The sequence below is a fragment of the Janibacter sp. LM genome (genome assembly GCF_039631275.1).
Taxonomy (GTDB): Bacteria; Actinomycetota; Actinomycetes; order Actinomycetales; family Dermatophilaceae; genus Janibacter; species Janibacter terrae.
Map to the genome: position 1 here is coordinate 1 of NZ_JBDIVG010000009.1, position 54,721 is coordinate 54,721.

Sequence of the window (54,721 nt, forward strand, 5' to 3'; positions counted from 1 at the left end):
CAAGAGGCGGATCCGCTTCTTCGCCTCACGCAGCTCGGCGTTCTCACTCGCTGTCGTTCCCGGCTTCACACCGTCCTCGACATCGGCGGTCTTCATCCAGTTCGTCAGGCACGACTCGCTGATGCCGAAGTCGGCAGCGATCTGCTTCAGATGAACGCCCGGCTCACGGTTCCTCGCGACACGAACCACATCGTCGCGGAACTCCTTGGGGTATGGCTTCGGCACAGTGCACATCCTTCCAGCAGCACCCTTGGGCACCACAGATCAGATGTCACCTGATCGTGCAGCAGTCCCACACGGCGAAGACGTTGGGTGTCCACCTCTCCGGTGGGGAGTCGGTGAGGTAGTTGATCCACTTCTCTAGCCCGGCCTTGTGATCTTCGAGCTCGTCTCTGAGACGGAGCGCGATCTCAAGACTGAGGGCTACGGCGTGATCGAACTCGCTTGAGTCGTTCATGTAGCCAAGGTGCCCAGCCCACAACGTGCCCGACGTGAAGATACCTCTGGCTCCGGCCCCGCTGGTGTAGTGCCAAAGACGCTCGGGAGGGTCGACCTCGTCGGGGTTCATGTTCAGATCCTGCACCTGTAGCCGGAGTGCCGCGGTGACTGGCTCGAGGTCTCCGCTAACGGCGAACAGGTCGTGCGATGACGATCGTGTGGCTTCGTTCGCTTGGTGGCGGGGGTTTTTGCAGCGCTCCGTGGCGGTCTTGTTGCCGCGATCACGCAGGACTGGCTGCAGGTAGGTGTCGCGGTCTGAACCGAGAGGGGTGCGCCCGGTCGGGGCCGTTTGGATCGCTGCCGCTACGTCAGAGTCCGAAGGCTCCGCCGCTGACGAGGATCACGATGCCGAGGCCGATGAGAACGATGGGGAAGAGGATGTGCTCCCAGCGTTCGAGCACTTCGGCGATCGGGGGGCGGGTGGCGACGAACTTTGCCAGGGCCACCAGGACCGCGACGAGCGCGAGGAAGACGATGCAGTAGGCGACTACTGCGAGAGGTTCCACGCTGAGGAAGACAGGGGTGTAGACGCCGATGTTGTCGCCGCCGTTGGCAAGGGTGACGCCTGCGACTGTCCACACGCCGACCTTCTTGCCGGCAACCTTGGCCTCGTCGTCATCGTCGTCATCGTCTCCGCGCCAGGCCTGCCATGCGGCCCAGAGGCCGAGGCCCAGAGGGATGAGACCGAAGTACGGGATGGCTGCCGAGGGCAGGAATGCTCCGGCACCGATGGTCACCAGGACCGCGGCACCGAGGATGCCGGCGAATCCGAGGTACTGGCCGGCCAGAATGCGGGCGGTAGTGCCGCGCTGGCCTGCCCCTCGCGCGAAGAAGAGGGAGAGCACGATGATGTCGTCGATGTTGGTCGCTGCGAACAGGCCCATCGCCTGCAAGACCGAGGTGAGGATCATGCGCCCTCCCCAGCTGCGTCGCATCCGGGAAGCGAGCAGGCGGGATCGATGCACGGGGCGTCTTCGTCCACTGCCAGGGTGGCATCGACCAGTGCCGTCAGCGCCTGCGCCAGGTGCGAATCAGCGATCTCATATCGTGTCCGACGACCCTCGGGCTCGGAGACGACGATCCCGCAATCGCGCAGGCATGCCAGGTGGTTGGACACGTTCGGGCGTGTCAGGTCCAGATCTCGGGCCAGTTCCGCCGGGTAAGCGGGATGGTCGAGCAGGGTCAAGATGATCCGGGATCGAGTGGGGTCGGCCAGTGCACGACCCAGGCGGTTCATCACGTCGAGACGCGAAGCAATAGTCAGCATGGACTGAACTATACAGCGCGCACTGAACACTCGGTCACAGGCGTCAGCCCAGATCGCATGCCCGTAAGGGGATCGTCAAACGCGACACCGCAGACCACAAGACCGCTGAACGCGGAGACGCCATCGGGTCCGTCTCATTTGACCTGCACGGTCTAGAATCGCGGTAACGGCCGTCAAATGAACGAACGGGGGTGCTGGACGTGCTGATCGGGTACGCACGGGTCTCGACTGAGCGGCAGGACCTCGCGGCGCAGCTGAAGGGTCTGGCTGACTTTGGTGTGGACCGGGCGCGCATCTACACGGACAAGCGCACGGGTCGGTCGATGAAGAACCGGCCCGGGCTCACTCAGGCGATCGCCGCCCTTCGTCCCGGTGACGTGCTCGTGGTGACCAAGCTCGACCGGCTCGCCCGATCGGTGCCCGATGCTCGCGACCTCGTCGGCCAAGTCTACGAGAAGGGAGCGGCAATCCAGCTCGGACCGTCACTGCACGACCCGGAGGACCCTGTGGGGAAATTCCTGTTCAACGCGCTGGCGATGGTCGCCGAGTTCGAGTCCGACCTGAACCGTCAGCGCACGATGGAGGGCCTGGCGATTGCGCGGGCCCAAGGCCGCCTCAACGGGAAGCCGCCGAAACTCAACGAGCGAAGGACGAGGAAGCTGCTCCAGGACTACGAGGCCGGCACCGCGACCGTCGGCCAGCTCGCCGAGGACTACAACGTGTCCCGAGCAACGGTGTACCGCACGATCAAGCGCGCGAGGGCGCAGGAGGCAGGGGACTAGTGAGCGGGATCAGCGACGGCCTGGGGCTGCTGGGGAGGGCCTGGGACGCCTCCAGCTCGGAGGCTTGGGATGACGTCAGGTGCCCGCATTGCGGGGCAGCCAGGATGGTTCGTGTGGCGGCGCTCATGAAGGCTGTGCAGGGGAGGTCGGTCGTGGATGCCGACAGTGTGCGGTGGCTGAGATGCGCTGCTTGTGCGGATGGGGCATTGGCTAGGGGTGGTGCGGTGTATCCCCCGGTCCGGCCGTTCGCGCGGGTCGAGGGACTTCCCGGGGCGGACGAGCGCATCTGGGACGAGGCGCGAACCTGTTTCGGCGCATCCGCTTACACCGCCGCGGTGATGCTCTGCCGCAAACTCCTTCTACATGTCGCTGTCGAGAAAGGCCTTCCCCCTCGCAACGACAAAGGGCGCGCACCTGGCTTCAAGGAGTGCGTTGACCACCTAGAGAGCGAAGGCATCATCACCAGGTCGATGCTCGGGTGGGTCGACCGCATCAAGGACGTCGGGAACGACGCGACCCACGAGATCAACCCAGTTGCGAAGGATGACGCCGAAGCGGTAGGAGCGTTCACCCAGCAGCTCCTGACCCTTGCCTACGCCCTCGACAACATGATGCGGGAGCAAGGTGTCCCCGTTGACGATGAGGTGTCTCAGTGACCACAGGCCGCGAGGACAGATTGATCGAAGCGATCGCCGTGGGCATCTCCTTGGTGTTCGCGATGGCCGGAGCTCTCTTCGCCCCAACTGCTGCGGCGAGGTGGTTCTTCGCTGGCACCGCCGTCGTCCTCGTGCTGTGGCCGCTGGTGCGCCACAGCAGGCTGCGTCGGCGTGGAAGGGACGTGTCTCGGTGACCGCCGTATACCGAACCATCACGCGCGCGAAAGTGCAGACGGAGGGCACCTCATGACCGCAATACTCACGGCGGTAGCGGCACTTATTGCTGCGCTGGCCGCAGCGTGGCAGGCATATCTCCTCCGGAAGCAGATGCGGGACGATGCCCGACCGTTCGTCGTGGTGGATGTTGTCCCGAGTTTGCATGGCCCGGGGGCATGGGACCTCACTCTGCACAGCACAGGGAGGTCGATGGCCCACGAAGTGGGGGTGTCCACCGAGCCGGCGACGTGGGAACCGCACGACGATGAGGACCACATCTCTGAGCACCTGGCCGCGTATCTCGGGCGCAAACGCGATCTGCCGCCGGGAGCACGTCATCGCCTCATGTGGCGCTACGAACAGCACGATCAGAAGACGGGGAAGTTGTTGGCGATCGCTGGGGCGCCAGCGATCGCCACCGTGACAGTGACGTACGAGGATGATGAGGGTAAGGGTTTTGACTCCTCCTTCTCGTTCGATCTGGACGTCCTCGGTGCTGTCGCTCCGGTTCCTTTCGGGGGACCTCGAGTGGAATCGGATACCGACCAAGAGCTGAAGAACATCGACCGGGCGATCCGGACCCTTAGCCAGCACGTGGGCGAGCTTCGACGATGAGCGACGAAAATGCCGTCAGGAGCCCGAAAGGCGCCTCACGGATAGCCGCTGAGAAACCACGATCAGCGGGCCGCTCTTGGTCCTGGGTCGGCGGTGCTGTTACCGCCCTAGTTGGCGTAGTGGTGGGTGGAGCTGTGCCCTTGTTTGTTGCGTTGCAGGGCTACGACCACGATCGCGAGATGGCCAATCGTCGCTTAGAGGAATCAGCGTACGCCAAGTCACTCGAGGTCACAGCGCGGGTGGCTTACACCAGCCGCTGGAAGTACCTGGACCAGGAACCGAATCCGCCCACGATCGGGGATGCAATGGCGGCGATGGAGCCGGTGCGAATCTATGGCGATCCTGAGGCTGTGACGGCGGGTGAGCGGATGCTTACTGGATTGACAGATGCATGGTCGTCGAAAGACGGCTCGACTGCTTCCAACCAGGCGTGGGAGGTGTACTCCGACGCTAGGTCGGACTACGTCGCGGCCGTCCGACAGGCCCTGAAGGTGTCTCAATGACCACAGGTTAGAGAGCAGGTCCGACAGTCCAGTCCGAGCAACGCGGTCGAGTAGGTGGCCAGGACTAGCGCAGCTGTTCGGACATAGAAGGGCCAAGCCACCGTCGCACTAGTGTCGGTGGCGTCGTCTACCTTGAGATACGGCCGGATGGGCCGCCTACGTCGAAGGGACTCACATGGCAGTCGGGGACGTCATCCAGATCGCGGCCATACTCGTTGCTGCTGGCGCATCGATCGTAGCCCTGATCATCGCCTCGATGGACCGCAGGAACGCAATCAAGATCGCTGAGGATGACCGCCAGGCCGCGGCGGATCAGGCACGGCTGCTCGCCGAGCTGGAGGCAGCCATCAGACTGTCCGTCTTGGAGGCCCGGGGCGGGCACACCGATCCCATCATCAGCAAAGACATGGGAGCCGAGACACTCGCCTTGATCGCGATGCTCGGGCCCGACAGAGTGCCCGAGATGTGGAAGCGCCGCGTGGAAAAGTCAGACGAGGAGCTTCGTGCCTTCATTGCCAACGAGAACGAGCCTGAGTTCCTCCGCGACGCTGTCGAGGCTGAGCGTGCCGTCTACGACATTCTGAAGGACCTACGCAGATCCCACCGGGGCATGTCTGCTGGTCGATGATCAGCACGGGTGGGGAGGGCAACGTGATAGCCGCGGCCGTAGTGCACATCGCTCGCCAGGGGGCTCTTGTCAAGCCAAGGGAGTCTCAGTGACCACGGCTGCTGGACGAGAAAGAACCGAGCGCGCATACGCGGAAAGAGCATCGGAGTACGTCTCGCTGCTGGGAACCATCGACCAGATGGACCCTCTGGATGCGTGCCTTATCGGGACATGGTCGGACGGCGTCACTGGCCGGGTGCTCGACGCAGGTTGTGGGCCCGGCCATTGGAGCGACTTCCTCCACCTACGTGGATCCACGGTGCATGGTGTTGACGCGGTCCCGCAGTTCGTCGAGTCTGCTCGATCGCGGTTCCCGGCGGTCACGTTCGAGGTGGGGGATCTCCTCGATCTGCCCTTCGAGGACTCCACCTTTGGGGGAGTCCTCGCCTGGTACTCGCTCATCCACATGGAGGCTGCCCAGTGGACCAGAGCGTTTGAGGAGTTCGCCAGGGTCACTACGGACGATGGCCATCTCTTGATCGGAGCCTTCCTCGGACCACACGGCGAGGCCTTCGACCACGCCGTCACTCAGGCCTTCTACCAAGGCGTGGAAGACCTGGTATCCCAAGCTGAAGTCGCTGGGTTCCAGGCGGTGACGACGCACACCCGCACGTCGCTGGCAGGTCGCCCCCGGCCCCATCTCGCGGTGGCTGCGTGCAAGAGCCCATCCGGCCGCGTGGAGTCCTGGTGACCACAGATCGGGGGACGAGCACATCCCACACGCGGAGCCGGCGTCGATCGCTCGGTGGCGTTGGCTTGCTGTGCACCGTTGGGCTGCTGGTCTCGTCCTGCTCGTCGCGGCAGGCGCAGGCGGATGCTGCTGCCGAGGATGCTGTGGTGTGGGTCGCGGCTGAGCTCTCCGGCGTGTCCTTCGAGAGGTGGTCTCGCCCACCCACCTCGCTGAAGGAAAAGCTGTCGTCGTCCCAACCCACGTGGTACCGCGTCCTGAGCAGCAGCGATGAGGGCGCGGAGGTGGCGGTCTGGCAGGTCGACACCGGTGCCGACCCCTTCACCGACGACACCCCGCGCACCGGTGTCGCATGCGCAAGGATCAACCGCGACGGCGGGACCCACCACATCCAGGACTGTCCTCGACGCCTGGCACAGGATGTAGCGCCGGGAATGACCGACTGGTCGGACGCCTCGGCCGCGCACGAGGCCGCACTCATCGACATCTCGGATGCGGTGATGGGGCTGCAGCATGAGGTGCGCGACGGTCGGATAGCGAGCAAGTCCGCAGCCGTCGCTGACCCGGCGCAGTGGCATCTCAGTGCGGCCTCGCAGCAAGGTAGGTGTCAAGAACCTGCGCGTCGACGTGCGTCGCACAGCCACGGGCCAGCGCATCTCCGACACGGACCGCACTGTGTCGGCGACGGCGTGCGCGACTGTCGGTATCTCCTTGGACTCACGGGACCCCTACTACAACATTGAGGAAAAGAGGTCGTGCAGCCTGAAGGGGCAGCAGAGTGAGGCGTCTCAGTGACCGCGACGAAGGGACCAGGAGTGATCGGCGAGAAGGATCTAGAGGTGGCAGACGCTCAGCTGACCTCTCTGCTGAGCAAGTGCGAGACAGTCCTGCAGGGGACATCGCTCAGCCCCTCACGACACACCTTGATGACGAACAGGGTCGCGGCCCTTCGGACTGCGCTGGAGCTCGTGCACGAGGCCAAGGTTCGGAGCAATTCTCAGGTGTCTCAGTGACCACGATCTACCGAACCGTCCACCGAGCCAAGGAGGTGAGGGGGGGTCTTAGTGACCGCCGACCACGTGCCGACGTTCATGGACCGCCGAGGTGGGCTGGTTGGCAGGAGCGGCTACGGCGATAGTTGCCGCCGGGGGTCGGGGGAATCGCACCCAGGGCCGACGGTTTTCGATCAAGGGACGCTGGCCAACAGCTCATAACCTTCAACCCCATGCCCCGTCCCGCCTTGGTGCTTTACCCCGAGCGGCACTAGACATGCGCAAATTGAACGCATCTCTGCTCTATCAGACGGAAGTAGTCAGAGACCTCCGCCTCGCTGCATGCGCTCAGCGATCCCAAGGGAGGCGAATTCTTGAGATTACGCGCCGTAAACTCGCCGGAGGCCGGCGAGGTGCTCACCGAGCTGCTCGATGACCCCGTCGTCGGTGGTCATGCGGTCGCGGCCCTTCGGAAGCTCAAGGTGCCAGCGGCCCGCGCGGGTTTGGAGCGGATGCTGGACGATGACCGGGCGTGGGTGCGCAAGGAGGCGCAGCGCGCGCTGGCGGCGTTGAACTAACTGGCGGCCAAATGAAGGCGGCAGCCGCCCGCGACGAAGGTGCCTTCGCCGGGCTGCTCGGTGACGCGAAGGTCTGGGACGTGGAGAAGGCGGCCACCGGGGACGTACTCCTGCTCGAGATCCCCAAGGGCCGACGCGTGTCGCAGGAGGACGTCGACGAGATCGAAGCCCTCCTTGCCCGGTGCGCAGGGCGATTCGAGGTCTACGAGACCCGCACGGCCGATCTGTTCGACCAAGAGGAGCTCGGGGTGTGGTGGGAAGAAGCCCAAGAGGAGTAGGAGCCTCCTCTGGGCTCCTGGCGACGTCCAAGCCGCGATAGCCAGCAGCGCCCGAGCGTTATATCCCGCGGCTGCTGGCCTTCGATGCGAACATGCCGGCCACGTTCAACGGGACTGACGCTGGTACGTAGTGCCGAAGTCGATGACAAGTAGCGTCTTGTCGTCGTGCGCTTTGCTTCGAGGCCAGGTGATCGCCTGCTGGTCCGACTCCTCGGCTTCATGTAGCGCTTCGAGAAGCGGACGAAGATCGGAGCGAGCGAAGGCAGCCCACGAGTCCACCGTCCCGTACTCGAGCGCTGAGGCTGCGCCATCCGTCGCCAAGACGATGGCGTCGATCTCGGACAGGGGCAGTCGGTCACCAATTGCGTGATGGGCGGCTTCTGGCTCCGCCCCTGCGATCCAATAGCCGCCGCCTTGATTGCGGGCTGCTTCCTGACGCGATTGCAGCTGCTGCAGTAGGGCTCGGTGTTGGCTGTCGAAACCGTGGCCATCGGCCAAACGCGATCGGTACTCAGTTCGGAGGTCGGGAGCGATGGCTGCCAGTCGTGAGTCTGTGACGGCCGATTCCTGCTCGGAGTGGATGAGAGCCGCGGTGCTGTCGCCGAGGACGTATACCTCGACCGCTTCGTTGGTCCACCGCGCTATCGCGAGGGTGCTTGTGGGGCAGCTCTCGGGGTCGTCATGGGCCGCAGATGCGCTCTCGATCGCCTTCGACACGATGTCCGTCGTGGCATCGACCGGGCGTGCAGTCAGTTCGTCAACGAGTTTGTTCTTGAGACGCTCGGCGTACCAGGCTCCGTCGTGCTCGGGCCGCGTTGTGTCGAACGATGACGCTCCATCGAGGACGAAGGCCCATCCGTCGCCGTAGGCAAAGCGGTCTTGGTTCTTCTCTCCGCCGGCGAGCGTGGCTGCTCGAACGGTTACCAGTGGACCACCGGGCCCCATGCGGCCTCCTTCGTGGTTGGGAGCAGTCCGTCGAACTGAGCGCGGACGACCATCGAGAAGTCCTGCGCTCCCACAGCATCGTGAAGGGAACGCAGATTCTCTGCAACGTAGGAGACTGCTCCGATCGAGCCCAGGGCATGGATCCCAGCGATGACCAGGACTGTCTTGGTCCCTCGTGTGACCCGCCCGACGTAGGCGAGGTCTTCCCCCTTCGCGCCGTTGTCGAGCGGTGACTCGAATCGCTGGCCGGTCTTCCGGTCCTCGATGGCCCACCGGCCGTCTTCGGTCTCGTGGAAGGCCAGGACTGGGTCGTGGTTGAGGATCTCGGCCGAGACGTGGGAGGACTTCGGGCCGCAGATCACTACCGCCTCGTGAGCCGGCGTCCACGAACCGTCGATCGGGATCGCCACCGGTCGGACTTCAAACGTAAGGTCCCGCAAGACATCCGAGATGATCCGGGCGGACTCCGCGTCCTCCAGGGCCACGACACCCTCCGGGCGATCGCTGCTGTGACGCGTCGGTGTGGCGACGTCGATAGGACCGACCCCGAAGAAGGCTCGTTCCGTGGCCGGTGCGTCCTTACGAATCTGCGAGATCCGTCCCCTCGTCAGTCCGAGCTCTGCACCAACAGCGCTGAAGGTCCCGCCGCGCTGCTCGACCACGCGGTTGATGGCGTCGCGCCGGATTCGGGCAAGCTCGTAGCCACGCTGGCGGTACAGCGCCATGAGGTCGCCGGCCATGCGTGCTTGCTCTAGTGGGTCCGACTCGCGCCGGACCGCCTCGAAGGGGTCGTTGTCCACAGAGTCAGTTTAGAAGGTCTTGACGGAGGACTGCGCAAGCCCTACTTTGGGGACCAGCCCTACGTATAGGGCTTCTAAACACATCGGATGTTTAGGCCTACTAGACAGGAGAAGAGTCATGGCTGTTAGCCGTCGCATGGAGGTTGTGTTCGGATCGGTCTTCCCGAACGGGGCGTACCTCGTCGGTGATGTCGAGCCGGTACAGGACTTCAACCAGGAGAAGCGCGCCGACGGAACTCGCCCGCAGCAGACGGACCCCGACACCGGGGAGCTGATCTGGACCGTCCCGGTCCTCGATGCCGACCCCGAGGCGCGCAAGAACGAGAAGACGATCAACGTCAAGATCTCAGCGCGTCAGCAGCCTGTCCCCCCGGCCAACACGGGGGACTTGCCCTTCGTGCCGGTCGAGTTCGAGGGCCTGACGGTGACGCCCTGGATCGACGACAACGGCGTGCGGCCCAAGCTCGCGTGGTCCTACCGAGCCAAGGGCATGGCCGCCCCGGGCAAGGTGTCCAAGTCCTCTGGCGTCGGTCGCTCGGAGTCGGCGGCTGCGTGATGACTCTTCTGGGTGCGTGGGGCGGCCGTCTGGCGCGTGGGCTGGTGCTTGCGGGTCGGGCGGCTGCCCCCGCGGTTTGCAGACTCGTTGCGATCTGGGTCGCGCTCATCGTGCTGGCCGAGGCCGTGGAGTCCCTGCCGGCGGAGATCGGTCCCTTCGCCTTCTTGGCTGTCGGGCCGTGGGAGACGAGGGAGCTTGCTTCGTGGGTGGGGCCGATGCGAACCGGGGCCGGCGCGGTCGTGTGGGCAGTCGTCGGCCTCGTCGGGGCGGTCTTTGTCGTCTCGGTCTACCTGCCCGACGCAGTCTCCGCGTGGATCGGACGGCGGGACGTACGGCGATCCTTCATCGCTGTGGCCCGTTCCTGCGGTCTGTCGGAGCGCGTGGACGAAGGCGGTGAGCCGATGTGGACGGACCCGCGGCTGCTCCGCGTGACCTCGCAGGGCGGAGTGGTCATCGCACGCATCAGATCGCGTCGTGGCCAGGCATCGACTGACCTCGTTGCCGGTGCCGAGAAGCTGGCGGCTGGGGTCGGGGCCGTTGCCTTTCGGTCCTCGGTCATCTCCCCGTCAGTCGCTGACGTGCGCTTGACGATGGCGGACGCCTTGGAGTCGGCGACCACGGCGGCCCTGCCAACTGACCGTACGGTCGGAGCGACGCTCGAGCCGATGGAGGTCGGCCGGGAAGAGTCCGGGATGCCATGGCGTCTGTCGCTCGTGGGAAAGCACACCCTCGTGGCGGGTCGCTCCGGTTCGGGCAAGGGCTCGGTGCTCTGGGGCGTCGTCGCTTCCCTCGCCCCATGGATCGCCCAGGACACCGTCCGGGTGCACGGCGTCGACTTGAAGCGTGGCGTTGAGATCGCCATGGGGGACGGGCTGATGTTCCGTACCGCCTACCGCCCCGAGCAGGCGTTGGCGGTCCTGCGAGACCTGCTGCAGATCATCGACGAGCGAGCCGGCCAGATGGTTGGGCAGTCGCGCTTGCACGAGCCGCTCCCGGGAGACCCGCTGCACCTCTTGGTGATCGACGAGCTCGCGGCGCTGACTGCCTACGCGGACGCCGAAGTGAAGAGGGAGGGAAACCGGCTCCTGGCCGAGATCCTCACGCAGGGGCGCGCGATGGGCGTCGTGGTGGTCGCCTTCGTGCAGGACCCCAAGAAGGAGACGGTGCCGGCCCGGGGCCTGTTCACCCAGATGATCGCTCTTCGTCTCGCGTCAGCGGATGAGGTTCGGATGGTTCTGGGGCAGGGGATGAGTGACGAGGCTCCGGCCCACCGGATCCCCATGGACATGCCGGGCGCGGGCTATCTGGTCACCGAGGAGGGCTCGGTCGCGCGGGTGCGGGCTCACTACTGGTCCGACGCGCTGATCAAGGCCACTGCGGCTCACTACCCGGCTGCGGTGCGTTGGGTGCCCCCGCTGGAGGAGATCGCCGCAGCCGGCGTCCAGTTCGTGCCGTCCGCTGAGGCGATCACGGCGCCTGAGGGCGAAGGGGGCGAGCAGCCGCGACCACGTGAACGTCGTCCGCGCTCACCTCGGAAGAAGACCAACAACCACGAGACGACGAATGTCATTGCGCTGGAAGGGGTTCGACATGATTCTGAATGACAGGCCGCGTGAGGTGCGGCTGACGTTGGCGACGCTCAACACCCACGGTGCATGCGCGGGTCATCCGCACCCGGACTGGTGGTTCCCAGAGCGTGGATACGACGACGCGGTCAAGGCACTGCTCGTGTGCGCATCCTGTCCTGTGCGCGAGATATGCCGCGAGTACGCGCGTACGTGGGAGGACGAGGGCGTGTGGGGTGGCACCACGGAGGAAGACCGCGAGGAACGCCGAGTCGTCACCCTGCCCCCGGAGTGCGCGGACCTGACCTTGCCCGGGCTCGAGCTGGGGGAGACGGCATGAGCTGGATGCTGGCTGTCGCGCCGTCGCAGGTGCTGCCCCTTCGCTCCGCGCTGGGCCGTGGTGCTGCCGTCGCCTGTGACGAGTGCGGGACGGTCTTCGTGCGACGCACCGACGGCCGGGTGGTGTTTCCGACGACCTCGGACGCCATCGCCGCGGCCACGACCTTCTGCGAAGGCTGGTCATACGTGATCGGCAACGGGCGGGACCACCTCGTCTGTGTCGACTGCGTCGCGTCGCGTGAGGCTGCGGGCGAGTTCTGATGCACCAGCGGACTCGACGTCGGATCTCGTGGATCACACTCGCCTTCCTCGTGGTGGCCGTGGCTCGACTCATCGCCCACGTGACGGGTGGCTGACATGACCCTCACGCTGAACCGCCAACAGGGCCTCGACGGGTTGACCGATCGGGCAAGCACCGCAGTCCGAGAACTGATCGCCCGCGGAGAGCTGGACAACTTCACCCAGGCGGCCAGCCGGGTCGGGTTCTGCCAGAGACCGATCCGCTTGGCAGGGCGCGGACTGACCGTCGACAGGCGCACCGGGGAAGTCGTGTCGAGCTACTCCTCCGAGGATGCCCCGATGGGGGTGCTGCTGACGCGATGCGGCAACCGACGGGAATCGGTGAGCACGTCGTGCTCGCGTGTCTACGCCCGCGACACCTTCGAGATGATCCGGTGCGGCCTCGAAGGGGGCAAGGGCGTCCCCGAGCGGGTCGCGGAGAACCCCCTCGTCTTCGTCACGGTCACCGCACCTTCGTTCGGGCCCGTGCACTCCATCCGTGGCGGACGCATGTGCCACCCGAGAGGCGCTCAGAAGTGCCCGCATGGACGGTCGCTCTCATGCACCCGCCGGCACGAGAAGGACGATGCCGTGGTGGGGTCACCGATCTGCCCGGAGTGCTACGACTACCTCGGACACGTCGTCTGGCAGTACCACGCACCCGAACTCTGGCGGCGCGCCGTGCAGGACGTCAGCCGCCAGCTCGCCGCGCTCCTGGACGTGACGACCTCGTCCGTCTCGAAGGTCGTGTCCCGACAGTTCGGGCGAACCGCTGAGATGCAGGCTCGTGGAGCCGTCCACTTCCACGCGCTGTTCCGTCTGGACGGTCCCCTCAACCAAGGGATCGGGGCAGCCTGCGACGTCGGAGTCGAGGTCATGGTCGAGGCGATCCGCGCAGCCTTCTCGCGGGCCAAGGTCATCGCTCCACCGACCTATGACCAGGACGAAGCGCGGGTCCTTCGCTGGGGCGAGCAGCTCGACATCCGGGTGGTGCGGGACGGCCACCGCACCGACGACCCCGATGCGCCCATCACCGGTGAGCAGGTAGCGGCCTACCTCGCGAAGTACTCCACCAAGGACACGTCGCTGGCCGTGCCAGACAGCGCTCACGTGCACCGGATCAAGCAGGCATGCCGAGACGTCCACGACGAGGCAATCCTGCGTGCGGAGCGACGTCGAGCGGGGGAGGACGTTGCGGTCCCTGTCGACGCCGAGGGCCGGGATCACTACGTGCTCATCGGGAAGTGGGCCAAAGAGCTCGGCTACCGCGGGCACTACTCCTCCAAGTCCAGGTGCTACTCGGTGACTTACCGGACCCTGCGCCGCCGAAGGGCCCGGTTCCAGCAGGTCATGCAGGACGAGACCGAACGTGCCCACCGCGCTGGGAAACCCGTCGACGTCGAAGCAATCGAGCGGGCCCTGCAGGTCGAGGAGGACGAGTCCGAGACCTCGGTGGTCATCGGCATGTGGGAGTTCGTCGGGGTCGGCTGGTCCAGCGAAGGGGAAGTCGAGATCGCCACGGCCGCGGCTGCCCGTGCGCGCGAGTACGCCCAGGAGCGAGCAGGAACGACGGCATGAACACACGCGAGGGGAAGGTGAACGGGATGAGCCAAGCAACGACGGTCGAGTTTCCGGAGCTGTTGACGGTCAAGGAGGTCGCGCAGATCTGTGGCGTACCTGTCTCGACCGTGTACCACTGGGTGGCGCTGGGGGAGGGGCCTCCATCGTTCAAGCTGGGCAAGCATCGACGCTTTGATGCGGCAGAGGCTCGAGCGTGGCTGGACGAGGCGAAGGCACGACGATGATCTCCCGTCGAGTGGGACGCACCGGGCGTGTCAGGTGGCAGGTGCGCTATTACGCTCCCGACGGTCGAGAGCGAGCCAGGACCTTCGACAGGCGGGTCGACGCAGTCGCTTACGAACAGGAGATCGCGACCCGCAAACGTCGTGGTGACTGGGTGGATCCCCGGCGCGGGGACGTGCTCCTGACGACTGTCTGGGAGGAGTACGACCGGTCCGGGTCGGGCCATCTGAGGGCGACGACACGGGCGAACTACCGCCGGGGCTGGAAGCATGTCGACCAACAGTTCGGCAGATGGCCTGTCTCGAAGATCGAGCACGCCGACGTCGCGGACTGGGTGACGGACCTGTCCAAGATGAAGGGGCCCGACACCGTCCGGCAGGCACATCGAGTTCTTGTCCAGGTGCTCGACCATGCGATGCGGACGCGGCGGGTGCCGGTGAACGTTGCTCGAGGGATCCGCCTCCCATCGCGGCCTCCGGCGCGCGACGTCATCCTTACGGTCGAGCAGGTGCACTCGCTGGCGGAGGCGATGCCCAAGGACGGAGACATCGTCCTGGCCATGGCGTACTTGGGGCTGCGGTGGTCAGAACTCGCGGCGCTTCGTGTTGCGGACGTCGATCTCGCCCGGCGCCGTGTGCACGTCGTCGAGCGGGCGACTGAGGTGGATGGTCGCCTCGATGTGAGTCAGCCGAAAAGCAAGGCATCCAACCGCTACATCGGGATCCCGGCCATGGTTGCGGACCTGCTCGAGCAGCGCATTCACGGCAAGCAGCTCGAGGACCTGGTCTTCCCATCTCCCGAGGGCAGCCACCTACGGGTACGGAACTGGCGACGCCGGTCGGGGTTCGACTCCGCGCGTGAGGCACTCGGCATCGTCGCGACCCCGCACGACCTGCGCCGTACCTTCGGAAGCCTCGCGCGGATGGCGGGCGCGGATCTGCGCTTCATCCAGAAGGCGATGGGCCACGGTTCGATCACGACGACGGCACGCATCTATGCGCACCTCTACGACGACGAGCTCGACGCGGTCGCGTCGGCCCTGGACGGCCTGGGAAGTGCCCGCATGGAGCGGGTCATGCGGGCGAAAAGCGGGCGACCTGACCCGCTCAACCCCTCACCGGGCACCGAGAACCCCGGGATCTAGCGGTGCCCCCGGCTGGATTCGAACCAGCGACACCTTCTTTAGGAGAGAAGTGCTCTTCCCCTGAGCTACGAGGGCTTGGCACCGCAGCGCCAGAGGACAGGGTACGCGTTCGAGCCGGTGCGGCCACGCTGGTGCCGCCCGAGGGGTCCACGGATTGTTAGCGTGGGTGGGTGACCGAGCCGCCGACGACCCCTGCCCCGGTGCCGGCCTCCCTGACGGCGCTGCGCCGGGAGCTCATGGAGCTCGGCGGTCCCAACACCCTCCTCTGGCCGGCCCGCGACCCCAACGTCGTCGACCTGACGACCGCCCACCCCGGCGGCGTCGCGATGCTCCTGTCCGGACGCCCGGCGCGGCTGTCCGACCTCGTCCGCGAGCCGGGTGCGCTGCTGCGCGCCCAGCGGCACGCGGCCCACCTCGCCGAGCACGTCGAGCGGGTCGCCGAGGAGCACGGTGTCGAGACGTGCTTCCTCGCGATGGGGGCGGCGTCCTGGCAGGTGCCGGGGGAGGACGAGCGTCCGCTCGCCCCCGTGATCCTGCGGCGGGCCTCCCTTCGTCGGCTGCGTCCGGGTCCGGACTTCGCGCTCGACCTCGCCGCGCGGGTCGAGGTCAACCCCGCGCTCCTCACCTACCTGCGGGGCGCGCTCCGCCGCGACATCGACGGCGAGGCGCTCGCCGACCGCGGCCGCGGCGACGGCCACGGGTTCAACCCGACCCCGGTCCTCGACGCGCTGCGCGAGCAGTGCGCGGACCTGCCCGAGCTCAACATCAGCCCGCGGATCGTCGTCGCGTCCTTCCCCTACGGCAAGGCCGAGGCGCTCGCGGACCTCGCCGCGCTCGACGCGGCGGGCCGCTTCACGCAGGGTCCGGCCGCCGCGCTCCTCGCCGGCGACCCCCTTCCCGAGGACGAAGGGGAGGTCCCGAGCGTCGCCGAGTCGGCCGTCCTCGACGTCACCGCCGACCAGCAGGGCGTCCTCGACCGCGTCGCTGCCGGTCACGACCTCTACGTCGACGCCCCGCCCGGGACGGGCGTCGCGCGGCTCGTCGCCGCGACGATCGCCCAGGCGGCCGGCGAGGGCCGCAGCGTCCTGCTCCTCACCGAGAAGCGTGCGGCCATCGAGAGCGCCCTCGCCGAGCTCGGTCTGGCCGGCCTCGAGGACCTCGTCGCGCACGTCACCGACCCCGCGGCCGAGGTCGACACCGCCCGGATCACCGGCCGCTGGCCGAGCCGCCCGCCGGAGTCCCCGCGCTCCTTCGACCTACCGGGCCAACGGGCCGCCGAGGCCGCCCGCGTCCTCGACGGGCACACGAGGGCGATGCACCAGCCACGCGAGCCGTGGGGCGTCTCGATCGCCGACGCGCAGGACGCGATCGTCGGCCTGGGCGCCCGTCGCCCCGCGCCGCGCTCCCGGGTCCGTCTCGACCGTCGGGTCCTCGCCTCCCTCGACACCGAAGGGAGGGACGCCCTCGTCGGGCAGCTGACCGGCGTCGCCCACCGCCGTGCCTGGCGGCCCGGACGCGACCACGAGCCGTGGGCCGGCGCCGAGCTGCACTCCCAGGACGACGTCGACGAGGTGCTCGCCGCCCTCGAGCGGCTGCGCGGGAAGGGCGGCAGCCTGGCCTCCCTGCGCGCCACCGTGCGCGACGTCTTCCGCGACATCGCCGAGCCGCGGGCCGCGTGCCCCGCCGACCACGGCCGCTTCCTCGCGGGCATCGAGGAGATCCGCGACACCCTCGAGGTCTTCCGGCCCGAGGTCTTCGACACACCGCTCGAGCACCTGCTCGCGGCGACCGGGCCCAAGGGCACCGACCCGGAGGGCGAGCCGCTCGGCGTCATCGAGCGGCGCCGGCTGCGCGCCCAGGCCCGCCGGCTGCTCCGCCCGGGCCGTCCGCCGGAGGACCTCCACGCCGCCCTTCGTCTCGCGGCCGAGCAGCGCCGCAGCTGGTCGCGGCTCACCGGGGGCGGCGGTCGCCCGCGCATCCCGGCCGAGATGGACCGGGCGCACACCGCCTACGAGCGCGTGTACGCCGACCTCACGCACGTCCGATCCGTCGTCGGTGGCGACGACCTGCTCGACGTCCCGTGGGACGACCTCACCGCTCGACTCGACGAGCTGGCCAACGACGTCGCCGGCGCCCGGGTGGTGCCCGAGGTCATCGACGACCTCGACGACCTGCGCAGGCGCGGCCTCGGGCCCCTCGTCGACGACCTCGCCACCCGCACCGTCGAGCCGCGCGCCGTCGCGGACGAGGTGCTCTTCGTCTGGTGGACCTCGGTGCTCGCCGAGGCGGGCCGGGACGAGCGCTTCGCCTCCGTCACCGGTGCGGGCCTCGACGAGGCGCTGCGCACCTTCGTCGAGGCCGACCGGGCGAGCCTGGGAGCCAACGCCGCCCGTGTGGCCACCCGCCAGCGTGAGCGGTTCCACCTCGAGGGCCGCCGGCACCGGCGGGCCGCCCGTGAGGTCGCCGCGTGCGAGCAGGGTCTCGCCGCGCCGCCGTCGTGGACCCACGCGTTCGCGCAGTGGGGCGGGCTGCTGCGGGCGGCGGCGCCGGCGTGGGCGATGTCCCCCTTCGTCGTCGGTCAGGTGCTGCCCCGGGAGGAGCGGTTCGACCTCGTCGTCGTCGACGACGCCTCCCGCACGACGCTCGCCCGCACGATCTCGGGCATCTCCCGCGGTGGGCAGCTGCTCGTCATCGGCGACCACGGCCAGCTGCCCCCGGACACGTGGACCGCCGACGCCGGGGTCGCGGCGCCCGCCCGCCCGCGGACCTCGCTCGCCGTCCTCGCCGGCACGGTCCTGCCGACCGTCGCTCTCCGCGACAGCGCCTACCCGCGCCCGCGCGTCGCGCGGCTGCTGGGTTCCGACGCGACCGCCGGCGAGGTCGTGCACCCGCCCGAGCCGCTCACCCGCGAGGGCATCCACCACGTCCGCGTCGAGGGCCTCGGGGTGCTCGACGAGCGCACCGGCCTGGTCGAGACGAGCGCCGACGAGGTGGCCGCCGTCATCGAGCGCGTCCGCCACCACCTGACCCGCCACCCGCGCCGCTCGCTCGGCGTCGTGACCTTCGGGCAGCTGCATGCCGAGCGCATCCGCGATGCCGTCGCCGACCTCCTCCAGTCCGACCCCGAGCTCGCCGCGGCCATCGCCGCGCTGCCCGAGCCGCTGGTCATCAAGCCCGTCGACCGCTGGCAGCGCGAGCAGCGCGATGCCGTGGTCGTCAGCCTCGGGTTCGGCCGCACCCCGCAGGGCCGGGCCGTCCAGCGCCTCGGCGCGCTGAGCGGTGACGTCGGCGCCGAGCTCGTGCTCCTCGCCGCGACCCGTGCCCGCCGCACCGCCATCTGGGTGACCGCGCTCGACGCCTCCGACCTCGACGGCGAGCGCGCCGGCCTGCCCGGCCACGCCGCGCTGCGCACCCTCCTCGCCGGTCTCGCCGACACCGCGCCCGCCGAGGAGGGCGACGACGGCGAGCTCACGCCGCTGCTGGCCGGGTTCGTCGAGCGGCTGCGGGCCGCCGACCTGGTCGTGCGCACGCACGTCGGCGTGGGAGAGCACTGCGTCGACATCGCGATCGCCGACCCCAGGGACCGCTCGCGCATGCTCGTCGCGGTCGACGTCGACGGCCCGGGGTACGCCGGGCTGGCGTCGACCCGGCAGCGCGACCGGATCCTCGTCGAGCGCCTCACCGACCTCGGGTGGCACCACCTGCGACTGTGGGCCACCGACATCTTCGCCGACCCCGCCCGCCAGGAGGCCCGGGTCCAGCGCGCCGTCCGAGAAGCCCTGGCGATGGAGGAGTCATGAGCGAAGACCCGCAGGAGCACGAGGACGAGCCCCGGGACGACGAGGCCCGCGCAGAGGAGGCACAACAGCTCGAGCACGAGCAGGCCGAGGAAGACGACCCGCGCTCGCGCCGCCGCCCCGAGCAGACCCGTGACGACACCGACCGTGGCTGGGGCGAGCGCCCCGACGAGTCCGAGCACGACCGCTGGCTGCGCGAGCAGCGTCCGCCCCACTGGGAGTGACGCCGGACGTCGCGATCGAGACTCGGGGGATGGCCGCAATCCACCCCGGATAGGGGGAGATCCCCCGAGTCTCGGCGCGGGGGAGCACGCCGAAGGGGGTCGGTCACCGTGACGGTGACCGACCCCCTTCGGGTGTGGCGTGGCGTGACTCAGGCGCGGCCGGCGCGCAGGGAGTCGCGGATCTCGCGGAGCAGCTCGACGGACTCGTCGGTGGTCTCCTCCTCGGCAGCGACGAAGCGCTGACGCATGTGCGTGTAGGGCTTCACGACGAAGAAGTACACGACGAAGGCGAGGATGAGGAAGGCGATGACGGCGGTGATGAAGACACCGACCGGGAGGCCGCCCGGCTTGTAGGCGGAGAAGTCCGGGTTGGCGCCGATGACCTTGGCGATGGCCGCGAGCAGCAGCTCGGTGAACGTCGCGACGACCGCGCCGAACGAGGTCGCCATGATCAGACCGACGGCGATCTCCACGAGGTTGCCGCGCATGAGGAAGTCCTTGAAGCCCGACATGAGGGCCTCCTTTCGGATGGGTTTACAGGGGTCGCGACGGGGTGGGTCCCGCCACTCACCCCCAAGTCTGGACCCTGGACCATGATCCTGCGGTTTCATCCCGCCTCGGTCGTGTCGTGTCGTGCGCTCCCGACGAGCACGAATCCGCCACCGCCCGCGCCGTCCGGGGCCATCTGGCGCAGCAGCGGACCGACGTCCTGGTCGCGCAGGGTGATCCGCGCCATGGACCCACCCGAGGGCGCCTCGGACGTGCCGCCGAACCGGGTGCTGGCGACGACCGGGGACTCCCGGCCCGGCAGGTAGACGCCCACCTCGTCACCGGCCGACAGGTGGTCGGCGGGCAGGGCGAGCGGCAGCGAGAGCGTCGGCCCCGTGGTGGCGTCGGCCTCCGGCGTCGGGGACGAAGGGGGCGCAGCCGCACCGAGCGTGAGCTGCAGCGCCAGCAGCAGGGCAGCCGCGGCGAGCCCGCGGCGCACGAGCGAGAGCCGCCAGGCGGCCCGGCGTCCCGGGCCGAAGAGCGAGGGCAGGTGCTGGGCGAGCGAGGATGAGGCCATGCCCCGACGCTAGGGACGGGGAGGGCCTGCCGGCGGGGGCCTCAGTCCGCGGTGGACGACGCGGCAGCCGCCGCGGGGGCTGTGGACGAGCCGTCGGACGAGCTCGAGCTGCTCGACGAGCTCGAGCCGTTGCCCGAGGAGCGGGAGTCGTTGCGGTAGAACCCGCCTCCCTTGAAGACGACGCCGACGGCGTTGAACTGCTTGCGCAGGGTGCCCCCGCACTGGGGGCACGACGTCAGCGCGTCGTCGCTGAAGGACTGGACGATGTCGAAGGCGTGGCCGCAGTCGGCGCAGGCGTAGGCATAGGTAGGCATATCGACGCATATCATACGTCGCCGCGCCACCCCGCCAGACGCCCGTGCCGGGAGACGGAACGCAGCCGGGCCTCGACCGCCTCCCGCTCGCTGCCCGGGGTGACGACGAGGAGCCGGTCGTGGGTCCACAACCGCGTCTGCGCGTCGGGGACGAAGGTGGTGTCGCCGCGGACGACGAGCGAGATGTTCGCCCCCTGCGGCAGGCGCAGCTCGTAGACCTCGACGCCGGCGAGCCGCGAGCCGGGCGGGACCGCGACCTCGAGCAGCTCCGCGCCGAGCTCCTCGAGCGGCATCGCCTCGACGATGACACCGGAGGCACGGGCCGGCTCGGTGACCCGGAGCACGCGGGCCACCCACGGCATGAGCGGGCCCTGCACGAGGGTGAAGATCACCACGAGCATGAAGACGAGGTCGAAGACCCACTCGACGCCCGGCACCGAGTTGGTGATCGGGACGGTGGCGAGGACGACGGGCACCGCCCCGCGCAGGCCCGCCCAGGAGATGAAGGCCTGCTCCCGCCACGGCACCCGGAAGGGGGTGAGCGAGACGATCACCGACAGCGGTCGGGCGAGGAGGAGCAGGACGAGCCCCACGAGGACCGCGCGCGGCACCTCGTCGATGAAGCCGGACGGCGTCGCGAGCATGCCGAGCATGACGAAGAGCCCGATCTGCGCCAGCCAGCCGAGCGCCTGGGCGAACCCGGTCACGGCTTGGCGGTGCGGCAGGTGCATGTTGCCCAGCACGAGCGCGGCGAGGTAGCAGGCGATGAACCCCGAGGCGTGCACCGACGCGGCGCTCGCGTAGGCGAGGACGCCGATGGCGACGACGCCGAGCGAGAAGAGCCCCGACGTCCCCGTCGCCAGCCGGCTCATGAGCTTGCCGCCGAGCCACCCGACTGCCAGGCCGACGAGCGCGCCGCTCGCCAGCTCGGCGACGGCGAGCAGCCCGATGCGCCACCACGGCTCGGCCTCGGCCGGCTGGGCGATCTGCAGCGACAGCGCCGTCACGAGGAGCACGACCGGCGCGTCGTTGAACCCGGACTCCGCCTCGAGCATCCCGGACAGCCGCCGCGGCAGGGGCACGACGCGCAGCACGGAGAAGACGGCCGCGGCGTCGGTCGAGGCGAGGATCGCGCCGATGAGCAGGCTGATCTGCCAGTCCGTGTGCAGGATCTCGTGGAGCGCGACGGCGACGACCGCGACGGACACGAGCACGCCGACGGTGGAGAGGGCGAGCGCCGGGGCGACGGAGCTGCGGATCGAGGACCACTTCGTCGTGAGGCCACCCTCGACGAGGATCAGCACGAGCGCGCAGTACCCGAGCACCTGCGCGGCCTGGTCGGAGTCGAAGGGGATGCCCAGCCCCTCCTTGCCGACGGCGAGCCCGATGGCCAGGTAGAGCAGGAGGGTCGGCAACCCCGCCCTGGAGGCGAGGCGCACGGCGGCGACCGAGACGACGATGACGAGCGAGCCGGCGAGCAGCACGAGCGAGAGCTCGGCCAGGCCGAACCCGGTGGCCGCGTCGGCCGCGGTCACGGGGGCCCCGACCCCTCGGACGCGGGGGAGAGCCCGCCCGCCGTGAGGACCCACCGGACCGGCACGTCGTGCGGGTCGCGGGGGAGGGGGGCGTCCGTGTGCTCCCCCGGGTGGAGCAGCACGAGCACCGGCGTGGACGAGGGGAGCGCCGGCAGCACCCGGTCGTAGCAGCCACCGCCCTGCCCGAGGCGCGTGCCGGTCGTGTCGACGGCCAGGGCCGGGACGAGCGCGAGATCAGCGCCCGTCGGGGCGTCGGTGCCGAGCGGGGTGCGGCCCGCGTCGGCGAGGTCGCACCACTCGAGACGCATGTCCGGCAGCGTGATCGGCACGAGGACGCGGAGGCCGAGCTGCTGCAGCCGGGCGTTGAGCGCGGCGGTCGGCGGCTCGTGGGGGAGCGACTCGTAGGACAGGACGGTCGCGCCCGTCGGCAGACCGGCGAGCGGCTCGCCGCCGAGCGCGGACTCGAGGACGGCGGCGAGGGCCGCACCGTCCGCGGCGAGGTCCCGCGCGGCGGCCAGCTCTCGACGCTGGGCGCGCAGGAGGCGACGAGCATCTCCCTTCGCGCTGCTGCCCCGTCCCATGACGGCATCGTAGGGTGACGGGCATGACAGCGAAGGGGCCCGAGTCCGCCGTGCTGAAGATGACCGAGCGTGGGGTCGACCGTCGCGCGATCGCGGTCTTCGAGGACTACTGGCGCCAGCTCGCCGATGGTGCGCAGGGCACGATCCCCGAGGAGACCATCGAGCCGCTCGTCGAGCTGCCGGAGCTCGCCGCCATCGAGGTCTCCGACGACGAGCGTCGACAGGCGCTCGCGCAGGTGGCCGTCATCAAGCTCAACGGCGGGCTCGGCACGAGCATGGGCATGTCCGGGCCGAAGTCGGCGCTCGTCGCCCGCGACGGGCTGACCTTCCTCGACGTCATCGCCCGCCAGCTCGTCGGGCTGGAGGAGCGCTACGGCAGCCGGCCGCCGCTCGTGCTGATGAACTCCTTCCGCACCCGCGAGGCCTCCCTCGAGATCCTCGAGCGGTACCCGCAGCTGGCCCGCCAGGCCCTGCCGCTGGACTTCCTGCAGAACATGGAGCCCAAGCTCGACGCCGCGACCCTCGAGCCGGTGCAGTGGCCCGACGACCCCGAGCTCGAGTGGTGCCCGCCGGGGCACGGCGACGTGTACGTGGCCCTCGCCGCCTCCGGCCTCCTGCAGCAGATGCGCGACGCCGGCATCCGCTACGCCTTCATCTCCAACGCCGACAACCTCGGCGCCACCTGCGACCCCGACATCGCGGCCTGGCTGATCGCTGAGGGCATCCCCTTCGCGGCCGAGGTCGCCGAGCGAACCGTCAACGACCGCAAGGGCGGTCACGTCGCGGTCCGCAGGAGCGACGGCCGGCTCATCCTGCGCGAGTCGGCGATGGTCGTCGAGGAGGAGCAGGACCTCTTCCAGGACACCGGCCGCCACCAGTGGTTCAACACCAACAACCTGTGGGTGGGGCTCGACGAGCTCGACGCGCTGCTCACCGCGCGCGACGGCGTCCTCGGCCTGCCGATCATCATCAACCGCAAGACCGTCGACCCGACCCGGCCCGACTCGCCGCGGATCATCCAGATCGAGTCGGCGATGGGTACGGCGGTCGAGGCCTTCGAGGGCAGCGTGGCGCTGCGCGTGCCGCGCTCGCGCTTCCGCCCGGTCAAGACGACCAACGAGCTGCTGCTGCTGCGCAGCGACGTCTTCGAGCTCGACGAGACCTCGCGCATCGTCTCGCGCATCGACCACAAGGAGCCGCGGGTCAGTCTCGACGACGCCTACAAGTTCGTCACCGACTTCGACGCGCGCTTCCCGTCCGGTGTCCCGTCGCTGCGGCAGTGCACCTCCTTCGCCGTCGAGGGTGACGTGACCTTCGGCGCGGACGTGAGCGCCGTCGGGGACGTCGTCGTCGAGGCCACGGAGCCGGCTCAGGTCGCCGACGGCACCCGGCTGGAGGGCCGGGTCCGGTTGTCGGAGTGAGGCGCTCGCGCGAGGTCGTCCTCGTCGGGACCACCCCGTCGGGTGAGTCGATCACCCTTCGTCCCGTGCGAAGGGGGGACCGCGACGAGTTCCTCGGCCTGCGCGCCCGCAACGCGGCCTGGCTCACGCCGTGGGAGCCGACGGTCCCGCCGGGCGGTCCCCCGCGCCGGGACATGGCCGCCGACTGGCGCGGCTACGTGCGGGCGCTGCAGCGCGAGGCGCGCTCCGGCTCCGGCCTGAGCCTCGTCATCGTCGTGGACGAGCGGATCGTCGGGATGGTCTCCGCGAGCAGCATCGTCGAGGGTGCGCTGCGCTCGGCGAGCATCGGCTACTGGGTGGCGCAGGAGGCTGCCGGGCGCGGGTACGCGCCGACCGCGACCGCGCTCCTCGTCGACCACCTCATGGACCCGAACGGCCGTGCGCTGCACCGGGTCCAGCTCGAGATCCGCCCGGAGAACGCAGCGAGCCTGGCGGTCGTCGCCAAGCTCGGCCTGCGCGAGGAGGGGACCAAGCGGGCCTTCCTCCACCTCGACGGGGCGTGGCGCGACTGCCGCTCCTTCGCGGTCGTGCGCGAAGAGGTCGGCCCCGGAGGGCTGCTCGCGCGTTTGTCACACCCACAACACCCGTCACGTGCGCGACACACCGAGTAGCCTGCGCCACGGTTGCGCTCCGACTGCCTAGCGTTGGGTCCGTGCAGCCGAGCAGCCTGATCTTCGTCCTTGTCGTGGCGATCTGGGCTGTCTACCTGCTCCAGTACTGGATCAAGCGCCGCGACCACCTCGCCACCGTCCGATCCGTCGACCGCTTCTCCGCGGCGATGCGCGTCCTGGACGACCACCGCTTGCGGCGCACGGCCGACCCGGTGCCCCGCTCCTACGCCGTGGCGCCCACGCGCGCCGCGCGCCCCCAGGTGACCGTCAAGCACGCCGAGGCGCCGCAGCGCGCCCGGGTCGTCGAGCCGGTCGTCGGTGCCCCGCGCCGGGTGCGGGGCCTGGTCCTGCTCGCGATGGTCGTCCTCCTGCCCGTCGTCGCGCTCGTCGCCGCCCTCGGCCCGCTGCCCTGGTGGGTCGGCGTCGCCTGGCTCGTGGGCACGGTCGCCTCCTTCGGCTGGCTGCGTCAGGCCGTCCAGGCCGAGCGCGCCTCCCGGGCGCACGCCCGCAGCGAGCAGCGCCGCGCCGTCGCCCCCCTCCGCACCGCTGCCCCCCGTCCCGCGCGCGTCGCGCGTCCCACGGTCCAGGCGCAGGCGCCGGCCGCCACCGACCAGGAGCCCACCCCGGTCCACCGTCGTGCCGAGCGCGTCTACGACGTCGCCGCCACCTCGCGCACCGCGCCGGTCACCGTCGAGGTCGACGAGCCCGTGCAGTCGGCCCCGCCGGCGCCCGGCACCTGGGAGCCGACGCCGGTGCCCCGGCCCATGTACACGATGAAGGCCCGGGCCGAGCGTCCCGCGCCCGCCCCGATGCCCGCTGCCCCCGTCGCCGACGAGGTCCCGCAGGTCATCGAGGTCGAGGACGAGGAGCTGCCGGCCATCGCCGGCTGGCGCTGACCTCCCCCTTCGTCCTCCGTCCCTCACGGCCGGGTGGAGGTGATGGCGACCGCCTGCCCGGTCGCTCGCCCTTCGCCCGCTCAGACGTCGAAGGGGGAGTCCCCCGGCTCGAGCCGTGACCGCTCGTCCGCTTCCGCGATGTCCTCGTCGATCTCGGCCTCCTGCGCGGGGGTCGTCAGGTCGTCCGGGTGGTCGACGTCGTCCGGCATCGGCTCGAGCAGGTTGTGGCCCACGGCGTTGAGCACCGCGGCGAGCGGGACGGCGACGAGCGCCCCGATGATCCCGCCGACGATGATCCCGGTGGCGATCGCGAGGATCACCCCGAGCGGGTGGACGCGCACGGCGCGGCCGAGCAGCAGGGGCTGGAGCACGTGCGACTCCAGCTGCTGCACCGCGATGACGACGCCGAGCATGATGAGGGCGGTGATCGGCCCCTTGGCGACGAAGGCGAGCGCCACGGCGACGAACCCGGACAGCAGTGCTCCGACGATCGGGATGAAGGAGCCGACGAAGACGAGCAGGGCGACGCCGGAGGCGAAGGGGACGCCGAGGACGAGCGCGCCGAGCCCGATGCCCAGGGCGTCGGTGCCGGCGACGAGGACGGTCGCGCGGGTGAAGGCCTTGAGCTGGTTCCAGGCGATCGCACCCGAGGAGAGGATCTTGGTGCGGGCGCCGCGGGGGAAGAGACGCACGACCCAGGCCCAGATGCCGGCGCCGTCGTAGAGGAAGAAGAAGAGGGAGAACATCGCGAGGAAGAACCCCGTGAGTATCTGCCCGATCGTCAGGCCGGCCTGCGCGGCCCGGCTCGACCACTGGTCGCCGGCGGACACCTTGCCCCACTGGTCGCTCAGCCAGGTCGTGATCTGGCCCTCGGTGAGGCCGAAGGTGTCGACGATCCAGCGACGGGACTCGTCGACGCCCTGGGTCACCTGTCGGGTCATGTCGGGCAGCTGGTCGGCGAACTGGTTGCCCACGAAGCTGAAGAGCGCGATGAGACCCGCGAGCGTCCCGAGCACGGTGACGCCGGCCGCCGCGCCGCGTGGCAGCACGTACCGCAGGTGCTGGAAGACCGGCTCGAGCAGCGCCGCGAGCAGCAGCGCGACGATGACCGGGAAGACGACGTCGGTGAGCTTGGAGGCGACCCACAGCAGGGCGAGGATCCCGGTGCCGATGACCAACGAGCGCCACACCCACTCGGAGGCCGCGCGGAAGGTCGGCGGCACGGTGGCCGACCCGGTCGGCGGCGGCGGGACGGTCTGGATGATGATCCGTCGATCGTCCGGTGGCGCCGCCGGCAGCTGGGGAAGTCGGCGAGGAATCCGGGGCAGCCGCACCCCTCGCAGGCGACGATCGTCGGTCATGCGACTCCTCACGGTCCAGGGTCTTCGACTCTAACCGCCCGGATTGTGGCGCCGCGTCATCACGGTGTTATGGTTACCGACGTTCTTGGGGCTGTGGCGCAGTTGGTAGCGCGTCTCGTTCGCAATGAGAAGGTCAGGGGTTCGAATCCCCTCAGCTCCACCAGCAAGGCCCCCGGCATCGCCGGGGGCCTTCGTCGTGCTTCACGTGCCACGATGGCCGCCGTGAGCCACCACGCCCTCTCGCCCGGCCAGGCCGAACGCCTGCGGTCGGCTGACCTGACGTACCCGTCGCGCGGCGGGACCCGGACCGGTGAGGTGCCGGACGGGTACACCGAGCTCAGCCGCAGCCGCCTCGTAGGGACAGGACAGGCGCGCTTCGACCAGGCCGCTCGGGCCCTGCTCACGTGGGACGCGCATCGTCGGGCAGGGCTGGGTGTGCGGGCCTCCCCGGACGTCGTGGTGCCGGGCGCGGTGGCCGTCCTGCGGCTGGGAGTCGGTCCGCTGGTGATCTCGGCGCCCGTCCGCGTCGTGTACCGCGTGGACGAGCCGCGGCGCCGGGGCTTCGCCTACGGCACCCTCCCCGGACACCCCGAGAGCGGGGAGGAAGCCTTCGTCCTCGAGCTGCAGGAGGACGATTCGGTCGTCTTCGCCATCACGGCCTTCTCCCGACCCGCGACGTGGCCCGCCCGCGCAGCGGGTCCGGTCGGGCGCCACATCCAGTCACGGGTCACAGACCGGTACCTGCGGTCCGTCGGTGACCTCCGAGCTGAGGGCACCAGCTCGGGGTGAGGCTTGCCGGTGCACGACGCAGGCGCGCACCATGCCCTCATGGACTTCGGTGAGTATCTCGCTGCGCATGAGGACTCCCGCAGGATCCTCGACGCACTGCGCCCCGTCATCCTCCGCCTCGGTCCGGTGACCGAGCGCCACTCCACGAGCCAGGTCGCCTACCGGGACCGTCGGACCTTCGCCCTCGCCTGGGCGCCAGGGCAGTACCTGGGAGAAGGTCGAGCGCCACTGGTGCTCTCCCTGGTGCTCCCGGAGAGAGACCTCGACCCCCGCTGGAAGGAGGTCGTCGAACCCCGGCGCGGGGTGTTCATGCACCACCTCGAGCTCCACGCCGTGCGCGACATCGACGACCAGGTCGAGGGATGGCTGGCGAGGGCATACGCAGCGGCGCGCGGGTCCACTCCGACGCCAACGGCTCCAGCCGCGGAGGGAGACGAGTGATGCCCCGTCGTGCCCGGACCTCAGGTCCTGTGGGCCGAGGTGCGCAGGATCTCGGAGCGGGCCCGGTACTCCGGCTCCTCGATCTCGCCCCGGGCGAAGCGCTGGTCGAGGATGTCGATCGCCTCCTGACCGCGGGACCGTTGGCTCTGGTCGGTCCGGCCGAACCGGAGCAGCGCGACCACCACGTAGACCACGAGCGCCCAGAACGCGATCATGCTGAACGACATCAGGATCCAGCCGAACCAGCCCATCCCGTCGTTGTACCAACCCATCATCACCCTCAGCTCCTTCGTCGTCCTGACACCTCAGCCTCCCGCGACCGTCCGGCACGTCCGGTCGTCGTTCCATGAAGATCCTGTGAAGAAGGCGCGGTGTGCCGGGCCGTCGACGCGATCCACCCGGGGTGCCACGATGAGACATGGAGTCACGCCCACCATCGGGGCTGCGGGCCCTCGTCGTGGAGGACGAGGTGACGATCGCCCAGCTGATCGGCAGCTACCTGGAGCGCGATGGGTTCGACGTGGTGCAGGTCCACGACGGGCTCGAGGCGGTCGACGCGGCCCGGGCGACGGACCCCGACGTCGTGGTGCTCGATCTGGGACTGCCGGGCCTGGACGGGGTGGAGGTGTGCCGCCGGATCAGGACCTTCTCGGACTGCTACCTCCTCATGCTCACCGCCCGCGTCGACGAGGTCGACACCCTCATCGGGCTGTCCGTCGGTGCCGACGACTACATGACCAAACCCTTCAGCCCGCGCGAGGTCGTCGCCCGGGTCGCCGCGATGCTGCGGCGTCCCCGGGCTCCGTCGGGACCCACCGACGAGGCCCGGGGACACTCCTTCGGGAGCCTGCGGATCGACGCGCTGGGCAGGGAGGTGTGGCTCGACGGGCGGCCGATCGCCCTGACGCGTACCGAGTTCGACGTCCTCGACGCCCTCGCCCGGCACCCGGGGACGGCCTTCTCGCGGCGCCAGCTCGTCGAGCGGGTCTGGGGCGGGACCTGGGTGGGCGACGAGCACCTCGTGGACGTGCACATCGCCCACCTGCGCCGCAAGCTCGGCGACGACGCCGGCCGGGGGAGATATGTGCGCACGGTACGCGGCATCGGCTACCGGATGGGGACCGGCGAATGAGCGTCGGCACGGTCCGCCGGACGGGGACGACGCGGTGGCAGGGCGGCTTCGCCACCCGCCTGGTGCTGGCCCAGGGACTCGTGCTGGCTGCCGGAGCCCTCACCACGTGGTTGGTCGCCTCGGCGGTCGGGCCGAGCATCTTCCACGACCACCTCGACCGAGCCGGCGTCCCCCACACCGCGTCGGAGACGCAGCACGTCGAGCAGGCGTTCGCGTCGGCGCTGCTCATCTCGATCGGGGTCGCCCTGGCCACTGCGTCGGCTGCGGCCTTCGCCGTCACCTGGTACCTCGGTCGGCGGGTCCGCCGCTCCCTCGCTCGGATCGCCGACGCCTCCACCGAGATCGCCGCAGGTCGCTGCTACGCCCGGATCGCCGACCCCGGCCTGGGCGCGGACTTCGCCGTCCTCGCGGACAGCTACAACGCCCTCGCCGCCAGGCTGGAGTCCACCCGGGCCACCCGACGACGGATGCTCGCCGACCTCGCCCATGAGATGCGCACGCCACTGGCCACCATCGACGCCCACCTGGAGGCGGTGGAGGACGAGGTGCGTGATCTCGACGACGAGACCCTGTCGGTGCTGCGCGATGCCACCCGTCGCCTGCGCCGGCTCGCCGAGGACGTCGGGACCGTCAGCCGCGCCGAGGAGGGCAGCCTCGACCTCCGGCCGCGGCGCGTCGAATCCGGTGCACTCGTCACGGCGGCCGTGGCTGCCGCCGCCGACCGGTACGCGGCGAAGGGGGTGTCGCTGCACGGCGACCTCGGGCCGGCGGGGTCGCTGACGGTCGACCCCGAACGGATGGGGCAGGTCCTCGGCAACCTCCTCGACAACGCCCTGCGCCACACGCCGCGCGGTGGTCGGGTGCTGGTGGCGGCTCGACGGGTCGGCGACTGGGTGGAGTACACGGTGACGGACTCGGGCGCCGGGATCGCCCCCGAGCACCTGCCCCGCCTCTTCGACCGCTTCTACCGCGTCGACCCGGCGCGCAGCCGAGACGGTGGTGGGTCGGGCATCGGTCTGGCCATCGCGCGTGCCCTCGCCGAGGCCCACGGGGGTGGGATCTCGGCGAGCAGCCCCGGCCCCGGTCGCGGCGCGACCTTCACCCTGCGCCTGCCGGTCGACCGGGAGCACCGACAGGGGTGACGGGCGCCCCCCTTCGGCAGTAGCGTCGTGGACCCACGACCTCCGGGAGGCGACGATGCGCCAGGTGACCTACTCGATGGGCTGCTCGCTCGACGGCTATGTCGTCGGGCCGGACGGTGGCTTCGACTGGTCCGAGCCCGACGAGGAGGTCTTCGCCGCGCACATCGAGGAGCTGCGGGGGACCTCCGTGCACCTGCTGGGACGGCGCCTGTACGAGACGATGCTCTACTGGGAGACCGTCGACCAGGAGCCCGGGACGGACCACTCCACGACCGAGTGGGCCCGGATGTGGCGCGAGCTGCCCAAGGTCGTCTTCTCGTCGACGCTCACCGGGGTGACCGGCACCAACACCCGGCTCGCCACCGGCTCGCTCGCGGATGAGATCGGCCGGCTCCGCTCGGAGCCGGGCGAAGAGGAGATCGCCATCGGTGGCGCGGTGCTCGCCGCGGACGCCGCGGACGAGGGCCTCATCGACGAGTACCGGCCCTTCGTGTACCCGGTGCTCCTCGGCGGTGGTCGACCGTACTTCCCCGAGCTGGAGCGACGGGTCGACCTGGAGCTCGTCTCGAGCCGGCCCTTCGCCTGCGGCGTCGTCGCGTGGCGCTACCGCGTGGTGCGCTGAGTCGGCGGCGGGACCAGCCGGCGAGCCGGTCGGTGGTCAGTGATGATGGCCCGTCGAGGGAGCGACCGGTCGCCCGGTGTCCTGCTGGTGCCGCAGCGCGAGCGCGGCCAGGCCGGTCGTGATCGGGACCGCCGCGATGAGCCCGAGCGTGGCCACGATGCTGCGCACGATCTCCTGCGCCACGAACTGGCTCGTGAGGACCGATCCGAAGGACGAGTTGTTCGCCACGACCAGGATGAACAGGGGAAGCGAGGCTCCTGCGTACGCCAGGACGATCGTGTTGACGACCGAGGCGATGTGGGAACGCCCGATCCGGGTCGCCGCCGTGTAGACCTCGCGCGGCCCGGACCCGGGGTTGGCGCGGGCCAGTTCGTCGACCGTGACCGCCTGGGTGACGGTGACGTCGTCGAGGATGCCGAGGGAGCCGATGACGATCCCCGCGAGCAGCAGCCCCGTCATGTCGATGCCGTGGGTCAGCTGGACCGCCATCGTGTCGTCGTCGGTGATGCCGGTCAGGTGCAGGGCCCACACCGCGACCGCGGCGAGGAGCCCGGTGAGGACGAAGCTCATCACCGTGCCGATCACGGCCATCGTCGTCGTCAGGGAGAACCCGTGCGTCAGGTAGAGCACCGTGAGCATGATCGCTGACGAGCCGACGAGGGCGACCAGCAGCGGCGGCTCGCCCGCCAGGATCGCGGGCACCACGAAGGCCAGCAGGACGACGAAGGTCACGGCCAGGCCCGCCAAGGACGTCAGCCCGCGCCACCGTCCGAAGGCGATCAGGGTCAGGGCGAAGGCGAGCCCCAGCACCCACAGCCCCGGGCCGCGCTGGTGGTCGACGATCGCGTAGGCCCAGCCCTCCGGGAGCTGCGAGCCGAGGACCACCACGTCGTCGCCGACGGAGACATCCCGTGCACCGGCCGCACCGGGCATCTGGACGTCCTCCAGGGCCTGCCCGTCCTCCAGCTGCACGGTGGCCGTGCCGCAGCCGGCCGTCTGCGCGAGGGCCTCGTCGGTGCACTCCTCCTGCTGGACCGCGGTGACCCGGCCCTGGTGCTCGGCCGCACCGCCGCCCGGCCCGCCGGGGGTGGTCTCCGCGGGCCAGAGCCAGACCAGTCCGACCACCGTCAGGAGCGCGAGGGGGGTGATGATCAGCAGCGCGAGGCGCCGCAAGCGGTCGTGCTGCGGCGGTGCGGAGTGACTGCCCATGAGTTCTCTCCCGCCGCGCCGCGTGCTCGGCTCAGGCCTGCTGCTCGACCACCAGGCGCCGGACCGGGCCGAAGGTCAGCGCGAGGGTCAGGGCGGCGGTGATCGCGAGCAGCCACAGGCCGATCGCGTAGGAGTCGGTGCGACCGTAGACGTAGCCCATCAGCAGCGGCGGGACGAAGCCGCCCAGGCCGCCGGCAGCGCCGACGATGCCGGTGACGCCACCGACCCGGGTCGGGTCGGTGACCTGCGCGATGAGGGCGAAGACGGCACCGCTGCCGGCACCGAGGGCCGCGGCCATCGCGAGGAAGGCCACGGTGCCACCGGCGTGCAGCGGGGGGTTGCCCGCGGCCATGGCGGCGCACACGGCGGTGACGGCGAAGACCACCCCGAGCACGGGGATGGCGCCGAGCTTGTCGGCCATCGCTCCGCCGACGGGGCGCATGATGACCGCGACGACGACGAACCCGGCCATCCGGTAGGAGGCGTCGGCCGCGTCGAGGTCGTGCGCGGTGATGAGGTACGCGGGCAGGTAGACGGAGAAGGCGACGTACCCGCCGAAGGCCACGGCGTAGAGGATCCCGGCCATCCAGGTGACCGGGAGGGTGGCGTTGGCCCGCAGCCGCTGCCCGAGGCTCGTCGTCGGCGCGACCCGGCCGGGGGCGTCCCGCATGATCAGCCACGCGGCGACGGCGTAGACCGCGAGCAGGGCGGCGGTGATGACGAAGGGGAGGGCCGCCCCCTTCTCGAAGAGGCGCACGGTGGTGAGCGCGCTGATCGCCGTCCCGCCCATGCCGGCACCGAAGATGCCGATCGCCAGGCCGCGGCGGGCGGGCGGGAACCAGGCGTTCACGAAGGGCACGCCGACGGCGAAGATCGTGCCGGCGATCCCGAGGAAGAAGCCGGCGAAGATCAGCAGCGAGTAGGAGTCGATCGCGATGAAGGCGATGAAGAGGACCGGGAGGATCGTCAGCGCCGTGATGATGGGGAACATGACCCGACCGCCGTAGCGGTCGGTCATGGCGCCGGCGATGATCCGTCCGAGGGACCCCACGACGACGGGCACGGCGACGAGGAGCGAGACCTGCATCTCGCTGAGCTCCCCGAGGTACCCGGTCTTGCGGAAGAGGGGCCCGAGGGGGCTGATGAGGGCCCACGCCCAGAAGTTGATGGCGAACCCGAGGGTCGCCATGGCGAGCATCACCCAAGGGGTTGCCGCCCCCGCCCGCGCCTCGCCCGATCGAGTCGTCTCTCCGAGAGCAGCCATGGGGCAGACGATGCCGACATTTCGCGGATCCGTCCACCCCGGGCGTGTCAGAGGGACGGTCCGGTGATGAGGCGGCCGGACTGCGAGCGCGGCCACGGGTTGGGGCGGCAGCCGCGCAGGCCGAGCGTCTGCTGGAGCATGACGGGCGCCGTGCGGCCCGCGCCGGTGCAGCCCTGGTGCCCGAGCCCGAGACCGTGACCGACCTCGTGGTTGACGAGGTAGTGGCGGTAACCGGTGAGGCTCGGCACGTGCGGCACGCCGACGTGCCACCGGTCGAGGTTGAGCATGATGAGGTCGCCGGCGCGGCACGACGTGTAGCCGTCGGTGTCGGCGCCGGCGGCGGCGCACGCCTGGTCGACGGTGTCCGGCGTCGCGAGCCGGATCGTCAGGGAGGGGTGGGCGCGCACGACCCGCTGGAAGCGCCAGTGCCCGCCAGCCGTCCAGCCGCGGGGGTGCTGCAGCGTCGCGTCGACGGCGTCCGCGAACTCACGCGTCGTGACGCCTGCGCCCTGCTCGACCTCGACCCGGTAGGTCACGAGCCGGCCGGACGTGCCGCGCACCGGGGTGCCGGTGCGCATCCGCGTGTACCGGCCGGACGAGGCGTACGCCGGCAGCGTCGGGCCGGATCTGGCCGACGTGGGCGTCGGGCCGGTCGAGGCGGGAGACGGCTGCGCGGAGGTCGTCGCGGTCGGCTCGGTGAGGGGCTCCCCCGGGTCGTCGGCCGTGCGGACCCCGAGCAGGACCGTCAGCAGGACGGCCACGGCGACCGTGGCGGCCCCGAGCCGGCGGCGCCGCGCCTGCGCAGGCCCCGAGGGGGCCGACGACCGAAGGGGGAACACGTCACCCAGCGTAGATCGCCCCGGCCTCAGTCCGCGTGGGTCAGCAGCCAGTCGCGCAGGCGGAGCGTCGAGAGGCAGTCGTACTCGTTGTAGGCCCGCAGGGCCTCGAGCCGGGCGGCGGCGTCGGCGTCGTCACCCGCGGCGACGGCCTCCCGGTAGCGCTGGTACTCGATGATCGAGTCGCCGCCGGCGGTCACGCCGTCGGCGTCGCGCAGGTCGTCGCCCATGTAGAGCGGCTCGAGCCGCTTGATGGAGTACGAGGCGCTGCCGACGCGCACGGCGGACTTCACCACGGCGTAGAGGTCGACGAAGACCCCGTCGGCGATCAGCTGCGCGACCTCCGCCTCGAGCACGCCGTGGCGGGCGGCGAGCCTCGTGAGCGCCGACTTCTCGTAGTCCGCGTAGTGGTAGACCCGCAGGGCCGGCCAGCGGCGGCGACGCTCCTGCAGCCACGCGACGAACTCGATGAGCGCCGCGCGCTCCTGCTCCCGGTCGTGCGCCCAGAAGGCGACGAACTCCTCTTGCGGCGTCAGGCAGCCGAAGAGGTACTCCAGCCCGACGTGGTCCGCGGGCCCGTCCCGCCACACGGGGTCGCCCTCGAAGTCGAAGAAGACGTCCCCGTCCGTCGGCGCGGGCATCGCCGCGAGCGCGGCCGGGTCGTGGACCTCGTAGGCGAGCGGCTGGGCGTCCGTGGGCTCCGTGAGCTGCAGTCGCGCCTGGCTCGACAGCGCGACGAGCGTCTCGGGGGCCACGCCCTCGACGGGTTCGGTCCGGGCAGCGAGGTCGGCCATCGAGCGCACGCCGGCGTCGATGAGCAGCAGGCGGGTCGGCGGCCGCACGCCGCGGACGAGCCCGACGTCGCCCCGCGCCTCCATCTCGGCGCGGCAGGCGTCGCAGTGCAGGCACGCCTTCCACCGCGGGTCGCCCCAGACGACGGGGCCCGGTGCGTCCTGGTGGGTGTCGAGGATCTCCCGCAGCCGGCCGGTGACGCGGGCCAGGTGCTCGGCGAGGTCCTCGCGGGGGATCTCGACGACCGACCCGTCCCCGAGGTAGAGCCGGACGAAGGGGGCGACCGCCACCCCGTCGTCGGCGAGGGCTTGCGCGTAGGAGGCCACCTGCAGCTGCGCGAAGAGCTTGGCCGAGGAGGCGAGCTTGGTCTCCGCGACGACCCACCCGGCCTCCTCGCGCAGGAGGTGGTCGGCCCGACCGGCGAAGCGCTCGCCGCGCACCGGCGCCTGGTGCACGAGGCGGGTCGCCGGCTCGGCGAGGAGGGCGGGCAGGTCCTCGGGTCGCAGTCCGTCGGCGTGGACGACACCCTCGCCGACCTCACGGCTCAGCACCTCGGTGACCTCGGCCTCGCGCTCGCGCCCCAGGTCGCCGAAGCGCTCACGCACCGGGTCCGGGGCCGCGAGGACGATCTCGCGACGGCCCAGCAGGACGTCGGCGGTGACGAGCACCCCGAACTCGCAGGTGAGCACCGAGCGCAGGTCACCCGCGGTGGTGATCGCGCGCTGGGTGGTGCCGCCGACGGTGGGGAAGTGCATGGCCCCGACCCTACGAGGTACCCCCGTCAGACCCAGCTCGGGAACCACATGCGCCAGCGCCAGTGGTCGTAGGGGATGACCTGGGCCGTGTAGAGCGGCCAGTAGAAGGCGAAGTTGGCGAGCACGACGAGCAGGTAGACCCCGACGACGAGGTGTCCGACCCGTCGGCGCCGGGCGCTCGCACCCCGGGGCCCGAGCACGAGCCCGATGACGAAGACGACCGCGAGGACCACCCAGGGCTCGAAGGAGATCGTGTAGAAGGTGAAGATCGTGCGGTGCTGCAGGAAGAACCACGGCAGCCACCCGCCGACGAAGCCGGCGAGGATCGCGCCCGCGCGCCAGTCGCGCCGCAGCGCCCAGTGGTAGAGCAGGACGAACAGGGCGGCGGTCGCCACCCACCAGATGGAGACGGAGCCGAGCGACGTGATCGCCTTGGAGCACTTGTCGACCTCGCAGCCGGTCATGCCCCGGGTCGGCGCCTCGTAGAAGAAGGACGTCGGCCGCGACTGGATCATCCACGACCAGGGGTTGGACTGGTACGTGTGCGGCGAGGTCAGGTTGTCGTGGAACTGCAGGACCTGCACGTGGTACTGCCACAACGAGCGCAGGGCGGGTGGCAGCCACTGCACGCCCTCACCGGGGTTGTCCTGCGCCCAGGTGCGGTTGAAGCCGGTGCGGGTGAGGAACCAGCCGGTCCACGACGCGAGGTAGGTCGCGAGGACGACGGCGGTCATCGAGACGCCGGCCCAGACCCCGTCCTTGAAGATCCCGGCGCTCCACCAGTGCCGGGCGCCGGCCGCGCGGCGGGCACCCATGTCCCAGAAGACCGTCATCAGGCCGAAGGCCGCGAAGAAGTACAGGCCGGACCACTTGGTGCCGCATGCCAGACCGAGGCAGAGCGCGGCGACGAGCCGCCATGGCCGCCACCACAGCCACGGCCCGGTCCCGAAGCCACCGGCCGGGAGCCCGGCGACCTTGCGCGCCAGGCGAGCTCGTGACCAGTCGCGGTCGACGAGCAGCGCGCCGAAGGCCGCGAGCGCGAAGAACATCAGGATGATGTCGAGCAGCCCGGTGCGGGAGTGGACGAAGTGGTGCCCCTCGAAGGCCATGAGGAAGGCCGCGATCGCCCCGAGCCAGCTCGAGCCGAACATCCGGCGCGCGATCCGCCCGACCATGAGGATCGAGATCGTGCCGAGCAGCGCGACGGAGAAGCGCCAGCCGAAGCTCGAGGTCGAGCCGAAGACCCACTCGCCGAAGGCGATGACCCACTTGCCGACCGGCGGGTGGACGACCATGTCGCCCTCGGTGGTCTTGAAGACGGCGGTCGTGCCGTGGGTGAAGAGCGGGTCGACCTCCTCTCCCTTCCCCTTCCACTGCATCTCGACGCCGTAGTCGAGCATCGAGACGCCCTGCTTGACGTAGTACGTCTCGTCGAAGACCAGCTGGTGCGGGCGGCCCAGGGACCAGAAGCGCAGGATGCCGCCGAGGACGGCGAAGAGGAGGGGGCCGAGCCAGCCCCACAGGACGTCGGTGGGGCGGAAACCGAGCAGGCGCTCGCGCAGCTCGATCCCCCGGTCCATGGGCGCCATCGTAGGTGAGCGGGGTGGGCGCGGCGGACGTGCTGGGATGATGGCGGGCATGCCTCTCGTCCTCGCTGCCACGCCCATCGGAGACCCCCGCGACGCCAGCCAGCGGCTACGGGAGGGGCTCGCGGGAGCCGACGTCGTCGCGGCGGAGGACACCCGTCGCCTGCGGCGCCTCGCCGGCGAGCTCGGCGTCGAGCTCACGGGGCGCGTCGTCAGCTACCACGAGCACAACGAGGCGTCCCGCACCGCAGACCTCCTCGAGGCGGTGACGAAGGGGGAGCGCGTGGTCCTCGTCACGGACGCGGGGATGCCCTCGGTCTCGGACCCCGGGTACCGCCTCGTGCGGGCCTGCATCGACGTCGACCAGCCGGTGACCTGCGTGCCGGGGCCGAGCGCGGTCCTCATGGCGCTCGCGGTCTCGGGGCTGCCCGTGGACCGCTTCTGCTTCGAGGGGTTCCTGCCGCGCAAGGGCGGTGAGCGCCGCTCGGTGCTCCAGGAGCTCGTGACCGAGCGACGGACCATGGTCTTCTTCGAGGCACCGCACCGCATCGCCACCTCGCTCGAGGCGCTCGCCGAGGCCTTCGGGCCGGAGCGCCCGGCGGCCGTCTGCCGCGAGCTGACGAAGACCTACGAGGAGGTGCGCCGCGGCGGGCTCGCCGAGCTCGCAGCCTGGGCCGCCGACGGGGTGCGCGGCGAGATCACGATCGTCGTCGCGGGAGCGGAGCGCGTCGCGATCCCGATCGAGGACGCGGTCGCCGAGGTCCTCGCGCGCCGCGACCACGGCGGCCGGCTCAAGGACGTGTGCGCCGCGGTCGCCATCTCGACCGGGCACGGCAAGAAGGCGCTGTACGACGCCGTGGTGGCCCACCGCAGGTCCCTCTCAGACTGAGGTGGGACAATCCGCCGCATGACCGAGCCGATGCCCGACTCCGGCACCGACCTGCCCTTCGACCAGGAGTCCGCCGCCCAGGCCGAGGGCGCCGCCAGCGAAGCCGCCGCCGGTGCCCGCGAGGCCCACGCCCAGCACCCCTCGACCGCAGACGGGACCGAGCGGACCGTCGTGCACCTCCTGCGCCACGGCGAGGTGCACAACCCCGACCGGATCCTCTACGGCCGGCTGCCCGACTTCCACCTGTCCGACCTCGGTCGGCAGATGGCGCAGGTCGTCGCCGAGCACCTCGCCGACGCCGACCTCGCGCTCGTCGTGCACAGCCCGCTGGAGCGGACCGCGGAGACCGCGGCCCCGACCCTGAAGCACCACGGCCTCACCGCCGTCGTCGACCCGCGCATCATCGAGGCGGGCAACAAGTTCGAGGGGCGCCGCTTCCGCAAGCGCCTGCTGCTCGACCCGCGCCGCTGGTGGTGGGTCCGCGACCCCACCAAGCCCACGTGGGGCGAGCCGTACCGCGGCATCGGCAAGCGGATGATGGCTGCCGTCGAGGACGCCCGCGACCACGCGCGCGGCCGCGAGGCCCTCGTCGTGAGCCACCAGCTGCCGATCTGGACGCTCCGCAGCGTCCTCGAGCGTCGCCCCCTGTGGCACGACCCTCGTCGCCGGCAGTGCAACCTCGCCTCCCTGACCTCCGTCACCTTCGTCGGCGACCGCGTCACCGACGTCACCTACAGCGAGCCGGCCGCGCACCTCTACGCGCACGCCGTCACGACCCCTGGAGCCTGACCCCCTTCCGATGAAGAGCACCCGCGTGATCCGCACCCTCGTCGCCGCCGTGAGCGCCCTCGCCCTCGCGGGCGGCGTCGCCGCCTGCTCCGGCGAGTCCGCCTCCGAGAGGGCCGCCCAGGAGGTCGGCTCCCGCAACGGCGACGGGTCGGCGCACCTCGTCGCCGCCGAGGACCGTGGCGAGCCGGTCGAGCTCGCCGGCGGCACGATCGACGGCAGGACCTGGGACAGCGCGGACCACCGCGGCAAGGTCGTCGTCGTCAACCTCTGGGCCAGCTGGTGCGGGCCGTGCGCCAAGGAGGCCCCGCACCTCGTCGAGGCCTACGAGGAGACGAAGGGGGAGGACGTCGAGTTCGTCGGCATCGACTACCGCGAGTCCTCCGAGGCGACCGGCCGGGCGCAGGCCAAGGAGTGGGGCTTCGTCTGGCCCTCCGTCTACGACAAGACCGGCACGACCGCCCTCGACATGCAGGGCACCATGACCGCCCAGCCGTCGACCGCCGTGCTCGACCGCGAGGGCCGGATCGCCGCGGTCGTCCTCGGCCCGGTGACGACGACGACGCTGGTGGGGCTCGTCGAGGACACGGCGGCTGAGCAGGAGTGACGCCCGCCGCACTGTCCCCGCTCGCAGCCGTCCCCGCCGCGCTGAGCGACCAGGTCACGGACGGCGCCCTGCCGCTCGCGGTCCTCGTGGCCGCGCTCGCGGGGCTCGTCTCCTTCGCGACGCCGTGCGTGCTGCCGCTCGTGCCCGGCTACCTCGGCTACGTCACCGGCCTGTCCGACGTCGCGCTCGAGCAGCGCTCGCGCGGGCGGATGGTCCTCGGGACCCTGCTCTTCATCCTCGGCTTCAGCGCCGTCTTCGTCCTCGCGTCGATGTTCGTCGCGACGGCCGGACGCGCGCTCGTCGAGCACCGCGAGCTGCTCATGCGCATCGGCGGCGTGCTCGTCATCCTCATGGCACTCGTCTTCCTCGGTGCCGGGTCGCAGCGCACCCTCCGCCTGCCCATCAGGCCCGCGACCGGGCTGGCCGGGGCGCCGGTGCTCGGCGCGGTCTTCGGCCTGGGCTGGGCGCCGTGCATGGGGCCGACGCTCGGTGCCGTCCTCGCGCTCAACCTCGCCGGGGACGCGTCGACCACCCGGGCCGTCATCCTCGCCGTCGCGTACTGCCTCGGGCTGGGCCTGCCCTTCCTGCTCATCGCGGCCGCCTACGAGCGGTGGGCGCCGGTCTCCGCGTGGCTGCGCCGCCGGCAGCGCGCCATCCAGGTGCTCGGCGCGGTCCTGCTGATCGCGGTCGGGCTGCTCCTGCTCACGGGCGGCTGGGACGCGATCACCCAGTGGCTGCAGGTTCACCTCATCTCGGACACGGAGGTGGTCCTGTGACGTCCGGCGACGAGGTGACCCAGCCCCGGCTCGGGGTGGTCGGCTACCTGCGGTGGGGCTGGCGGCAGCTGACGAGCATGCGCACGGCGCTCTTCCTGCTCCTGCTGCTGTCCGTCGCGGCCGTCCCCGGCTCGGTGTTCCCGCAGCGCAGCCTCGACCCGGCCCGCACCGCCGACTGGCTCGCGCGGCACGAGACCACCGGGCCGTGGCTCGACCGGCTCGGAGCCTTCGACGTCTACTCCTCGCCGTGGTTCTCGGCGATCTACCTGCTGCTCTTCATCTCGCTCATCGGCTGCATCGTCCCGCGCACGGCCGTGCACTGGCGGGCCATGCGGGGCCGGCCGCCGCGCGCCCCCAGGCGACTGGCCCGGCTCGAGGCGCACGCCGACGGCGTCGTCGAGGGCTCGCTCGAGGACGTGCGCGAGGCCGCGGTCCGGGTGCTGCGCGGACGGCGCTACCGCGTGGCCAGCCACGACGACTTCTCCGTCTCCGCCGAGACCGGGTACCTCAAGGAGACCGGCAACCTCGTCTTCCACTCCGCGCTCGTCACCCTGATCATCGGCGTCGCCATCGGTCACCTGTGGGGGTGGAAGGCCGATGTCATCGTCCCCGCCGGCGACTCCTTCGTGAACACCGTGACGCGCTACGACACCTACGCCCCGGGGCCGCTCGTCGACGAGACGAAGCTGTCCCCCTTCGTCGTGAAGGTCGACGAGATGACCGCCGACTTCAACGACCGCAAACCGGGCACCCAGACCTTCGGCCAGCCGCGGGACTTCGAGGCCCGCGTCTCGGTCGCCGACGCGGACGGCACGGAGTACACCGACGTCGTCAAGGTCAACCACCCGCTCGAGATGGACGACGCGACGGTCTTCCTCCTCGGCAACGGGTACGCGCCCGTCGTCACGGTCAAGGACGCCGACGGCGAGGTGCTCTACGAGGGGCCGACCCCCTTCCTCGCCCAGGACGGCAACTACCGCTCGACCGGCGCGATCAAGGTCGGCGCGGCGAGCACGCCCGAGCAGTTCGGCTTCGTCGGGCTCTTCCTGCCGACCGCCTACATCGACCCCCAGCAGGGACCGATCTCGCTCTTCCCCGACACCCGGGAGCCGAAGCTCGCCCTGAGCCTCTACACCGGCGAGATCTTCCCCGACGGCCGCCCGCAGTCGGTCTTCACGCTCGACACCGCGTCGATGCAGAAGGTCGAGACCACCGACGGCAAGGACCAGCTGCGGCTGTGGCTCTCCCCGGGCGAGGGCGCCAAGCTGCCCGACGGCCGCGGCACGATCACCTTCGACGGCATGGAGCGGTGGGCCGGGTTCTCGGTCCGCCACGACCCGGGCAAGGAGCTGACGCTCGTCTCCGCGCTGGCGGCGCTCGCCGGCCTCATCGTGACGCTGACGATCAAGCGGCGACGGGTCTTCGTGCGCCTCACCCAGGGTGCGGACGGCGTGCGGGTCGACGTCGGCGGGATGAGCCGGGACGACGACGAGGGCCTGGCGGACGTGGTCACGGAGGTCCGGGACGAGCTCGTGGGAGAATCGAGGACATCATGACGAACGAGATGCTGGCCCAGTACGCCAACTACGCGCTGGCCTCGGCCGCGCTGGTGATCACGGTGGCGATGCTCTGCTTCGCCCTCTACCTCGCGCAGGCCGTGCCCGTGCGCGAGCGGGCGCAGGCCGAGACGCGCGCCGGTGCCAAGGTGCCCGCTGGCGTCGGTGCCGGTACAGCGAAGGGGGAGGAGCCCCCTTCGCCCGTGGTCGCCGAGACGCCGGCACGCGCCCGCAAGGCCGCCGGCATCGCCGGGTCGCTCTCGTGGCTCGGCGCGCTGCTGCTGCTCGTCTCCTTCGCCTGCCGCGGCTTCGCGGTCGAGCGCTTCCCGCTCGGCAACCTCTTCGAGTTCAGCGTCGCGGGCGCCTTCTTCGCGATGGCGACCTTCTCCGTCGTCGGGCTGCGGCGCGACGTGCGGTGGCTCGGCGTCTTCGTCACCGCCTTCGTCGTGCTGCTGCTCATGGTCGCCTCGACCGCCTGGTACGTCGAGGCCGACGAGGTCGTGCCCTCGCTGAAGTCCTACTGGCTCCCGATCCACGTGACGGTCGCCACCCTGTCGGTCGGCATCTTCGTCGTCGGCGCGATCATCAGCGCGCTCTACCTCATGAGCGACCGCGGGGTCGGGGGCGAGCGCTTCTGGCGCAAGCTGCCGCCGGCCGCCGCGCTGGAGAAGCTGTCCTACTCCCTGCACATCATCGGTTTCCCGCTGTGGACCTTCACCCTGATCGCCGGCGCGATCTGGGCCCGCGAGGCCTGGGGCGCCTACTGGAACTGGGACCCCAAGGAGGTGTGGACCTTCGTCATCTGGACCGTCTACGCCGCCTACCTGCACGCCCGCGCCACGAAGAACACCTCGCGCCGCACCGCGAACTGGATCGCCATCGCGGGCTTCGCGTGCATCGTCATCAACTACACGGTCGTGAACTTCTACTTCATCGGCCAGCACAGCTACGCGCAGTGAGGCACTGAGTCACCCCATGGTCCGCTACACCCTGCTCCGTTTCCTGATCTTCTTCGGCTGCTTGGCGCTGCTGTGGCTGCTCGGCCTGCGCGACGGCAATGAGCTGCCCTGGCTCGTCGTCATCGCCGCCCTCGCGTCGATGGTGATCTCCGCGATCGTGCTCCGCCCCTTCCGCGTCGAGATGGTCGAGCAGATCCAGGCCCGCCAGGCCGCCAAGGCCCGCGCCTGCTCCGAGCGCACCGACACCGACGAGGCTGTCGAGGACGCCGCGCGCGGGTCCTCGGACGAGGGGCCTGAGTCCTACCGCTGAGGTCGCCTCAGGGGCCTCAGGTTTATCGGGTGACCCGATAAACCTCGCCTTCGCAGGAGTTTCAAACTCTTGCGAAGGCGAGGTTTGTCGTGCAGAGCGAGGGGCGAAGGGGGAGCCGCCTCACCGTGCGTGCACAGGAGGTCGTCCTGCTGCAGACGGTGGCAGATCCAACCACGAGATGCACGAGCACGACCGGTTGTGCTCGCCCGCGGCAGAGGATCAGCGGGCGAGCGGCGCGAAGAGCCAGACCGCCCACATGACCTCGGCGAAGCCGGTGAGGCCCAGCGCCGGGATGAGTGCCCTGCCGGTCGCGCCGGAGCGGACGGCCTGGATGCCGGGCCAGGCGATGACGAGGCCGAGGAGGCCGATGGGCGCCCACGGCCGCCAGAAGGCCATGAGCAGCGTGCACACGATGGCCACGCCGAAGAGACCGACGTAGAGCTGGCGCGTGCGCGCGTCGCCGAGGCGCACGGCGAGGGTCTTCTTGCCGGTGACCGAGTCGGTCGGGATGTCGCGCAGGTTGTTGGCGACGAGGATCGCGGTGGCCAGGGCGCCGACGCCGATCGCGCCGAGGACCCCGACCGGGGTGATCATGTTGAGCTGGGTGTACTGGGTGCCGAGCGTGGCGACCAGGCCGAAGAAGATGAAGACGTAGACCTCGCCGAGCCCGCGGTAGCCGTACGGGTTGTCGCCGCCGGTGTAGCGCCACGCGGCGATGATCGCGAGGACGCCGACGGGGATGAGGATCCACGTCTGGCTCAGGGCGACCAGGGCGAAGCCGGCGAAGGCCCCGATACCGAAGAAGGTGAAGGCGGCGATCTTGACGTTGCCGGGCTCCGCCAGGCGCTGCCCGACGAGGCGGACCGGGCCGACCCGGTCCTCGTCCGTGCCGCGGATGCCGTCGCTGTAGTCGTTGGCGTAGTTGACGCCGACCTGCAGGCAGCAGGAGACGATCATCGCGAGGAGCGCGAGACCGAGGTTGGCCCCCTTCGTCCCCTGCTCGAGGTCCCGGTGTGCGGCCGCTGCGGCTGTGCCGACGATGACGGGGGCGATTGCTGCGGGGAGGGTCCGTGGGCGTGCGCCCGCGGCCCACTGCTTGAAGGTGGCCACGACAGGCGATCTTACGAGGCGCTCAGCCTCCCAGCAGACGCGCCACGGCGGCGCGGTCGGGCTTGCCCGGCCCGCGCATCGGCAGCTCGGCGACGACGTGGACCCGTCGGGGGAGCGCGGCCGGCTCGAGGTGGGGGCGGAGCATCTCGCGGATCTCGGCGACGCCGGCATCGGGGACGGGCCCGACCGGCGGGCCGCCGGGGGAGGTGACGGCGGCGAGGGCCACGGACTGCCCCCACTCCGGGTCAGGGAGGCCGACGACGACGGCCTCGGTGACGGCCGGGACGTGCGCGAGCACGGCCTCCTCGACGACGCGCGGCGCGATCTTGAGGCCGCCGGTGTTGATGACGTCGTCGGCGCGGCCGGTGATGCTCACCCGCCCCTGGCCGTCGACCGAGCCGAGGTCGCCGGTGCGGAACCAGCGCTGGCCCCCTTCGCTGCGGAAGGCGTCCGTCTCGAGACCGAGGTACCCGTGCGCGACGACCGGACCGCCGAGCTCGAGCACCCCGTCGGCCCCGGTGCGCGCCGCGACGCCCTTGAGCGGCGCGCCGTTGTAGACACAGCCGCCGGCGGTCTCGGACATCCCGTAGGTCGTCACCACGCGCACACCGAGGGAGCGCGCACGGTCGAGCAGCGTCGCGGGGGTGGCGGCACCGCCGACGAGGATCGCGTCGAAGCGTCGCAACGCCTTCAGCCCGAGCGGGTCCTCGACGAGCCGGCCCAGCTGGGTCGGGACGAGCGAGGTGTACCGGCGGTCGCCGTGCATGCCCGCCGTGGCCTCGACGAAGGCGAAGGCGCCGCCCGCGGCGGCCGGGTCGAGGACGACGGGCGTCGTGCCGGCGGCGATGCTGCGCAGCAGGACCTGCAGGCCGGCGACGTGGTGCGGCGGCAGGGCGAGCAGCCACTGACCCGGGCCGCCGAGCCGCTCGGCGGTCGCCTCCGCGCTCGCGATGAGGTTGGCCGCGGTGAGCAGCGCGAGCTTGGGGGTGCCGGTCGAGCCGGAGGTCGCGATGGCGACGGCGAGGTCAGGCGGCAGGTCGCCCCCGGGCAGGCTCGGGATCTCACCCGGTGCGTGGGGGTGGAGCGGCGCGGTGCCGGTCAGCGCGCGCTCGAGCGAAGGGAGCGACTCGAGGACCTCTGGTCCGGCGGGGAGGGGCAGGGGTGTGATCGGCACGGGGTCATCGCCCGATCAGAAGTACCAGGGGAAGGGCGACCAGTCCGGGTCCCGCTTCTCCAGGAACTGGTCGCGCCCCTCGACCGCCTCGTCGGTCATGTACGCGAGGCGCGTCGCCTCGCCGGCGAAGACCTGCTGGCCCATGAGCCCGTCGTCGGTGAGGTTGAAGGCGAACTTGAGCATGCGGATCGCGGTCGGGGACTTCGCCATGATCTCGCGGGCCATGGTCAGCGCCTCGGTCTCGAGCTCGGCGTGGTCGACGACCGCGTTCACGGCGCCCATCTCGTACATCTCCTGGCCGGTGTACGCGCGGCCGAGGAAGAAGATCTCCCGGGCGCGCTTCTGCCCCACCATCTTCGCGAGGTAGGCGCTGCCGTACCCGCCGTCGAAGGAGCCCACGTCGGCATCGGTCTGCTTGAACCGCGCGTGCTGGCTGGCGAGCGTCATGTCGCACACGACGTGCAGCGAGTGGCCGCCGCCGGCTGCCCAGCCGTTCACGAGCGCGATGACGACCTTGGGCATGGTGCGGATGAGGCGCTGGACCTCGAGGATGTGGAGGCGCCCCCCTTCGGCCTTGACGCGGCGCTCGTCGATGCCCGCGACGCTGTCGTCGCCGGTCGGGTCCGCCGCGTACTGGTAGCCGGAGCGGCCGCGGATCCGCTGGTCCCCGCCGGTGCAGAAGGCCCAGCCCTCGGTCGTCGCGCTGCTGCCCTCGCGCGGGGTCGGACCGTTGCCGGTGAGCAGGACGACGCCGACGTCGGGGGTGCGTCGGGCGTGGTCGAGGGTCCGGTAGAGCTCGTCGACGGTGTGCGGGCGGAAGGCGTTGAGGATCTCCGGCCGGTCGAAGGCGATGCGCACGCACCCGACGTCCTTGGCCCGGTGGTACGTGAGGTCGGTGAGGTCCTCGAACCCGGGGACCACCTCCCAGGCCTGCGGGTCGAAGGTCTCGCTGACGTTGTCCAGTGCGCTCACGGGGGCGAGCCTACTGACCGTCGGTTTGGCGAGCGGACCCGATGATGATTAAAGTGACAACTGTTGTAGTTGCAATCAATTGGAAGGACGCGACGCATGCGCCGCACCCAGATCGACCTCGCCCTCGTGATCCTGCGGATCGTCATGGGCCTGACCATGTTCCTGCACGGCTGGCAGAAGCTCACCGCCGCCGGCTTCGGCGGCGTCGGTGAGATGTTCGCCGGGATGGGTGCACCGCTCGCCGGCGTCACCGGTCCGCTGACCCTGCTCGTCGAGCTCGTCGGCGGCGTCCTGATCGTCCTCGGCCTCGGCACCCGCGTCGTCGGTGCCGTCTACGCGCTCGTCATGCTCGGCGCGCTCTTCGTCGTCCACCTGTCGGCGGGCTTCTTCGTCGGGGAGGGCGGCTACGAGCTCGTCCTCCTGCTCGCCGGCATCGGTGCGGCCCTCGCCGTCGCCGGCCCCGGCGCCTGGTCTCTCGACGCGGTCCTCGCCGGTCGTCGCGCCGTCACGCAGGTCGACGCCCCCGAGCGGGAGCGCGTCGCGGCCTGACCGTCGCGCACCGCCGCCGGGGAGCCCCCTTCGTCACGACGACGAAGGGGGCTCCCCGCGTCAGGCGACGATGCTCGCCAGGAGCACCAACGGCAACGACACGACCGCGCCGAGCGAGGTCGCGAGCGTCAGCGTCTTGAGCGCGCCCTTGGTCGAGAGACCGAGCAGGCTCTTGAACATCCAGAAGAAGTTGCTGTTGACGTGCAGCGCGAACATCGCGCCGGACGCGATGGCCAGGGCCACGACGACCGGCTCGACCCCGGTCGAGGCGACGACCGGGCTGATGATGCCCGACGCGGTGATCGCGCCGACCGAGACCGACCCGATCGCGAAGTGCAGCAGCGCGGCGATGAACCACGCGAGCAGCACGGTGATGAGGACGGGGGCGCTGGCGTCGGCCGAGAAGAGCTGCTTGAGGGACGCGTCGAGCCCGGTCTCGGTGATGACGGCCCCGAGCGAGCCGCCGATGCCGGTGATGAGCAGGATCTCGCCGGTGGTCCGGAAGCCCTGCGAGAGAGCGGCCTCCGTGCCGTCCCCACCGAGCGCGCCGCGCCCGATGAGGAAGGCGATGAGCAGGCCGATGAACAGCGCCATGTTGGCATTGCCGAGGAAGGCGATCGTCGCGTTGCTCTTGTCGAAGAGGTCCATGAAGGCGCCGAAGGCGATGAGCACGAGCGGCACGAGGATCGGGGACAGGCGCAGCAGCAGCGGCAGGCGCAGCGCGCGGTCCGGCACCGCGTCGGGGTCCTCGAGGTCGGCGTCCACGCCGTCGACCGTCGGTGCTGCGCCGGACCCCGCTGTCGCACCGGACCCGGCGCCGGGACGGGCCGCAGCGGCCTCGGCCGCGGCGCGGGCGAGGTAGGCGCGGTGCCCCGGGTTGTCGGGGTGCTCCTCCTCGTCGGCATCGATGTCGGTGGTCTCGTCCCAGAAGCGGGTCTGCAGGAGCAGCCGGAAGAGGAAGGTCGTGATCAGCGCGGTCGCGACGCCGATCGGGGCGCCGAAGATCAGGTACTCGCCGAGCGGCAGCTTCAGCTGGCCGGCGATGGCCACGGCGGCCAGGCCCGGCACGACGAAGACGTACCCGGCGAAGATCCCGATGCCGATCGCGCCGGCGAGCCACGGCAGGCCGCGCTTGCGGTCGACGACCGGCGCCGCCTGGCGGGCCATGGGGGAGGCGAGGACGACCTGCACGTCGACGTAGATGGACGGGAAGATCGCCGACAGCGCCGCGGTCATCGCGTACGGCAGCTTGCCGCCGACCCGGCGCGCGATGATCTCGACGAGCGCCCGGAAGGTGCCGGTCGCCTGCAGCAGCGACCCGATGAGCACGCCGAAGCCGATGAGCAGACCGACCTCGCCCATGATCTCGCCGAAGCCGGTGGTGATGGCCGTGACCGTGCCCTCGGCCCCCACCCCCGCGGACAGACCGAGGAAGACCGAGGAGATGATCAGCGAGATCACCGGGTCGACCTTGAAGCGGATGATGAGCACGATCGCGACGGCGATCGCGATGAGAGTCAGGGCGATGTCCACGGGCAGCGACCCTACGCCCGTCCCCAGCCCCCCGCCGCGCTCGGCGTCCGTCCACAGCCCGCCGAAGGGGGTCCCCCTCGCCTCCCGCAGCCGGTGGGGTGGACCTGTGGCCGGTCACCCGGACCGTCACGGGCGAGAGGACGCGACATGACGGACCGATGGCTGTACGGGATCGACGGCGGTGGCGGCGGCCCGGTCATGGGCGATGAGTGGGGGCCGGTCCCGCCGCCCGGTGAGGACCTGACGTACGGGCTGCGCGAGCCGGTGCCGCAGCAGACGATGCGTGGCTGGCTCCAGCGGGTCGTCGGTGGGCCGGAGGAGCTCGAGCGACTCGTCGGCGACCCACTGCCGGTCGACGAGCCACTGCACCCGGACGCGCTGGCCGGCCCGGTCCCGCCGGGATGGGTGCGCTCGATCGACGCGGTCCTCATGGCGTCCGGCCCGCCGCCGCTGGCGGCCGCCGAGCTGCCCACGGTCTACCGACGGCTGCTCGCCGCGAGCGCCCGGGCGCGGCTGCTCGAACGGTGGCGGTCCGCCGAGCCGGCCCGGGTCGCGGCGGGGATCATCCACTGCGCGGCCAAGGCCAACGGCCTCGTCGGGGGCGCGGCCGTCTTCAGGGTGCGCGACTACCTCGCGGGGGTCCCCGTGCAGTCCTACCAGGACCGCTCCCGGGCACTCGCGATCACGCTCGGGGGTGACGCCTGGTGCCACGGGCAGCGGCCGCCGGGAGTGCCGGACGTGTACGTCCTGGGTGACACGGCCTTCCTCGTCAGCCGCTTTCGTCTTGACCTGATGAGCCTGCGCGACGTGCTCCTCGAGACCGAGACGGCCCGGGCGGCGGCGACGGCCGGGTGAGGGCCGAGCGCGGGTTACCGTCCTGTGCATGGCACTGCACTGGTACCAGACGGCGATCGACGCGCGTGACCACCGAGCCCTTGCGCGGTGGTGGGCCGACGTCCTGGGGTGGCGGATCGGCTACGAGGACGAGTACGAGGCCAATGTCGTGCCGCCCGAGCACACCGAGGACCCGGTCGACGACCTGGCGACCTGGCAGGGCCTGCGCACCTCGCTCGTCTTCGTCCCCGTGCCCGAGGGCAAGACGATCAAGAACCGCCTGCACCTCGACCTGGCGCCTCACGTCGAGCAGGAGCGCGACGCCGAGATCGAGACGCTCCTGGCCCAGGGCGCCACCCGCGTCGACGTCGGCCAGGACGAGCAGGAGGTCACCTGGACCGTCCTCGCCGACCCCGAGGGCAATGAGTTCTGCGTGCTCTCGAGCCGGGACCGATGACCGCGCTCGCATCCGTCGAGGAGCTGCTCGACGGCCTGCACGTGGTCACGCTGCCGCTCAACACCCGGTTCCGCGGGGTCACCGAGCGCGAGGTCGCGCTGGTGCGCGGACCCGCCGGGTGGGGGGAGTTCGCGCCCTTCCTCGAGTACGGGCCGACCGAGGCCGCGCGCTGGCTGGACGCGGCGATCGAGGCCGCCTGGGACGGGTGGCCGCAGCCCGTGCGCGACGAGGTCCCGGTCAACGCGACCGTCCCCGCCGTCCCCGCTGCCGACGTGGCGACCGTCCTCGCCCGCTACGACGGCTGCACGACCGCCAAGGTCAAGGTCGCCGAGCGGGGCCAGGACCTGCGCGACGACCTCGACCGGGTTGCCGCCGTCCGCGACGTCATGGGGCCGGACGCGCGCATCCGCGTCGACGCCAACGGCGGCTGGTCCCTGACGCAGGCCGCTGACAGCCTGTCCCTCCTCGCGCAGTACGGCCTCGAGTACGCGGAGCAGCCCTGCGCCGACGTGCGCGACCTCGCTCGGCTGCGCGTCGAGCTCGCCCACCAGGGCGTCGACGTCCGGGTCGCCGCCGACGAGTCCATCCGCAAGGCGGAGGACCCGCTCGAGGTCGCCCGCCTGCGCGCGGCCGACGTCATCGTCGTCAAGGTCGCGCCCCTCGGCGGGGTGGCCTCCGCGCTGCGCGTCGTCGAGCAGTGCGGCCTGCCGGCCGTGGTCTCCTCTGCCATCGACTCGAGCGTCGGCCTGCGCGCCGGTGTCGCCCTCGCCGCCGCGCTGCCCGAGCTCCACCACGCGTGCGGGCTCGGCACCGGCGCCCTGCTCGCCGCCGACGTGACGGGTGAGCCCCTCCTCCCCGTGGCCGGTGCCCTGCCGGTCCGCGACGTCGCCCCCGACCCGCGACTCCTCGCCGCGCACGCCGCGTCGCCGGCCCGGGAGCACTGGTGGCGCGAGCGGGTCCGCGCGGCCTGGGCGGCGCGCGTCTGACCACAGGCCCGGTGGTGGCGCTCCCTTCGTCCACAGGAGCGCGAAGGGGGTCCCGCCCGCCCTGCCCAAGGGGTGGGGTGGACCCATGGACACGGGGATCGACAGGCTGCTCCCGGGGGAGCTGACAGCGGTGGCGGTGCGGCTCGAGCGCCACGCCGACCGGCTGGACGCGTGCGCCGTGCAGGCGCGCAGCGCGACGGCCACGAGCTGGCAGGGGGAGGCGGCTCGGCTGCACCGCGACGTCGTCGGCGAGCACGCCGACGACCTCGCCACCTATGCCCGTCGCGTGCGCCAGGCCGCCGCCGACGTGCGGCACCTGCAGGCCGTCGCCGAGTCGCGCCTGCACATGGTCGGCGCCGTCGACCTCACGGCCCGGGTGCTGCCGTGAGCGGGATCAGCGTCACCGGGGGCGCGGCCGGGCTGTCGGTCGGGCTCGACGAGCTCGAGGAGTCCGCGGGACGCCTGCGGCGGATCGCGCTGGACGTCGGCGAGGTGGGCCTGGCGATCGGCCTCGCCGCGGTGGACCCGGGGCTCGCGCTCGCCGGGCTGCTGGCCCCGGTGGAGGCCGTCACCGCCGAGCTGGCCATCGGCCGGTGCACCGGGGTCGTCGCCGTCGGGGTCGAGGTCGGCACCACCGCGGCCGCGACGACGGCGGCCGTCCACGCCTACCGCGACGCCGAACACAGCGTCCAGGCCCTCACCGACGGCATCGCGACGAGCGCGGGCGCGTGGGTCGGCCGATCGGTGGCCCCGGTCGTCCTCGGGGCCGGGCTGGCGAGTGTGCCGGTGGTCGCGGCCGTGATGACCGTGCCCGGTGCCCGAGCGGCGGCGATCTCGATCGGGCTGGGTCTCGGCCAGGAGGCCGACGAGATCCTCTTCGACCACCCGTGGCTCGTCCCCGCCGCGGCCGACGGCCTCGACGGGCTGCTCCTCGGTCTCGGCGAGGGGGTGCCGGTGCTCGGCCTGTGGCTCGGCTGGCGCAGCGGCCGGGCCGGCGTGCCCTACCCGCCGCGCGACCACGCCGGCGCGCTCGCCGTGGTCGTCGCCGCGACGAAGGGCGCCGTCCTCGACGAGTCGGGCCGCCGGGTCGACCTGCGGCCCCGACCGGCAGGCGTCGGTCGGGCGCCCCGCGGCGTCGCCGACCTCGTCGCGGCCGACGGACCGACGTCGGGTGGGTCGCGGCTGCGCGTGACCGGCATCCCCCAGGCCGACGGCACCTGGGCCTGGGTCGTGGACATCCCGGGGACGCAGACCTTCGACCCGCGGGCCGGCGCCAACCCCTGGGACCTGACGAGCAACGCCCTGCTCCTCGCGGGGGAGACGACCCGCTCGATGCTCGCCGTCGAGCGGGCCCTCACCGACGCCCGCAGCCGGGTCGGGGACAGCGGACCGCCACGCGTCATGGCCGCAGGGCACAGCCACGGCGGCATCACCGCGGCCGCGCTCGCCGCGAACCCGGAGCTGCGAGGACGGCTGGGCATCACCCACGTCGTCACCTCCGGTGCCCCGGTCGCCTCCCTCGGGGTGCCCGAGGACGTGTCGGTGCTGAGCCTCGAGCACACCGAGGACCTCGTGCCCGGTCTCGAGGGCGCGGCCAACCCCGACCGCGCCGGCTGGGTGACCGTCGAACGCTCCCTCGCCGACGACCTGGGTCGGGACGCCCGGGCGACGCAGGCGCACGACAGCGGCCGCTACGCCGAGACCGCGCGCCTGGCCGACGCGAGCGAGGACCCCTCCCTCGCGGCGTGGCGGCAGGGGGCAGCCCCCTTCGTCGGGACGGCCGGGACGCCGACCGTGACGATCGACTACGACGTCGAGCGGATCTGAGGGGAGCCCGCCCGCCCGACACCGACCCTGCGGGGTGGCAGGATCGGGTGGGTGAATCCCTCGACGACCGGTGCGCGCGTGCTCCTCGACGAGCTCGCGCGGCTCGGCGTCCGCGAGGTCGTCCTGTGCCCCGGCTCCCGCTCGGCCCCGCTCGCCTACGCGGCCCACGACCTCGAGCTGGCAGGACGGCTGCGCCTGCACGTGCGGGTCGACGAGCGGAGCGCGGCCTTCCTCGCGTTGGGCCTGGCCAAGACCTCCCGCCGGCCGGCCGCCGTCATCACGACGAGCGGGACGGCCGTGGCCAACCTCCACCCCGCGGTCCTGGAGGCCCACCACGGCGCGGTCCCGCTGCTGCTCCTCACCGCCGACCGGCCCCCGGAGCTGCGCGGGGTCGGCGCCAACCAGGCCACGAGCCAGGTCGGGGTCTACGGCGAGCAGGTCCGTCTGGCGCTCGAGCTCGAGACGCCCGCCGACCCCGCCCGCCAGGCCGCGGGCTGGCGGACCGCTGCCGCCCGGGCCGTCGCCGCCGCGACCGGCGCCCTCGCCGGGCAGGGGAGCGCGGGACCCGTCCACCTCGACCTGCCCTACCGCGACCCGCTCGCGCCGACGGCGATCGCCGCCCCCGCGACGGGTCGAGGGCACAACGACCGCCCACCCGGTCGCGGACACCTCGACCCCGTGGTCGGTCGCGAGGGCGACCACCCCTGGGTCGCCGTGGCCGGCCCCGCCCCCGTCACCGCCGGGCACGCAGTCCCCCTCGAGCACGACCCCGACACCCTCGTCGTCCTCGGCGAGCTGCCCACCGCCGACCACCGGGCCGCCGCGCTCGCCTGGGCGAGCCACCACGGCGCACCGGTCGTCGCCGAGCCTGGGCCGGGCACGAGCGACCTCGTCCTGCCCCACGGCGACCTCGTCCTCACGGCGAGGGACTGGGTGGCGGCGCACCTCCCTTCGCGCCTGCTCGTCGTCGGGCGCCCCACCCTCGGCCGCTCCGTGCCGGCGCTCACGCGCACCCCCGGGGTCCGGGTCGAGGTCGTCACCACCGGAGAGCCGGGCGCCGACGGCTGGGCCGACGCGACCCACGCGGCGGCCGCGGTGCACCCCTTCGCCGCGCTGTCGCTGGAGGGACCCGGGTGGGAGGAGAGCGACCTCGCCCGGACCTGGCGCGAGGCCGGCGAGCGCCTCGCCGCTGCCGTCCCCACCGATGCCGCCGGCCCCGCGGTCGCCCGGGCCCTGCACGACGCACTGCCACCGGACGCTGCCCTCTTCCTCGGCAGCTCGAGCGTCGCCCGCGACCTCGCGCACGGCGTCGCCCACCCGCGCGCCGACGTCGAGGTCCTCACCAGCCGGGGGCTGGCGGGCATCGACGGCTGCGTCTCGACCGCCGTCGGCATCGCGTTGTCCCGGCCGGGGCCGACCGTGGCGCTGCTCGGCGACCTGACCTTCCTGCACGACGCCAACGGCCTGCTCATCGGGCCCGCCGAGCCCCGCCCGGACCTGACGATCGTCGTGCTCGACGACGACGGGGGCAGCATCTTCGGCACGCTCGAGTACGGCGCGCCGGAGCTGTCGGGGCCGATGACGCGGTTGTTCACGACACCCACGGGCAGCGACATCGGGCTGCTCTGCGCGGCCCACGGGGTGCCCTCGACCACGGCGCGCACCCCGGACGAGCTCGCCGCACTGCTGCACCAGGGCAGCCCGGGGATCCGCGTCATCCGGGTGCCGGTCCCCGGCCACGCCCGGCGCGCGGCCGGTCAGCGAGTGCGCGCAGCCGTCGCCGCCGCCCTGGCCTGACCCGGGCAGTCCACG

61 protein-coding genes and 2 tRNA genes are annotated in these 54,721 nt (G+C 71.3%); 40 read left to right on the forward strand and 23 right to left on the reverse strand.

The features are described 5' to 3' along the window. From ABC138_RS05420 to ABC138_RS05435, 4 genes are all read right to left on the reverse strand, one after another. Positions 1-225: transposase (locus ABC138_RS05420; RefSeq protein WP_345912961.1), on the reverse strand; the 225-nt coding region annotated here is incomplete at its 3' end. A gap of 46 nt (positions 226-271) precedes the next feature. Beyond that, on the reverse strand, positions 272-568 hold the full coding sequence (locus tag ABC138_RS05425; protein ID WP_345912962.1) for a hypothetical protein: 297 nt from the start codon (positions 566-568) through the stop codon (positions 272-274). Positions 569-806: 238 nt separating this feature from the next. Next, on the reverse strand, positions 807-1,409 hold the full coding sequence (locus ABC138_RS05430; RefSeq protein WP_016997609.1) for a cadmium resistance transporter: 603 nt from the start codon (positions 1,407-1,409) through the stop codon (positions 807-809). Beyond that, the gene (locus ABC138_RS05435; protein WP_006590980.1) at positions 1,406-1,765 is read right to left on the reverse strand and encodes a metalloregulator ArsR/SmtB family transcription factor; all 360 of its coding nucleotides are present in this window, start codon (positions 1,763-1,765) and stop codon (positions 1,406-1,408) included. Before ABC138_RS05435 ends, ABC138_RS05430 begins: the two co-directional genes overlap by 4 nt. A gap of 200 nt (positions 1,766-1,965) precedes the next feature. Between ABC138_RS05435 and ABC138_RS05440 the strand changes: the two genes are divergently transcribed. The 8 genes from ABC138_RS05440 to ABC138_RS05475 all read left to right on the forward strand — a co-directional run bounded on the left by ABC138_RS05440 (position 1,966) and on the right by ABC138_RS05475 (position 7,740). Continuing rightward, on the forward strand, positions 1,966-2,547 hold the full coding sequence (locus ABC138_RS05440; protein ID WP_345912968.1) for a recombinase family protein: 582 nt from the start codon (positions 1,966-1,968) through the stop codon (positions 2,545-2,547). Next, positions 2,547-3,203, forward strand: coding sequence for a DUF4145 domain-containing protein (locus ABC138_RS05445; RefSeq protein ID WP_345912969.1), 657 nt, complete (start codon positions 2,547-2,549; stop codon positions 3,201-3,203). Before ABC138_RS05440 ends, ABC138_RS05445 begins: the two co-directional genes overlap by 1 nt. A 246-nt stretch (positions 3,204-3,449) precedes the next feature. Then, entirely contained in the window at positions 3,450-4,034 is a 585-nt protein-coding gene (locus ABC138_RS05450) for a hypothetical protein (RefSeq protein WP_345912970.1), read from the forward strand. A gap of 179 nt (positions 4,035-4,213) precedes the next feature. Continuing rightward, positions 4,214-4,537 carry a hypothetical protein gene (locus ABC138_RS05455; RefSeq protein WP_345912971.1) on the forward strand — a complete coding sequence of 108 codons (324 nt, stop codon included), beginning with the start codon at positions 4,214-4,216 and terminating at the stop codon, positions 4,535-4,537. A gap of 175 nt (positions 4,538-4,712) precedes the next feature. Beyond that, positions 4,713-5,165: a hypothetical protein gene (locus ABC138_RS05460; protein WP_345912972.1), complete on the forward strand. Its 453-nt coding sequence runs from the start codon at positions 4,713-4,715 to the stop codon at positions 5,163-5,165. An 88-nt stretch (positions 5,166-5,253) separates the two neighbouring features. Further along, a complete protein-coding gene (locus ABC138_RS05465) occupies positions 5,254-5,895 on the forward strand; it encodes a class I SAM-dependent methyltransferase (protein WP_345912973.1) in 642 nt (213 codons plus the stop codon). Between the two features lie 1,363 nt (positions 5,896-7,258). Then, a complete protein-coding gene (locus ABC138_RS05470; RefSeq protein WP_169701963.1) occupies positions 7,259-7,462 on the forward strand; it encodes a HEAT repeat domain-containing protein in 204 nt (67 codons plus the stop codon). Between the two features lie 11 nt (positions 7,463-7,473). After that, a complete protein-coding gene (locus ABC138_RS05475) occupies positions 7,474-7,740 on the forward strand; it encodes a hypothetical protein (RefSeq protein WP_345912974.1) in 267 nt (88 codons plus the stop codon). A gap of 105 nt (positions 7,741-7,845) precedes the next feature. On the opposite strand, the gene ABC138_RS05480 is transcribed toward ABC138_RS05475, so the two are convergent. Both ABC138_RS05480 and ABC138_RS05485 read right to left on the reverse strand, forming a co-directional pair. Next, on the reverse strand, positions 7,846-8,685 hold the full coding sequence (locus ABC138_RS05480; protein WP_068326459.1) for a protein phosphatase 2C domain-containing protein: 840 nt from the start codon (positions 8,683-8,685) through the stop codon (positions 7,846-7,848). Then, a complete protein-coding gene (locus ABC138_RS05485) occupies positions 8,661-9,485 on the reverse strand; it encodes a hypothetical protein (protein ID WP_068326456.1) in 825 nt (274 codons plus the stop codon). The genes ABC138_RS05480 and ABC138_RS05485 overlap by 25 nt, the downstream gene beginning before the upstream one ends. Positions 9,486-9,603: 118 nt before the next feature. On the opposite strand from ABC138_RS05485, the gene ABC138_RS05490 reads away from it, so the two are divergent. The 7 genes from ABC138_RS05490 (at position 9,604) to ABC138_RS05520 (ending at position 15,171) form a co-directional block, all read left to right on the forward strand. After that, positions 9,604-10,041: a plasmid replication, integration and excision activator gene (locus ABC138_RS05490; RefSeq protein WP_068326453.1), complete on the forward strand. Its 438-nt coding sequence runs from the start codon at positions 9,604-9,606 to the stop codon at positions 10,039-10,041. A 110-nt stretch (positions 10,042-10,151) separates the two neighbouring features. Continuing rightward, a complete protein-coding gene (locus ABC138_RS05495; protein WP_345912975.1) occupies positions 10,152-11,645 on the forward strand; it encodes an FtsK/SpoIIIE domain-containing protein in 1,494 nt (497 codons plus the stop codon). Beyond that, positions 11,632-11,946 (forward strand): WhiB family transcriptional regulator, encoded by a 315-nt coding sequence (locus ABC138_RS05500; RefSeq protein WP_345912976.1) that lies wholly within the window; start codon positions 11,632-11,634, stop codon positions 11,944-11,946. The genes ABC138_RS05495 and ABC138_RS05500 overlap by 14 nt, the downstream gene beginning before the upstream one ends. Then, entirely contained in the window at positions 11,943-12,206 is a 264-nt protein-coding gene (locus tag ABC138_RS05505) for a hypothetical protein (protein ID WP_068326439.1), read from the forward strand. The genes ABC138_RS05500 and ABC138_RS05505 overlap by 4 nt, the downstream gene beginning before the upstream one ends. A 96-nt stretch (positions 12,207-12,302) precedes the next feature. After that, complete coding sequence (locus ABC138_RS05510) at positions 12,303-13,802, forward strand: replication initiator (protein ID WP_345912977.1); 1,500 nt, start codon at positions 12,303-12,305, stop codon at positions 13,800-13,802. Beyond that, positions 13,799-14,029, forward strand: a complete 231-nt coding sequence (locus ABC138_RS05515; RefSeq protein ID WP_082807631.1) for a helix-turn-helix domain-containing protein — start codon at positions 13,799-13,801, stop codon at positions 14,027-14,029. The genes ABC138_RS05510 and ABC138_RS05515 overlap by 4 nt, the downstream gene beginning before the upstream one ends. Before the next feature lie 41 nt (positions 14,030-14,070). Then, positions 14,071-15,171 carry a site-specific integrase gene (locus ABC138_RS05520; RefSeq protein WP_345912978.1) on the forward strand — a complete coding sequence of 367 codons (1,101 nt, stop codon included), beginning with the start codon at positions 14,071-14,073 and terminating at the stop codon, positions 15,169-15,171. Between the two features lie 3 nt (positions 15,172-15,174). Here the strand turns inward: ABC138_RS05520 and ABC138_RS05525 are convergent. Next, positions 15,175-15,246, reverse strand: a tRNA-Arg gene (locus tag ABC138_RS05525). A gap of 95 nt (positions 15,247-15,341) precedes the next feature. Between ABC138_RS05525 and ABC138_RS05530 the strand changes: the two genes are divergently transcribed. Together ABC138_RS05530 and ABC138_RS05535 are read left to right on the forward strand one after the other, a co-directional pair. After that, a complete protein-coding gene (locus ABC138_RS05530; RefSeq protein WP_345912979.1) occupies positions 15,342-18,971 on the forward strand; it encodes a DUF4011 domain-containing protein in 3,630 nt (1,209 codons plus the stop codon). Continuing rightward, positions 18,968-19,192 (forward strand): hypothetical protein, encoded by a 225-nt coding sequence (locus ABC138_RS05535; protein ID WP_068326426.1) that lies wholly within the window; start codon positions 18,968-18,970, stop codon positions 19,190-19,192. The genes ABC138_RS05530 and ABC138_RS05535 overlap by 4 nt, the downstream gene beginning before the upstream one ends. A 149-nt stretch (positions 19,193-19,341) precedes the next feature. Here the strand turns inward: ABC138_RS05535 and mscL are convergent, their stop codons facing one another. The 5 genes from mscL to ABC138_RS05560 form a co-directional block, all read right to left on the reverse strand. Beyond that, positions 19,342-19,704, reverse strand: coding sequence for a large conductance mechanosensitive channel protein MscL (gene mscL, locus ABC138_RS05540; RefSeq protein WP_068326424.1), 363 nt, complete (start codon positions 19,702-19,704; stop codon positions 19,342-19,344). Between the two features lie 95 nt (positions 19,705-19,799). Then, positions 19,800-20,258, reverse strand: coding sequence for a hypothetical protein (locus tag ABC138_RS05545; RefSeq protein WP_068326421.1), 459 nt, complete (start codon positions 20,256-20,258; stop codon positions 19,800-19,802). A 41-nt stretch (positions 20,259-20,299) separates the two neighbouring features. Beyond that, positions 20,300-20,572, reverse strand: coding sequence for an FmdB family zinc ribbon protein (locus tag ABC138_RS05550; protein WP_068326418.1), 273 nt, complete (start codon positions 20,570-20,572; stop codon positions 20,300-20,302). Positions 20,573-20,583: 11 nt separating this feature from the next. Further along, a complete protein-coding gene (locus tag ABC138_RS05555) occupies positions 20,584-22,107 on the reverse strand; it encodes a potassium/proton antiporter (RefSeq protein WP_345912980.1) in 1,524 nt (507 codons plus the stop codon). Then, the gene (locus ABC138_RS05560; protein ID WP_345912981.1) at positions 22,104-22,688 is read right to left on the reverse strand and encodes a 5-formyltetrahydrofolate cyclo-ligase; all 585 of its coding nucleotides are present in this window, start codon (positions 22,686-22,688) and stop codon (positions 22,104-22,106) included. The genes ABC138_RS05555 and ABC138_RS05560 overlap by 4 nt, the downstream gene beginning before the upstream one ends. A gap of 23 nt (positions 22,689-22,711) precedes the next feature. Between ABC138_RS05560 and ABC138_RS05565 the strand changes: the two genes are divergently transcribed. From ABC138_RS05565 to ABC138_RS05575, 3 genes are read left to right on the forward strand one after another with little or no spacing between them, the layout of a single operon-like run. Then, positions 22,712-24,109 carry a UTP--glucose-1-phosphate uridylyltransferase gene (locus tag ABC138_RS05565; RefSeq protein ID WP_068326410.1) on the forward strand — a complete coding sequence of 466 codons (1,398 nt, stop codon included), beginning with the start codon at positions 22,712-22,714 and terminating at the stop codon, positions 24,107-24,109. Further along, positions 24,106-24,759 (forward strand): GNAT family protein, encoded by a 654-nt coding sequence (locus ABC138_RS05570; protein ID WP_068326407.1) that lies wholly within the window; start codon positions 24,106-24,108, stop codon positions 24,757-24,759. Before ABC138_RS05565 ends, ABC138_RS05570 begins: the two co-directional genes overlap by 4 nt. Positions 24,760-24,800: 41 nt before the next feature. Beyond that, complete coding sequence (locus tag ABC138_RS05575) at positions 24,801-25,655, forward strand: hypothetical protein (protein ID WP_345912982.1); 855 nt, start codon at positions 24,801-24,803, stop codon at positions 25,653-25,655. Between the two features lie 80 nt (positions 25,656-25,735). On the opposite strand, the gene ABC138_RS05580 is transcribed toward ABC138_RS05575, so the two are convergent. Beyond that, positions 25,736-27,016, reverse strand: a complete 1,281-nt coding sequence (locus ABC138_RS05580; RefSeq protein WP_345912983.1) for an AI-2E family transporter — start codon at positions 27,014-27,016, stop codon at positions 25,736-25,738. A gap of 87 nt (positions 27,017-27,103) precedes the next feature. Here ABC138_RS05580 and ABC138_RS05585 point away from each other — a divergent pair. The 3 genes from ABC138_RS05585 (at position 27,104) to ABC138_RS05595 (ending at position 28,246) form a co-directional block, all read left to right on the forward strand. Beyond that, positions 27,104-27,179: transfer RNA gene (locus tag ABC138_RS05585), tRNA-Ala, on the forward strand. A gap of 59 nt (positions 27,180-27,238) precedes the next feature. Then, entirely contained in the window at positions 27,239-27,805 is a 567-nt protein-coding gene (locus ABC138_RS05590; protein ID WP_345912984.1) for a DUF1990 domain-containing protein, read from the forward strand. A 39-nt stretch (positions 27,806-27,844) separates the two neighbouring features. Next, the gene (locus ABC138_RS05595) at positions 27,845-28,246 is read left to right on the forward strand and encodes a DUF5655 domain-containing protein (RefSeq protein ID WP_345912985.1); all 402 of its coding nucleotides are present in this window, start codon (positions 27,845-27,847) and stop codon (positions 28,244-28,246) included. A gap of 20 nt (positions 28,247-28,266) precedes the next feature. Here ABC138_RS05595 and ABC138_RS05600 read toward each other — a convergent pair whose 3' ends face one another. Further along, positions 28,267-28,521 (reverse strand): hypothetical protein, encoded by a 255-nt coding sequence (locus ABC138_RS05600; RefSeq protein ID WP_082807628.1) that lies wholly within the window; start codon positions 28,519-28,521, stop codon positions 28,267-28,269. A gap of 143 nt (positions 28,522-28,664) precedes the next feature. On the opposite strand from ABC138_RS05600, the gene ABC138_RS05605 reads away from it, so the two are divergent. Genes ABC138_RS05605 through ABC138_RS05615 form a run of 3 tightly spaced genes read left to right on the forward strand, consistent with a single transcriptional unit; the run spans position 28,665 to position 31,142 of the window. Further along, the gene (locus ABC138_RS05605) at positions 28,665-29,378 is read left to right on the forward strand and encodes a response regulator transcription factor (protein WP_345912986.1); all 714 of its coding nucleotides are present in this window, start codon (positions 28,665-28,667) and stop codon (positions 29,376-29,378) included. After that, a complete protein-coding gene (locus tag ABC138_RS05610; RefSeq protein WP_345912987.1) occupies positions 29,375-30,520 on the forward strand; it encodes a HAMP domain-containing sensor histidine kinase in 1,146 nt (381 codons plus the stop codon). The genes ABC138_RS05605 and ABC138_RS05610 overlap by 4 nt, the downstream gene beginning before the upstream one ends. 55 nt (positions 30,521-30,575) lie before the next feature. Continuing rightward, complete coding sequence (locus ABC138_RS05615; RefSeq protein WP_345912988.1) at positions 30,576-31,142, forward strand: dihydrofolate reductase family protein; 567 nt, start codon at positions 30,576-30,578, stop codon at positions 31,140-31,142. A 36-nt stretch (positions 31,143-31,178) separates the two neighbouring features. Here the strand turns inward: ABC138_RS05615 and ABC138_RS05620 are convergent, their stop codons facing one another. From ABC138_RS05620 to ABC138_RS05640, 5 genes are read right to left on the reverse strand one after another with little or no spacing between them, the layout of a single operon-like run. Further along, positions 31,179-32,351: a YibE/F family protein gene (locus tag ABC138_RS05620; protein WP_338538719.1), complete on the reverse strand. Its 1,173-nt coding sequence runs from the start codon at positions 32,349-32,351 to the stop codon at positions 31,179-31,181. A gap of 31 nt (positions 32,352-32,382) precedes the next feature. Further along, a complete protein-coding gene (locus ABC138_RS05625; RefSeq protein WP_345912989.1) occupies positions 32,383-33,615 on the reverse strand; it encodes an MFS transporter in 1,233 nt (410 codons plus the stop codon). A gap of 47 nt (positions 33,616-33,662) precedes the next feature. Next, complete coding sequence (locus ABC138_RS05630) at positions 33,663-34,454, reverse strand: DUF3152 domain-containing protein (protein ID WP_170307627.1); 792 nt, start codon at positions 34,452-34,454, stop codon at positions 33,663-33,665. 26 nt (positions 34,455-34,480) lie between these two features. After that, entirely contained in the window at positions 34,481-35,998 is a 1,518-nt protein-coding gene (locus tag ABC138_RS05635; protein ID WP_345912991.1) for a TM0106 family RecB-like putative nuclease, read from the reverse strand. A gap of 26 nt (positions 35,999-36,024) precedes the next feature. After that, complete coding sequence (locus tag ABC138_RS05640) at positions 36,025-37,578, reverse strand: phospholipid carrier-dependent glycosyltransferase (RefSeq protein ID WP_345912992.1); 1,554 nt, start codon at positions 37,576-37,578, stop codon at positions 36,025-36,027. A 58-nt stretch (positions 37,579-37,636) separates the two neighbouring features. Between ABC138_RS05640 and rsmI the strand changes: the two genes are divergently transcribed. Genes rsmI through ABC138_RS05675 form a run of 7 tightly spaced genes read left to right on the forward strand, consistent with a single transcriptional unit; the run spans position 37,637 to position 43,467 of the window. Continuing rightward, positions 37,637-38,473, forward strand: coding sequence for a 16S rRNA (cytidine(1402)-2'-O)-methyltransferase (gene rsmI / locus ABC138_RS05645; protein WP_345912993.1), 837 nt, complete (start codon positions 37,637-37,639; stop codon positions 38,471-38,473). Positions 38,474-38,491: 18 nt separating this feature from the next. After that, entirely contained in the window at positions 38,492-39,262 is a 771-nt protein-coding gene (locus tag ABC138_RS05650; RefSeq protein ID WP_082807626.1) for a histidine phosphatase family protein, read from the forward strand. Between the two features lie 10 nt (positions 39,263-39,272). Next, positions 39,273-39,866 (forward strand): TlpA disulfide reductase family protein, encoded by a 594-nt coding sequence (locus tag ABC138_RS05655; protein WP_068326367.1) that lies wholly within the window; start codon positions 39,273-39,275, stop codon positions 39,864-39,866. A gap of 41 nt (positions 39,867-39,907) precedes the next feature. Further along, positions 39,908-40,642, forward strand: coding sequence for a cytochrome c biogenesis protein CcdA (locus tag ABC138_RS05660; RefSeq protein WP_068329093.1), 735 nt, complete (start codon positions 39,908-39,910; stop codon positions 40,640-40,642). Further along, complete coding sequence (locus ABC138_RS05665) at positions 40,639-42,198, forward strand: cytochrome c biogenesis protein ResB (protein ID WP_345912994.1); 1,560 nt, start codon at positions 40,639-40,641, stop codon at positions 42,196-42,198. The genes ABC138_RS05660 and ABC138_RS05665 overlap by 4 nt, the downstream gene beginning before the upstream one ends. After that, positions 42,195-43,157 carry a c-type cytochrome biogenesis protein CcsB gene (gene ccsB, locus ABC138_RS05670; RefSeq protein ID WP_345912995.1) on the forward strand — a complete coding sequence of 321 codons (963 nt, stop codon included), beginning with the start codon at positions 42,195-42,197 and terminating at the stop codon, positions 43,155-43,157. Before ABC138_RS05665 ends, ccsB begins: the two co-directional genes overlap by 4 nt. 16 nt (positions 43,158-43,173) lie before the next feature. After that, positions 43,174-43,467 carry a DUF4229 domain-containing protein gene (locus ABC138_RS05675; RefSeq protein ID WP_345912996.1) on the forward strand — a complete coding sequence of 98 codons (294 nt, stop codon included), beginning with the start codon at positions 43,174-43,176 and terminating at the stop codon, positions 43,465-43,467. A gap of 219 nt (positions 43,468-43,686) precedes the next feature. Here ABC138_RS05675 and ABC138_RS05680 read toward each other — a convergent pair whose 3' ends face one another. From ABC138_RS05680 to ABC138_RS05690, 3 genes are read right to left on the reverse strand one after another with little or no spacing between them, the layout of a single operon-like run. Then, positions 43,687-44,577, reverse strand: a complete 891-nt coding sequence (locus ABC138_RS05680; RefSeq protein ID WP_345912997.1) for a 1,4-dihydroxy-2-naphthoate polyprenyltransferase — start codon at positions 44,575-44,577, stop codon at positions 43,687-43,689. Positions 44,578-44,599: 22 nt separating this feature from the next. After that, entirely contained in the window at positions 44,600-45,751 is a 1,152-nt protein-coding gene (gene menE, locus ABC138_RS05685; protein ID WP_345912998.1) for an o-succinylbenzoate--CoA ligase, read from the reverse strand. Between the two features lie 15 nt (positions 45,752-45,766). Continuing rightward, on the reverse strand, positions 45,767-46,723 hold the full coding sequence (locus ABC138_RS05690) for a 1,4-dihydroxy-2-naphthoyl-CoA synthase (protein WP_068326349.1): 957 nt from the start codon (positions 46,721-46,723) through the stop codon (positions 45,767-45,769). Between the two features lie 96 nt (positions 46,724-46,819). Between ABC138_RS05690 and ABC138_RS05695 the strand changes: the two genes are divergently transcribed. Further along, positions 46,820-47,272, forward strand: a complete 453-nt coding sequence (locus tag ABC138_RS05695) for a DoxX family protein (RefSeq protein ID WP_068326346.1) — start codon at positions 46,820-46,822, stop codon at positions 47,270-47,272. A 60-nt stretch (positions 47,273-47,332) separates the two neighbouring features. On the opposite strand, the gene ABC138_RS05700 is transcribed toward ABC138_RS05695, so the two are convergent. Then, complete coding sequence (locus ABC138_RS05700) at positions 47,333-48,805, reverse strand: SLC13 family permease (RefSeq protein ID WP_345912999.1); 1,473 nt, start codon at positions 48,803-48,805, stop codon at positions 47,333-47,335. Between the two features lie 147 nt (positions 48,806-48,952). Here ABC138_RS05700 and ABC138_RS05705 point away from each other — a divergent pair, with 147 nt between their 5' ends. The 6 genes from ABC138_RS05705 (at position 48,953) to menD (ending at position 54,706) form a co-directional block, all read left to right on the forward strand. Continuing rightward, complete coding sequence (locus ABC138_RS05705) at positions 48,953-49,660, forward strand: hypothetical protein (protein WP_345913000.1); 708 nt, start codon at positions 48,953-48,955, stop codon at positions 49,658-49,660. A gap of 28 nt (positions 49,661-49,688) precedes the next feature. After that, positions 49,689-50,096, forward strand: coding sequence for a VOC family protein (locus ABC138_RS05710; RefSeq protein ID WP_068326338.1), 408 nt, complete (start codon positions 49,689-49,691; stop codon positions 50,094-50,096). Continuing rightward, positions 50,093-51,082, forward strand: coding sequence for an o-succinylbenzoate synthase (locus ABC138_RS05715; protein ID WP_338538711.1), 990 nt, complete (start codon positions 50,093-50,095; stop codon positions 51,080-51,082). The genes ABC138_RS05710 and ABC138_RS05715 overlap by 4 nt, the downstream gene beginning before the upstream one ends. An 85-nt stretch (positions 51,083-51,167) precedes the next feature. Further along, positions 51,168-51,470 carry a hypothetical protein gene (locus ABC138_RS05720; protein ID WP_068425651.1) on the forward strand — a complete coding sequence of 101 codons (303 nt, stop codon included), beginning with the start codon at positions 51,168-51,170 and terminating at the stop codon, positions 51,468-51,470. Next, positions 51,467-52,909 (forward strand): hypothetical protein, encoded by a 1,443-nt coding sequence (locus ABC138_RS05725; protein WP_345913001.1) that lies wholly within the window; start codon positions 51,467-51,469, stop codon positions 52,907-52,909. Before ABC138_RS05720 ends, ABC138_RS05725 begins: the two co-directional genes overlap by 4 nt. Positions 52,910-52,960: 51 nt before the next feature. Then, on the forward strand, positions 52,961-54,706 hold the full coding sequence (gene menD, locus ABC138_RS05730; RefSeq protein WP_345913002.1) for a 2-succinyl-5-enolpyruvyl-6-hydroxy-3-cyclohexene-1-carboxylic-acid synthase: 1,746 nt from the start codon (positions 52,961-52,963) through the stop codon (positions 54,704-54,706). The last annotated feature ends 15 nt before the right edge of the window (positions 54,707-54,721 follow it).

Bases quoted from the DNA above. Each gene is read 5' to 3' on its own strand.
- ABC138_RS05425 (WP_345912962.1), bottom strand. From the start codon at position 568: ATGAACCCCGACGAGGTCGACCCTCCCGAGCGTCTTTGGCACTACACC.
- ABC138_RS05430 (WP_016997609.1), bottom strand. From the start codon at position 1,409: ATGATCCTCACCTCGGTCTTGCAGGCGATGGGCCTGTTCGCAGCGACC.
- ABC138_RS05435 (WP_006590980.1), bottom strand. From the start codon at position 1,765: ATGCTGACTATTGCTTCGCGTCTCGACGTGATGAACCGCCTGGGTCGT.
- ABC138_RS05450 (WP_345912970.1), top strand. From the start codon at position 3,450: ATGACCGCAATACTCACGGCGGTAGCGGCACTTATTGCTGCGCTGGCC.
- ABC138_RS05455 (WP_345912971.1), top strand. From the start codon at position 4,214: ATGGCCAATCGTCGCTTAGAGGAATCAGCGTACGCCAAGTCACTCGAG.
- ABC138_RS05460 (WP_345912972.1), top strand. From the start codon at position 4,713: ATGGCAGTCGGGGACGTCATCCAGATCGCGGCCATACTCGTTGCTGCT.
- ABC138_RS05475 (WP_345912974.1), top strand. From the start codon at position 7,474: ATGAAGGCGGCAGCCGCCCGCGACGAAGGTGCCTTCGCCGGGCTGCTC.
- ABC138_RS05480 (WP_068326459.1), bottom strand. From the start codon at position 8,685: ATGGGGCCCGGTGGTCCACTGGTAACCGTTCGAGCAGCCACGCTCGCC.
- ABC138_RS05490 (WP_068326453.1), top strand. From the start codon at position 9,604: ATGGCTGTTAGCCGTCGCATGGAGGTTGTGTTCGGATCGGTCTTCCCG.
- ABC138_RS05500 (WP_345912976.1), top strand. From the start codon at position 11,632: ATGATTCTGAATGACAGGCCGCGTGAGGTGCGGCTGACGTTGGCGACG.
- ABC138_RS05505 (WP_068326439.1), top strand. From the start codon at position 11,943: ATGAGCTGGATGCTGGCTGTCGCGCCGTCGCAGGTGCTGCCCCTTCGC.
- ABC138_RS05510 (WP_345912977.1), top strand. From the start codon at position 12,303: ATGACCCTCACGCTGAACCGCCAACAGGGCCTCGACGGGTTGACCGAT.
- ABC138_RS05515 (WP_082807631.1), top strand. From the start codon at position 13,799: ATGAACACACGCGAGGGGAAGGTGAACGGGATGAGCCAAGCAACGACG.
- ABC138_RS05535 (WP_068326426.1), top strand. From the start codon at position 18,968: ATGAGCGAAGACCCGCAGGAGCACGAGGACGAGCCCCGGGACGACGAG.
- mscL (WP_068326424.1), bottom strand. From the start codon at position 19,704: ATGTCGGGCTTCAAGGACTTCCTCATGCGCGGCAACCTCGTGGAGATC.
- ABC138_RS05545 (WP_068326421.1), bottom strand. From the start codon at position 20,258: ATGGCCTCATCCTCGCTCGCCCAGCACCTGCCCTCGCTCTTCGGCCCG.
- ABC138_RS05550 (WP_068326418.1), bottom strand. From the start codon at position 20,572: ATGCCTACCTATGCCTACGCCTGCGCCGACTGCGGCCACGCCTTCGAC.
- ABC138_RS05560 (WP_345912981.1), bottom strand. From the start codon at position 22,688: ATGGGACGGGGCAGCAGCGCGAAGGGAGATGCTCGTCGCCTCCTGCGC.
- ABC138_RS05565 (WP_068326410.1), top strand. From the start codon at position 22,712: ATGACAGCGAAGGGGCCCGAGTCCGCCGTGCTGAAGATGACCGAGCGT.
- ABC138_RS05580 (WP_345912983.1), bottom strand. From the start codon at position 27,016: ATGACCGACGATCGTCGCCTGCGAGGGGTGCGGCTGCCCCGGATTCCT.
- ABC138_RS05595 (WP_345912985.1), top strand. From the start codon at position 27,845: ATGGACTTCGGTGAGTATCTCGCTGCGCATGAGGACTCCCGCAGGATC.
- ABC138_RS05600 (WP_082807628.1), bottom strand. From the start codon at position 28,521: ATGATGGGTTGGTACAACGACGGGATGGGCTGGTTCGGCTGGATCCTG.
- ABC138_RS05605 (WP_345912986.1), top strand. From the start codon at position 28,665: ATGGAGTCACGCCCACCATCGGGGCTGCGGGCCCTCGTCGTGGAGGAC.
- ABC138_RS05610 (WP_345912987.1), top strand. From the start codon at position 29,375: ATGAGCGTCGGCACGGTCCGCCGGACGGGGACGACGCGGTGGCAGGGC.
- ABC138_RS05615 (WP_345912988.1), top strand. From the start codon at position 30,576: ATGCGCCAGGTGACCTACTCGATGGGCTGCTCGCTCGACGGCTATGTC.
- ABC138_RS05620 (WP_338538719.1), bottom strand. From the start codon at position 32,351: ATGGGCAGTCACTCCGCACCGCCGCAGCACGACCGCTTGCGGCGCCTC.
- ABC138_RS05625 (WP_345912989.1), bottom strand. From the start codon at position 33,615: ATGGCTGCTCTCGGAGAGACGACTCGATCGGGCGAGGCGCGGGCGGGG.
- ABC138_RS05635 (WP_345912991.1), bottom strand. From the start codon at position 35,998: ATGCACTTCCCCACCGTCGGCGGCACCACCCAGCGCGCGATCACCACC.
- ABC138_RS05640 (WP_345912992.1), bottom strand. From the start codon at position 37,578: ATGGACCGGGGGATCGAGCTGCGCGAGCGCCTGCTCGGTTTCCGCCCC.
- rsmI (WP_345912993.1), top strand. From the start codon at position 37,637: ATGCCTCTCGTCCTCGCTGCCACGCCCATCGGAGACCCCCGCGACGCC.
- ABC138_RS05650 (WP_082807626.1), top strand. From the start codon at position 38,492: ATGACCGAGCCGATGCCCGACTCCGGCACCGACCTGCCCTTCGACCAG.
- ABC138_RS05655 (WP_068326367.1), top strand. From the start codon at position 39,273: ATGAAGAGCACCCGCGTGATCCGCACCCTCGTCGCCGCCGTGAGCGCC.
- ccsB (WP_345912995.1), top strand. From the start codon at position 42,195: ATGACGAACGAGATGCTGGCCCAGTACGCCAACTACGCGCTGGCCTCG.
- ABC138_RS05675 (WP_345912996.1), top strand. From the start codon at position 43,174: ATGGTCCGCTACACCCTGCTCCGTTTCCTGATCTTCTTCGGCTGCTTG.
- ABC138_RS05695 (WP_068326346.1), top strand. From the start codon at position 46,820: ATGCGCCGCACCCAGATCGACCTCGCCCTCGTGATCCTGCGGATCGTC.
- ABC138_RS05705 (WP_345913000.1), top strand. From the start codon at position 48,953: ATGACGGACCGATGGCTGTACGGGATCGACGGCGGTGGCGGCGGCCCG.
- ABC138_RS05710 (WP_068326338.1), top strand. From the start codon at position 49,689: ATGGCACTGCACTGGTACCAGACGGCGATCGACGCGCGTGACCACCGA.
- ABC138_RS05715 (WP_338538711.1), top strand. From the start codon at position 50,093: ATGACCGCGCTCGCATCCGTCGAGGAGCTGCTCGACGGCCTGCACGTG.
- ABC138_RS05720 (WP_068425651.1), top strand. From the start codon at position 51,168: ATGGACACGGGGATCGACAGGCTGCTCCCGGGGGAGCTGACAGCGGTG.